Origin of the sequence: Shimia sp. R9_3 (assembly GCF_017743755.1) — a bacterium.
Lineage (GTDB): Bacteria > Pseudomonadota > Alphaproteobacteria > Rhodobacterales > Rhodobacteraceae > Shimia.
This window is the reverse complement of sequence record NZ_JAGHRP010000005.1, coordinates 222104-278496: the sequence shown is the minus strand read 5'-3', so window position 1 is coordinate 278496 and position 56393 is coordinate 222104. Positions and strand designations below refer to the sequence as shown.

General features: G+C 58.4%; 53 protein-coding genes (1 of these 53 cut by a window edge). 27 read left to right on the top strand and 26 right to left on the bottom strand.

From position 1 onward, the window contains the following. Together J7412_RS14900 and J7412_RS14895 are read right to left on the bottom strand one after the other, a co-directional pair. On the bottom strand, window positions 1-660 hold the 5' end (the start) of the coding sequence (locus tag J7412_RS14900; protein ID WP_209079353.1) for an adenylate/guanylate cyclase domain-containing protein. It extends 903 nt beyond the left edge of the window; only the first 660 of its 1563 coding nucleotides appear in the window; its start codon is at window positions 658-660; its stop codon lies beyond the left edge, outside the window. A gap of 152 nt (window positions 661-812) precedes the next feature. Then, complete coding sequence (locus J7412_RS14895) at window positions 813-1436, bottom strand: J domain-containing protein (RefSeq protein ID WP_209063655.1); 624 nt, start codon at window positions 1434-1436, stop codon at window positions 813-815. Window positions 1437-1510: 74 nt separating this feature from the next. Between J7412_RS14895 and J7412_RS14890 the strand changes: the two genes are divergently transcribed. Beyond that, window positions 1511-1777, top strand: a complete 267-nt coding sequence (locus J7412_RS14890) for a BolA family protein (protein ID WP_209079352.1) — start codon at window positions 1511-1513, stop codon at window positions 1775-1777. 15 nt (window positions 1778-1792) lie between these two features. Here J7412_RS14890 and J7412_RS14885 read toward each other — a convergent pair whose 3' ends face one another. The 3 genes from J7412_RS14885 to J7412_RS14875 form a co-directional block, all read right to left on the bottom strand. Next, a complete protein-coding gene (locus tag J7412_RS14885) occupies window positions 1793-2212 on the bottom strand; it encodes a DUF4177 domain-containing protein (RefSeq protein ID WP_209079351.1) in 420 nt (139 codons plus the stop codon). A 49-nt stretch (window positions 2213-2261) separates the two neighbouring features. Further along, window positions 2262-2855, bottom strand: coding sequence for a class I SAM-dependent methyltransferase (locus tag J7412_RS14880; protein ID WP_209079350.1), 594 nt, complete (start codon window positions 2853-2855; stop codon window positions 2262-2264). Between the two features lie 122 nt (window positions 2856-2977). Further along, window positions 2978-3478 carry a thioesterase family protein gene (locus J7412_RS14875; protein WP_209079349.1) on the bottom strand — a complete coding sequence of 167 codons (501 nt, stop codon included), beginning with the start codon at window positions 3476-3478 and terminating at the stop codon, window positions 2978-2980. 552 nt (window positions 3479-4030) lie between these two features. On the opposite strand from J7412_RS14875, the gene J7412_RS14870 reads away from it, so the two are divergent. Next, on the top strand, window positions 4031-5560 hold the full coding sequence (locus J7412_RS14870) for an SEL1-like repeat protein (protein ID WP_209079348.1): 1530 nt from the start codon (window positions 4031-4033) through the stop codon (window positions 5558-5560). A gap of 232 nt (window positions 5561-5792) precedes the next feature. On the opposite strand, the gene gatB is transcribed toward J7412_RS14870, so the two are convergent. From gatB to pepN, 4 genes are all read right to left on the bottom strand, one after another. Further along, window positions 5793-7301, bottom strand: a complete 1509-nt coding sequence (gene gatB / locus J7412_RS14865) for an Asp-tRNA(Asn)/Glu-tRNA(Gln) amidotransferase subunit GatB (protein WP_209079347.1) — start codon at window positions 7299-7301, stop codon at window positions 5793-5795. A 74-nt stretch (window positions 7302-7375) separates the two neighbouring features. Beyond that, the gene (locus J7412_RS14860) at window positions 7376-8707 is read right to left on the bottom strand and encodes a hypothetical protein (protein WP_209079346.1); all 1332 of its coding nucleotides are present in this window, start codon (window positions 8705-8707) and stop codon (window positions 7376-7378) included. 113 nt (window positions 8708-8820) lie between these two features. Continuing rightward, entirely contained in the window at window positions 8821-9255 is a 435-nt protein-coding gene (locus J7412_RS14855) for a hypothetical protein (RefSeq protein ID WP_209079345.1), read from the bottom strand. Beyond that, window positions 9252-11813: an aminopeptidase N gene (pepN, locus tag J7412_RS14850; protein ID WP_209079344.1), complete on the bottom strand. Its 2562-nt coding sequence runs from the start codon at window positions 11811-11813 to the stop codon at window positions 9252-9254. Before pepN ends, J7412_RS14855 begins: the two co-directional genes overlap by 4 nt. A gap of 207 nt (window positions 11814-12020) precedes the next feature. On the opposite strand from pepN, the gene J7412_RS14845 reads away from it, so the two are divergent. From J7412_RS14845 to J7412_RS14830, 4 genes are all read left to right on the top strand, one after another. Continuing rightward, window positions 12021-14153 carry a malate synthase G gene (locus tag J7412_RS14845; RefSeq protein WP_209079343.1) on the top strand — a complete coding sequence of 711 codons (2133 nt, stop codon included), beginning with the start codon at window positions 12021-12023 and terminating at the stop codon, window positions 14151-14153. Between the two features lie 51 nt (window positions 14154-14204). Further along, complete coding sequence (locus tag J7412_RS14840; protein WP_209063632.1) at window positions 14205-14630, top strand: heme-binding protein; 426 nt, start codon at window positions 14205-14207, stop codon at window positions 14628-14630. Window positions 14631-14695: 65 nt separating this feature from the next. After that, the gene (locus tag J7412_RS14835; protein WP_209079342.1) at window positions 14696-15475 is read left to right on the top strand and encodes a gamma-glutamyl-gamma-aminobutyrate hydrolase family protein; all 780 of its coding nucleotides are present in this window, start codon (window positions 14696-14698) and stop codon (window positions 15473-15475) included. Window positions 15476-15740: 265 nt separating this feature from the next. After that, complete coding sequence (locus J7412_RS14830; RefSeq protein ID WP_209079341.1) at window positions 15741-17237, top strand: diguanylate cyclase; 1497 nt, start codon at window positions 15741-15743, stop codon at window positions 17235-17237. Between the two features lie 57 nt (window positions 17238-17294). Here the strand turns inward: J7412_RS14830 and J7412_RS14825 are convergent, their stop codons facing one another. Continuing rightward, entirely contained in the window at window positions 17295-18047 is a 753-nt protein-coding gene (locus J7412_RS14825; protein ID WP_209079340.1) for an SDR family NAD(P)-dependent oxidoreductase, read from the bottom strand. A 302-nt stretch (window positions 18048-18349) separates the two neighbouring features. Here J7412_RS14825 and J7412_RS14820 point away from each other — a divergent pair, with 302 nt between their 5' ends. The 14 genes from J7412_RS14820 to J7412_RS14755 all read left to right on the top strand — a co-directional run bounded on the left by J7412_RS14820 (window position 18350) and on the right by J7412_RS14755 (window position 29864). Next, window positions 18350-18817, top strand: coding sequence for an isoprenylcysteine carboxylmethyltransferase family protein (locus J7412_RS14820; RefSeq protein ID WP_209079339.1), 468 nt, complete (start codon window positions 18350-18352; stop codon window positions 18815-18817). Between the two features lie 134 nt (window positions 18818-18951). Next, a complete protein-coding gene (locus tag J7412_RS14815; protein WP_209079338.1) occupies window positions 18952-20523 on the top strand; it encodes a Re/Si-specific NAD(P)(+) transhydrogenase subunit alpha in 1572 nt (523 codons plus the stop codon). 13 nt (window positions 20524-20536) lie between these two features. Next, window positions 20537-21976: an NAD(P)(+) transhydrogenase (Re/Si-specific) subunit beta gene (locus tag J7412_RS14810; RefSeq protein WP_209063618.1), complete on the top strand. Its 1440-nt coding sequence runs from the start codon at window positions 20537-20539 to the stop codon at window positions 21974-21976. Between the two features lie 272 nt (window positions 21977-22248). After that, entirely contained in the window at window positions 22249-22614 is a 366-nt protein-coding gene (locus J7412_RS14805) for a VOC family protein (RefSeq protein ID WP_209079337.1), read from the top strand. A 201-nt stretch (window positions 22615-22815) separates the two neighbouring features. Beyond that, window positions 22816-24096: a DUF3422 domain-containing protein gene (locus tag J7412_RS14800; RefSeq protein ID WP_209079336.1), complete on the top strand. Its 1281-nt coding sequence runs from the start codon at window positions 22816-22818 to the stop codon at window positions 24094-24096. 291 nt (window positions 24097-24387) lie between these two features. After that, window positions 24388-24669: an integration host factor subunit beta gene (gene ihfB / locus J7412_RS14795; protein ID WP_209063612.1), complete on the top strand. Its 282-nt coding sequence runs from the start codon at window positions 24388-24390 to the stop codon at window positions 24667-24669. Window positions 24670-24672: 3 nt separating this feature from the next. Then, window positions 24673-25023 carry a LapA family protein gene (locus J7412_RS14790; RefSeq protein ID WP_209079335.1) on the top strand — a complete coding sequence of 117 codons (351 nt, stop codon included), beginning with the start codon at window positions 24673-24675 and terminating at the stop codon, window positions 25021-25023. 39 nt (window positions 25024-25062) lie between these two features. Continuing rightward, window positions 25063-25707: a phosphoribosylanthranilate isomerase gene (locus J7412_RS14785; protein ID WP_209079334.1), complete on the top strand. Its 645-nt coding sequence runs from the start codon at window positions 25063-25065 to the stop codon at window positions 25705-25707. A gap of 66 nt (window positions 25708-25773) precedes the next feature. Beyond that, window positions 25774-26139, top strand: coding sequence for a hypothetical protein (locus J7412_RS14780; protein WP_209079333.1), 366 nt, complete (start codon window positions 25774-25776; stop codon window positions 26137-26139). Between the two features lie 95 nt (window positions 26140-26234). Further along, the gene (trpB, locus tag J7412_RS14775) at window positions 26235-27488 is read left to right on the top strand and encodes a tryptophan synthase subunit beta (RefSeq protein ID WP_209063601.1); all 1254 of its coding nucleotides are present in this window, start codon (window positions 26235-26237) and stop codon (window positions 27486-27488) included. A gap of 200 nt (window positions 27489-27688) precedes the next feature. Next, window positions 27689-27946: a hypothetical protein gene (locus J7412_RS14770; protein WP_209079332.1), complete on the top strand. Its 258-nt coding sequence runs from the start codon at window positions 27689-27691 to the stop codon at window positions 27944-27946. A gap of 212 nt (window positions 27947-28158) precedes the next feature. Next, the gene (locus tag J7412_RS14765; RefSeq protein ID WP_209079331.1) at window positions 28159-28704 is read left to right on the top strand and encodes a PepSY domain-containing protein; all 546 of its coding nucleotides are present in this window, start codon (window positions 28159-28161) and stop codon (window positions 28702-28704) included. A gap of 158 nt (window positions 28705-28862) precedes the next feature. After that, window positions 28863-29336 (top strand): hypothetical protein, encoded by a 474-nt coding sequence (locus tag J7412_RS14760; protein WP_209079330.1) that lies wholly within the window; start codon window positions 28863-28865, stop codon window positions 29334-29336. A gap of 42 nt (window positions 29337-29378) precedes the next feature. Beyond that, complete coding sequence (locus J7412_RS14755; protein ID WP_209079329.1) at window positions 29379-29864, top strand: helix-turn-helix transcriptional regulator; 486 nt, start codon at window positions 29379-29381, stop codon at window positions 29862-29864. Window positions 29865-29910: 46 nt separating this feature from the next. Here J7412_RS14755 and J7412_RS14750 read toward each other — a convergent pair whose 3' ends face one another. Further along, window positions 29911-30231: an antibiotic biosynthesis monooxygenase gene (locus J7412_RS14750; RefSeq protein WP_209079328.1), complete on the bottom strand. Its 321-nt coding sequence runs from the start codon at window positions 30229-30231 to the stop codon at window positions 29911-29913. A 166-nt stretch (window positions 30232-30397) separates the two neighbouring features. Continuing rightward, on the bottom strand, window positions 30398-30772 hold the full coding sequence (locus J7412_RS14745) for a DUF2237 domain-containing protein (protein ID WP_209079327.1): 375 nt from the start codon (window positions 30770-30772) through the stop codon (window positions 30398-30400). 113 nt (window positions 30773-30885) lie between these two features. Between J7412_RS14745 and J7412_RS14740 the strand changes: the two genes are divergently transcribed. Then, a complete protein-coding gene (locus tag J7412_RS14740) occupies window positions 30886-32250 on the top strand; it encodes an FAD-dependent oxidoreductase (protein WP_209079326.1) in 1365 nt (454 codons plus the stop codon). 69 nt (window positions 32251-32319) lie between these two features. On the opposite strand, the gene J7412_RS14735 is transcribed toward J7412_RS14740, so the two are convergent. The 4 genes from J7412_RS14735 to J7412_RS14720 form a co-directional block, all read right to left on the bottom strand. Beyond that, the gene (locus J7412_RS14735) at window positions 32320-33486 is read right to left on the bottom strand and encodes a serine hydrolase (protein ID WP_209079325.1); all 1167 of its coding nucleotides are present in this window, start codon (window positions 33484-33486) and stop codon (window positions 32320-32322) included. Between the two features lie 72 nt (window positions 33487-33558). Continuing rightward, on the bottom strand, window positions 33559-34596 hold the full coding sequence (locus J7412_RS14730; protein WP_209079324.1) for a DUF2332 domain-containing protein: 1038 nt from the start codon (window positions 34594-34596) through the stop codon (window positions 33559-33561). After that, window positions 34593-35312, bottom strand: coding sequence for an aminoacyl-tRNA hydrolase (gene pth / locus J7412_RS14725; protein ID WP_209079323.1), 720 nt, complete (start codon window positions 35310-35312; stop codon window positions 34593-34595). The genes J7412_RS14730 and pth overlap by 4 nt, the downstream gene beginning before the upstream one ends. A gap of 60 nt (window positions 35313-35372) precedes the next feature. Further along, window positions 35373-36464, bottom strand: coding sequence for a fatty acid desaturase (locus tag J7412_RS14720; RefSeq protein ID WP_209079322.1), 1092 nt, complete (start codon window positions 36462-36464; stop codon window positions 35373-35375). Window positions 36465-36856: 392 nt separating this feature from the next. Between J7412_RS14720 and J7412_RS14715 the strand changes: the two genes are divergently transcribed. The 3 genes from J7412_RS14715 (at window position 36857) to J7412_RS14705 (ending at window position 40008) form a co-directional block, all read left to right on the top strand. Then, window positions 36857-37861 carry a DctP family TRAP transporter solute-binding subunit gene (locus tag J7412_RS14715; protein WP_209079321.1) on the top strand — a complete coding sequence of 335 codons (1005 nt, stop codon included), beginning with the start codon at window positions 36857-36859 and terminating at the stop codon, window positions 37859-37861. 102 nt (window positions 37862-37963) lie between these two features. Next, window positions 37964-38629 carry a TRAP transporter small permease gene (locus tag J7412_RS14710; protein WP_209079320.1) on the top strand — a complete coding sequence of 222 codons (666 nt, stop codon included), beginning with the start codon at window positions 37964-37966 and terminating at the stop codon, window positions 38627-38629. Next, window positions 38629-40008: a TRAP transporter large permease gene (locus tag J7412_RS14705; RefSeq protein WP_209063574.1), complete on the top strand. Its 1380-nt coding sequence runs from the start codon at window positions 38629-38631 to the stop codon at window positions 40006-40008. The genes J7412_RS14710 and J7412_RS14705 overlap by 1 nt, the downstream gene beginning before the upstream one ends. Window positions 40009-40247: 239 nt before the next feature. Here J7412_RS14705 and tpiA read toward each other — a convergent pair whose 3' ends face one another. The 5 genes from tpiA to J7412_RS14680 all read right to left on the bottom strand — a co-directional run bounded on the left by tpiA (window position 40248) and on the right by J7412_RS14680 (window position 43255). Beyond that, on the bottom strand, window positions 40248-40991 hold the full coding sequence (gene tpiA, locus J7412_RS14700; RefSeq protein WP_209079319.1) for a triose-phosphate isomerase: 744 nt from the start codon (window positions 40989-40991) through the stop codon (window positions 40248-40250). A 79-nt stretch (window positions 40992-41070) separates the two neighbouring features. After that, a complete protein-coding gene (locus J7412_RS14695; protein WP_209063570.1) occupies window positions 41071-41469 on the bottom strand; it encodes an iron-sulfur cluster assembly accessory protein in 399 nt (132 codons plus the stop codon). A gap of 28 nt (window positions 41470-41497) precedes the next feature. After that, window positions 41498-41884 carry an SUF system Fe-S cluster assembly protein gene (locus J7412_RS14690; RefSeq protein ID WP_209079318.1) on the bottom strand — a complete coding sequence of 129 codons (387 nt, stop codon included), beginning with the start codon at window positions 41882-41884 and terminating at the stop codon, window positions 41498-41500. Window positions 41885-42093: 209 nt separating this feature from the next. Next, window positions 42094-42369 (bottom strand): hypothetical protein, encoded by a 276-nt coding sequence (locus J7412_RS14685; protein ID WP_209063566.1) that lies wholly within the window; start codon window positions 42367-42369, stop codon window positions 42094-42096. A 4-nt stretch (window positions 42370-42373) separates the two neighbouring features. After that, complete coding sequence (locus tag J7412_RS14680) at window positions 42374-43255, bottom strand: SPFH domain-containing protein (protein ID WP_209079317.1); 882 nt, start codon at window positions 43253-43255, stop codon at window positions 42374-42376. A 134-nt stretch (window positions 43256-43389) separates the two neighbouring features. Here J7412_RS14680 and tgt point away from each other — a divergent pair, with 134 nt between their 5' ends. After that, on the top strand, window positions 43390-44520 hold the full coding sequence (gene tgt, locus J7412_RS14675; protein WP_209079316.1) for a tRNA guanosine(34) transglycosylase Tgt: 1131 nt from the start codon (window positions 43390-43392) through the stop codon (window positions 44518-44520). Window positions 44521-44533: 13 nt separating this feature from the next. On the opposite strand, the gene J7412_RS14670 is transcribed toward tgt, so the two are convergent. Both J7412_RS14670 and J7412_RS14665 read right to left on the bottom strand, forming a co-directional pair. Next, complete coding sequence (locus tag J7412_RS14670; RefSeq protein ID WP_209079315.1) at window positions 44534-44788, bottom strand: hypothetical protein; 255 nt, start codon at window positions 44786-44788, stop codon at window positions 44534-44536. Further along, a complete protein-coding gene (locus J7412_RS14665) occupies window positions 44781-46337 on the bottom strand; it encodes a hypothetical protein (protein ID WP_209079314.1) in 1557 nt (518 codons plus the stop codon). The genes J7412_RS14670 and J7412_RS14665 overlap by 8 nt, the downstream gene beginning before the upstream one ends. A 357-nt stretch (window positions 46338-46694) precedes the next feature. On the opposite strand from J7412_RS14665, the gene lon reads away from it, so the two are divergent. After that, window positions 46695-49097, top strand: coding sequence for an endopeptidase La (gene lon / locus J7412_RS14660; protein ID WP_209079313.1), 2403 nt, complete (start codon window positions 46695-46697; stop codon window positions 49095-49097). Window positions 49098-49198: 101 nt separating this feature from the next. On the opposite strand, the gene J7412_RS14655 is transcribed toward lon, so the two are convergent. Then, window positions 49199-50488 (bottom strand): rhamnan synthesis F family protein, encoded by a 1290-nt coding sequence (locus J7412_RS14655; RefSeq protein ID WP_209079312.1) that lies wholly within the window; start codon window positions 50486-50488, stop codon window positions 49199-49201. Between the two features lie 41 nt (window positions 50489-50529). Here J7412_RS14655 and J7412_RS14650 point away from each other — a divergent pair, with 41 nt between their 5' ends. Further along, the gene (locus tag J7412_RS14650; protein ID WP_209079311.1) at window positions 50530-51762 is read left to right on the top strand and encodes a hypothetical protein; all 1233 of its coding nucleotides are present in this window, start codon (window positions 50530-50532) and stop codon (window positions 51760-51762) included. A 280-nt stretch (window positions 51763-52042) separates the two neighbouring features. Here the strand turns inward: J7412_RS14650 and J7412_RS14645 are convergent, their stop codons facing one another. Both J7412_RS14645 and J7412_RS14640 read right to left on the bottom strand, forming a co-directional pair. After that, complete coding sequence (locus J7412_RS14645; protein ID WP_209079310.1) at window positions 52043-52300, bottom strand: hypothetical protein; 258 nt, start codon at window positions 52298-52300, stop codon at window positions 52043-52045. Window positions 52301-52310: 10 nt separating this feature from the next. Beyond that, the gene (locus J7412_RS14640; RefSeq protein WP_209079309.1) at window positions 52311-56003 is read right to left on the bottom strand and encodes a vitamin B12-dependent ribonucleotide reductase; all 3693 of its coding nucleotides are present in this window, start codon (window positions 56001-56003) and stop codon (window positions 52311-52313) included. Window positions 56004-56393: the final 390 nt, after the last annotated feature.

Sequence of the window (56393 nt, the reverse complement as noted above, 5' to 3'; positions counted from 1 at the left end):
GAATTTGAATGAGCTCAGGTTCAGAGAAAGCGGCTGGCGCACATGCACGATTTGCAAGCCGCGCACCGCTTCAGGAGGCCAGGAGGCTGCGGTATCGGTGCCGCCAACCGCGACACAATCCGCGCAGTCCTCAGCATGGATCAGCGGCGTGGCCATTGTCAGACGGTGACCAAAGAGGCCGCCTTGCTCCTGTACAAGATGGGGGCGCTTGTTGTCAGGATCACGCAGGGTGGTGAGCGCATTGCGTTCAAACGGGCTCAGGTCTGAAGCCGACGCCTCGGTCCCCAAATCATCAAACACATAGCGGAAAGTCACGCCGGGCAGGATTTCTGAGAAGCGTTCTGACAGCGCGATCGCGGCGGTTTCCGCTGACGGGACACCGGCGTCAAGCTGCTCCGGATCTGAGACCTCCTGACGGTAGAGCAATGTCGCCTGCTGCGCGCCATCTGCGTCGCGCACAAAGACCTCAACATTGCTGGCGTAGTAGCTGCGGATATTGTCCATCAGCCGGTTCAGACCAGTCGCCTGCCGATGAAGGTTGTGATGGGACAGGCTGTTCAAATCGAGCCACAGCGCCACAGGCAAAAGCGTGATCGCGGTGGCGGCCACCAGATAAAGCTGCCTTGGGTGCGCTGTCAGGTGGTCGATCAGTTTCTGCATAAGTGTCCCCAACTAACTAAGGGTGGTGCGGCAAAGGCCTCCTGCCATCGTAGCGGGACTTTGGCGCGGGTCCACCGGTGAAAGAGCACAGGAGGACAAACGCAAAAGGCGCGGCCATTCGGCCACGCCCTTTGGTGAAGCTTGACATGCAACTATTTGAAGTTGCGGCTTTCCTTGATCTGATCCCAGGCCCAGACAACTTCTTGAAGTTGCTCTTCCTGGCTCCGGTCGCCGCCGTTCATATCCGGGTGCAAAACCTTGATGAGCTTTTTGTAGGCTTTGCGCACCTCGGCCTTGGTCCAATGGTCTTTGGCGTCCAGAATTTCGATTGCGCGGCGCTCTGTTGGCGGCAGGCGACGTCCGCCGCCACCACCTTTGCCGGGGTTCTGCGTGGCGTTGCCGCCCAGCACCTGATGGGGGTCCTCAATGCCCAGTCGCGCCCAAGCGCGTGTCTCTGGGTCAACAAACTTCTTGGTTTCGCGCTCCCAGACTTTGTCCTTGGAGTTCTGCGCGTTCATTTCGGCTTCGGTCTTGCCGTCAAAGAAGTTCCACTTGAGGTTATACTCGCGCACGTGGTCCTTGCAGAACCACTTGAACTCATCAAGCACATCCGGCGCGCGTGGGGCGCGGTAGGCGCCAGCCTCTTCGCAGCCGGGGTGCTCACAGGTGCGGGTCGATGTCTCTGACGCACCAGTCATGCCACGGCGGCCGCGCGGGTTTTTCTTCTTCGCCGACTTCACGGACATATCGAAACCAAAGGGATCTGATTTGGTCATGAACTCACCTTTTCGACTCGGAGCAGAGAGTTTACCCTAACCAGAGGCAGATTGAAGAGGCTGGACGTAGAAAAATGAGCGTTGCACAAGAAATTCACAATAAGTTGGTGAGCGCTTTTTCGCCTGCTGAACTTGAGGTCGTTAATGACAGTGCGCGCCACGCTGGCCATGCGGGTGCCCCTGATGGCGGGGAAAGCCATTTTAATGTGCGTATCCGCGCGACTGCCTTTGCAGGCAAGTCCCGTCTTGCGCGTCACCGCGCCATTCACGCAGCTTTGGGAGAGGCGCTGATTGGCCGCATTCACGCGCTGGCCTTGGACGTTGATACACCCAACGACTAGGCGTTTGGCAGCCGCTCACTCTTGTTTGAGTGACTGCACGCCAGCACGCACCACTTCGTCCTGATCCCGCTCGGCAGGTTCCTCGGCATCTGCTTCCGATGCTTCGGATGGCACGTCCGTCGCTGGTGCGGCGGAGGTTTCTGGCTGTTCTGGGGAGGGCAGTGCGGCGGGCTCGGGTGTTTCCGTCTCAGCGAGCGGTTCCGATTGAGCGGGGCGGCGGTACACAAGGATCGTGCGATAGGTGGTTGAGGTGCTGGTCAACCCGCTGCGCTCTTCATGAGGCAGGGTTTCGGCGCGCACAAACTCCCATCCCTCAGCAGCAAGGTCATTCATGTGCAGCTCAAGCGCATTGGCAAACCGGCCCTCAGGCCCTTTGATGCCTTTGCCCTTCTGTCCACGAGTTGGGGAGGGGACCACCTTATATTCGTACGTCATATGTGTATTCCAGCGCCTAAAATAACTTGATCAGATCCGTCTGCGGCCACTAGCCGCGCATTTTCTTGGGCAAGAGGCGCAGCCGCTCCGGGTAGTCGGGCACCTCTGCATGTTCTTTGAAGAGCGCCCAGCTGGGGAATTTGTCCTGCGGGTCGCGTTTCTTGGACAGGGCCGTGCGCATGACCGACTGACCGAGCTCTTTGGCCAAGGCGTCAACACAGATCTGCACAAGCGGCCACTTCTTGTGGTAGTCATGCCCGGCGATCATGCCGCCAACTTTCACCTTGGCGAGCCAGTCAAACATGGTTTTGCCGCGCTCTTCGCCCGTATGGGCATAGCCATCAATATAGACAAAATCGAAGAACTCATCAGGGAAAGCATCAAGCGCGTCTTCAAAGCTCATGCGCAGCAGCCAGTAAGGCTTGCCCATCCCGACGTTTTTGAGTGCGTCGATGTATTCCTTGGTGTCGTGATGATCTCCGTAAAGATCCACCCCATAGAGTTCTTTGAAAAGGCCGCTTTCCATCAAACGCTTGGAATACCAGCCGCCTGCAACGCCAAGTTCAATGCCGATCAGCCCGTCACGTTCCAGGAACTGCGGCAACTCTTTGCGCTCTTGCAGAATGTCGATCACGTCTACCATTTGAAGTCAGCTATTCACGTAATTTCACCAAGGGTCCAGCATGCAGGAGACCGTCTGCGGCCTTTGCGCCAAAACGTGGCGCGGCTGCATCGTCCTCATAGCGAGGCCCACTTAGTTCCGGTTTACTTTTTCGCCGCTTTGGCGGTTTTGCGGCGAATGCCCATTTGCCGGCCGACCCGCTCAGGACGGCGCATTTTGTTATGGGCCTCCGCAAGCTTGGCAAAGTTGGCTCGTATGTCCTCAGGCATCGGCGTGACGTTTGGGCCGGACCGATCAATATGAAGCCCGAGACCTTCGCCTGTGGCCGCAAGCCAGCCATCTTCGTGCCAAAGCTCCTGATAGAAGTGGAAGCTCTTCTCATCATGATCGAGCAGCTGGAATGTCGCTTGCACCCAGTCGCTGACATACAGCTCACGGATATAGCAAAGGTGGAACTCTGCTGAGAAGGTCGTATTGCCCGTCGCGGTGCGATACTCGGCGTTCAATCCCAATTGGTCAAAAATCTGATCCACGCCGCGGTCAAACAGAACATTATAAAACGCCATGTTCAGGTGGCCGTTAAAGTCGAGCCACTGCGCCTCGACAACCATCGGGGTGGAGAAAAACGGGGCCTTAAATGTCATGCTTAGGTTCCTCAAAACGTGACAGAACTTATGCGGCGCTGGGGGCGATGCATCAAGAGAAAGTCGCCTTTTACGGGCGGACAAGCTGGCGGTTTTGATGCGAACAACGGTTCTGTCACGCGCAACTCTTCTGGAACAACGATCCGTAGATCGTGCCGCAGCTGAACACAATTCTGCGAGGAGTTTCAAATTAGTTAATTCGCGTCTTGATATAGGGCTGCGCCGCTCTATACCACCTCTCACTTATTGGAGCAGGTACATGACTTACTTATGGTTTATCTTTCCGTGGACGTCAGGAATGGCGCTCAAGATTGACGTATCTCTGTTCCGAAAGCAGATCCGCGCCACCTAGCGCGCGATCTCAGGCCATGAGCGCTTTCGCCTCAGCGGGTGTTTGAATGAGACCCGCTGCAGGGGAGGGGCTCCCGCACTTTCTCTCAGGCACAGCCACCCCAAATGGTGCGTTTTTACCCAGGAGGACTTCGCGCCAGCTCCACATGTCTTCGATACGCTGGCGTGTAACGGTACTAAGATTAAAGAGGAAATCACCGAATGTTTGACCTATCTTATGCGCGGTTTTGGTCCGCCGCTGCATTTTGTGCGATGGCAGGGGCGTCACAGCCCGCGCTGGCGCAAGACACCGCCATGAGCAGTGAGGCGGCCGCCCTGCAAGCGAGCTGTGAGGCGGGGGAAATGGAGAGCTGCTACGAGCTCGGCCATCTGTTTTACAGCGGCGAGGGTGTCGAGTGGGACGAAACCAAGGCTGCGGAACTTTATGTTCAGGCCTGCGACGCAGGGTTTGAGCGCAGCTGTGCAGATGCGGGATACATGTTTCGCCACGCGCGGGGGGTGGAGCTCGATTTGACACGCGCAGCGGGCTACGACGTGAGAGGGTGCGAAGCTGGAGAAGCTTGGGCCTGTACGTCGGTTGGTCGCAGCTATGAGCTTGGCAACCGTGTCGACGAAGGCGATGTTGCGCAGGATATCGCGAAGGCGGCACATCTGTACAATCTGGCGTGTGAAGGCGGTCGGGCCGAAGGCTGCGCATACCTCGGCATCTTGCAATCAGAGGGGCGCGGCGTTGCGCAAAACTATGATCTGGCGATAAAAAACTTTGAAGCGGCTTGCTATGATGCGGGCAATTCCCTTGCTTGTTCCAAGCTTGGGTTTCTTGCCATTGAAGGGGACGGGATGAAGCAAGACTTCACCCAAGCCACGATCCTGCATTCCTATGGGTGTGACAGCGAACAATGGGCAAGCTGTCGTGCGCTGGGGCAGGTTTATGAACATGGATACGTGGGAATTGAAAACAAACGTCTGGGACTGAGCAAGTATATCCAGGCCTGCGAAGGGCGCTATGGCTATGATGCTGAAGGCTGCGCCTATGCGGGTATCGTGTATGATTTCGGCAGAGGCGTTCCCGTGGATGACCAACGGGCGGTTCATTATTATGAACGCGGCTGCGAAGGTGGATCGGCCACTGGGTGCGCAAGTCTTGGTGGTGCCTATGCCAAAGGGGAAGGTATCGAGCAAGACCATGAAAAAGCACTGCATTACTCGGTGATGGGCTGTGAGTTGGGCAGTGAATATGGCTGTTTCAACAGTGGCCTCGCATACATGTTGGCAAACGGTGTCGAGGAAGATCCAGTGGTTGCGGCGAATTACTTTGATCAAGCCTGCCAGGGCGGCCACGTTTCGGGCTGCAGCAATCTCGGAACCGCTTATCGGGACGGGGACGGTGTAGAGCAGGACTTTCAGAGAGCGTATGAGCTCTATGAGTACGCCTGTGAGAAAAATGATGGTCTCTCTTGCAGCAACATAGGCTGGCTCTATCGGAACGCCCAAGGCGTCGAGCGGGACTATGAAAAGTCGCTGGAGATCTTTCTGGACGCTTGTGAGAAAGACTATGCCCATGGCTGCTATGTGGTGGGTTTCCAGTATCTGAAAGGGGAAGGGGTCGACAGAGACAAAGAGGTCGCTGAGACCTACCTCAATCAAGGCTGTGAGATGGGCGAGGAATATGCCTGCGAACTGCTCGAAGACGAATTTGGTGGTTTCAAATTGAAAAAGAAGAAGCGCTAAACTGTCTGACAGACCTGTATGCGGCCCGCTGGTTTTCACCGGCGGGCCGTTTTCTTTGGTGGCACCTCCACGCGGACGTGTTGACGATGTTTCGGCGGCTATGCCCTCCCCAAAAGCAGGGCAGGTTTGGCGCGCAGGCGGTTGGTGCACTAACCTTTGAAATGCAAAAACGCGCCGGTTTTTACACCGACGCGTTAAAGTCGCGATACAGACGCAATACCGACGTTTCGGTTTAGCCGTTCAGCTTCTGCGCCACCAATTGGTTAACAGCCTTCGGGTTGGCCTTGCCGCCGGTGGCTTTCATGACCTGACCCACAAACCAGCCAGCCAGTTTCGGGTTCTGTTTGGCTTTCTCCACCTGAGCCGGGTTGGCTGTGATGATCTCATCCAGCGCCGCTTCGATTGCACCGGTGTCGGTCACCTGCTTGAGGCCTTTTTCTTCAACGATTTTAGCTGGATCGTCTTTGGTCTCGATGTGGATCTCAAGCACGTCTTTGGCGATCTTGGTGCTGATTTCATCAGAGGCGACCATGGCCAGAATGGCTGCGTTGGCTTCTGGTGCGACCAGCTCTTGCGGGTGAACCTCGGCCTTGTTGGCGCGGCCCAGCACTTCGTTGATCACCCAGTTTGCGGTCTTCTTGCCGTCACCTTTGCCCACAGAGGCCTCAAAGTAGTCGGCCAGATCGACCTCAGCCGTCAGCACAGACGCATCATATTCGGTCACGCCGTAGTCTTTGATAAAGCGTGCTTTTTTCTGATCAGGCAGCTCTGGAAGGGTCTTGGCGATATCGTCCACCCAGCCTTGTTCGATCTCCAGTGGCAGGAGGTCAGGATCTGGGAAGTAGCGATAATCATGCGCTTCTTCTTTGGAGCGCATGGAGCGGGTTTCGTTTTTGTCCGGATCATAGAGACGGGTCTCCTGATCAACAGAGCCACCAGCCTCGACAATCGCGATCTGACGGCGGGCTTCATATTCGATCGCCGCCTGAATGAAGCGCATGGAGTTCATGTTCTTGATTTCGCAGCGGGTGCCGAGGTGCGAGAAGTCCTGTGTTTCCATGTACTTCTCATACTGGCCCGGACGGCAGATGGAGACGTTCACGTCCGCACGCAGGTTGCCGTTCTGCATGTTGCCATCACAGGTGCCCAGATAGCGCAGGATCTGGCGCAGCTTGGTGACATAGGCGGCGGCCTCTTCGGGGCCACGAATGTCAGGACGGCTCACGATTTCCATCAGCGCCACACCGGTGCGGTTCAGGTCCACAAAGGACATGTTCGGATCCATGTCGTGCACGGATTTGCCGGCATCCTGTTCAAGGTGGATACGCTCAACACGCACCAAGCGTGCAGCGCCGGGGCCCATGTCCACGAGGATTTCGCCTTCGCCCACAATAGGTTCATAAAGCTGGGAAATCTGGTAGCCCTGCGGCAGATCCGGGTAGAAGTAGTTCTTGCGGTCAAAGGCGGATTTCAGATGAATCTCGGCGTTCAGGCCAAGACCTGTGCGCACCGCTTGCTCCACGCAATACTCGTTGATGACAGGCAGCATGCCCGGCATCGCGCTGTCCACGAAAGCCACATTGGCGTTGGGCTCTGCACCAAAGGTGGTGGAGGCACCGGAGAACAGTTTCGCATTGGAAGAAACCTGCGCGTGCACCTCCATACCAATGACCAGTTCCCAGTCATGTTTGGCGCCCGCGATCACTTTGGGCTTGGGGGTCTCATATGTCAGGTCGAGCATCGCTCACGCTCCTTGAATATCTGGCTGGTCTGCGTTCTAGGCCAGCCAGAAGTGAGGAGCAAGGGGGCAGCCGCCTATGGGTTGGCCTGAGTGATGCCTTCGGGCGTGAAATGCACGGTTTGTCCGGCTTTCAGGCTGCTCATGAAAGGCATGGCCACGGCCTGAAGGGCCACGTCGCGCCCCTTTTCAGAGAGGCGCTCTTTGGAAATCACACGTGAGGTGTTTTCAAAGCCGATTTCCGCATGGCCCCAGATCAGCGGATGAATTTCGCGCAGGTGATCATGGACCACCATGTCAAAGCCCTTACGCAGGGCGGGCGGCAAGTCGCTGTTGAGCGCGCCGGTGTCATATTGCCCGCGGGCATATTGCCAGCTGCGATAGAGGTGGGCCGCCATGAGATTCGCCGCATGTTGATCGCCACGGCGCTTCAATGCGTCGGAGACCCCATCAAGGAAGTATTCAATTTCAATGACTTCCAACCCGCTTGGGTCAACAAGCAGAGAGTCAAACCAGACCCATGCATATGCGCCTGCGCCCCAGATGTCATAGGTTTGTGCAGCGATCCGGCGGGCTTGCAGGTCGAGCTGGTCAAAATCACCGTACCAGCGGGGCAGCAGGTAGTTGCCTAAGGCCCGCATGTGTCGTGGGTTCAGCGGGTCGAGCGCGATCAGCGATTCATATTCGGTGCAAAGCGCCTTTGTCGGGTCTTCCAATCCGGGGAGCAGCGCGCAGCGGGCCGCTGACAGCGCGGAGGAGTGGTGGATCTTCGGGCAGAAGCGATCCAGAATTTCCGTGGCCCGCGCAAAATGGGAATGAAACGCCTCGCGATTGATTTCCCGCGTGTCGTCTTTTGCGATTGCGCCGCGCCACGCCCAGCCGATATCGATGTGCATATGGGCCACGACCAAGGCAATCGGATAGCTGTCAGCGAAATCTTCCAGCAGATACTCCATGGCCTCGATACCATGGAAAAAATCTGCGTCTGAGGCGGGTTTGCCGTGCAGCAGCGCATGTTCCGCCGCACGCACCACATCGGCGCGGGCACCAAACAGCATGAGCTCCGACAAGGGGGCGCCGGACGTTGTGGCTGCGCGGTTCTGATCATGTGTGCGGATCAGATCTTCGAGTTCTTCCCAGCGCTCTTGCCGGGCAAGGAACTGGCCCTGCGCGCGGGTGTCTGCGCTCTCCACTTGATCCGGCGTCTCGGCGTTGACCGGGATTTGCAGACGCGTGAGCAGGTCGCGGTAGGTCTGCTGAGTGTCAGAAGAGCGACCCGCCGCCGGTGCGGCGCGGGCAGGGGCAAAGGCCTCATTCAGCTTGCGCAGCGCTGGAGCCGCAAATGCGGACGCAGGACGAACGTTTTGAGGTGTTCGCTTGCGTGTCCGTTCTTTGAAAAAGAATTTCATTGTGGCTCCGTGATCTAACAGAGCCCACTATGATTTCGCTTTCAGGCTAAAAAAGGGCATCAACTTGAAATCATGCCGTCATGTCGGCGTCGATTTTCAAGCAAGGTTCGCGGCTAGATCAGCCGCAAACGGTCATGTTTCACCGCAACGCCAAGCGTTTGTAGTGCCGCCTCCAGATCTGCTCTGGGTGGTAAAACATCCTGTGGTATCCGCACCTTAGCGCCATCCTGCATGACAAATGTCATGCGAAAAGCCACGTTCAGGCGGGTTGCGATCTGGATGGATTTGATCTGCCCCAGCTCTATTTCCGCCTCCTGAGTGGCGTTTTTCCAGCGTACCTCAGCCTCAGAGAGGGCAAAATTTGCAACCGGATTAAAGAGCACATCCACCAGAGTGGGGAGCGCAAAGAGCGATAAGAAGGCGACAATGGCCCAATAGATGCCTGCCAGCAACATGCCGCCAAGCGCCATCACCGCCAAAATCAAGACGGTGATGCTACGCGCGTTGCGGCCCTGCGCTCTATGCGTGAGGATCGGCTCTGTTGTCATGCGTTCAGGATGCGGGTCACCATTTCGGTGGTGTCCCGGCTGAGACCGTCTTGACCTGCGATGCGCTCAAGTTCGGTGCGGATTTTGCCTTGGCGTGTTTCATCATAGCGCTTCCATGTCTGGAAAGCGCTGCACATGCGGGCGGTGGTTTGCGGGTTCACCGGATCAAGCTTGATCAGCCAGTCCGCCAGCAGGGTGTAGCCCGCGCCATCTTCAAAGTGGAAACCCGCGTGGTGCATCGCCAAAACGCCCATCACTGCGCGGAAGCGGTTCGGGTTTTTCCAATCAAAATCCGCATGTTGGGTGAACGCTTGGGCGGTTGTGGCGACATTTTCAGGCTTGGCCTGCATGATCTGCATGGAGAACCATTTGTCGATCACAAGGCGATCGTTTTGCCACTGATCATAAAATGCGCTGAGCGCGTCCTCGCCTTTGGCAGCATCCAGCAGTGCGCCAAGAGCGGAAAGTTGCAAGGTCATATTGTCCGCTGCATCAAACTGCTTGGCGGCTGTTTCGCCGCCGTCCAGACGTGTCAGCAGCGAGAGCGCAGCATTGGCGAGGCTGCGTTGACCAGCCGGGCCAGCATCCGGGCGATAGGGGCCTTCAACCTGATTGGCCGCATAAAGCGCGGGCAGCAGCTCTGCGAAACTCTGTGCTTTGGCTTCGCGCAGGGCCTCGCTGGCGGCATGGATGGCCGCAGGATCGGGTGTTTCGCCCATCTTGTGCAGGGTTGCGGCGAGTTCGGATTGGGACGGCTGGCCCAGCATCAGTGCGCGGTAGGCCGGATCAAGGCTGTCATCACGCAGAAGCGCTTTGAGGCCGTCTAGGTAGGCTGCGCTGGGCGCCTCGCCCTGCTGGATCGCCTTCAGCAGGCTGTCGCGCGCCAGATCACGACCCGCTTCCCAGCGGTTGAAGGCGTCCGTGTCATGGGCCAGCAGGAACGCGCGGCGGTCATTGTCGATGTCATGGGTCAGCGTGACCGGTGCTGAAAACCCGCGCAGGATCGAGGGGATAGGGCGGGTGGCGTGGCCGGGGAAGGTGAAGCTTTGCTCCGTTTCTGTCAGTTCAAGCACCTGCGTGGGCAGCACTTCGTCGCCGTTGTCGTTCAGAAGGCCAACTGCCACCGGGATGACCTGAGGTGCCTTTTGATCCTGCCCGGGCGTGGGGGCGCTTTTCTGGCTGAGGTGCAGCGTGAAGGTGTCGCCCTCATATTCTTCGCGCACGGTCACCTCTGGCGTGCCGGATTGGGAATACCAGAGTTTGAATTGGCTCAGATCACGGCCTGTGCTGTCTTCAAACACCTGTATCCAGTCCTCAATGGTGCAGGCCTGACCATCGTGGCGGTCAAAATAGAGGTCGAGCGCCTTGGCGTAGGCCTCATCCCCAACCAGTGTTTTGAGCATGCCGATGACTTCGGCGCCTTTCTCATACACGGTCGCGGTGTAGAAGTTGTTGATTTCCTGAAAGCTTTCCGGCCGCACAGGGTGGGAGAGCGGGCCCTGATCTTCCGGGAACTGGCGCGCACGCAGGGCGATGACGTCGTCGATCCGTTTGACCGGCTCAGAGCGCATGTCTGCGGTGAACTGGGCGTCGCGGAAAACGGTGAGTCCTTCTTTGAGACAGAGCTGAAACCAGTCGCGACAGGTGATGCGGTTGCCTGTCCAATTGTGGAAATACTCATGGGCGATGATCGCCTCGATACGCTCAAAGTTGCCGTCGGTAGCGGTTTCCGGGGAGGCGAGCACGCAGGAACTGTTGAAGATATTCAGCCCCTTATTCTCCATCGCGCCCATGTTGAAATCATCCACCGCGACGATGTTGAACTCATCAAGATCATATTCGCGGCCATAGACTTCTTCGTCCCAGGTCATGGATTTTTTCAGCGCTTCCATGCCGAAGGCACATTTGTGCTCGTCACCCGGGCGCACCCAGATGGCCAGCTTGACCGGTTTGCCGGACATGGTGGTGAAGCTGTCTTCATGCGCGATGAGATCGCCGGCGACCAAGGCAAAGAGATAGGCGGGTTTGGGCCAAGGGTCTGTCCAATTTGCAAAACCTGCGCCGCTTTCTGCACCGTTGCCGTTGGACAGCATGACCGGTGTGTTGTCGCCGTCTGCCTCGATCCGCAAATCAAAAGTGGACATCACATCGGGGCGGTCGGGGTAGTAGGTGATCTTGCGGAACCCCTCGGCCTCACATTGGGTGCAGTACATGCCATTTGACATATAAAGCCCCTCCAACGCGGTGTTGGCTTGTGGGTTGATCTCGACCTCGGCCTCCCATGTGAAGGGCGCATTTGGTACGTCTGCTTCAATGCCCCCCTCGACAGTGCGTGTTGTCACATCCGTGCCGTTAATTTTGGCAGAAATCAGCGTAAGCTGTTCACCATGAAGGAAAAAGCGGTTGTCTGTTGCATCCGGATTTGGACGGAACCGGATTGTGGAAAGCACGCGTGTCGCCGTTGGGTGCAGGCGGAACGTGAGCGCGACGCTGTCCACGATAAAGCCAAAAGGCGTGTAGTCTTTCAGGTAGATCGTTTGCGGCGCGGCGTCTTTCATAGGGCTCTCCATCCATTGATTGCCTCTTGGTGTAATCCATCCGTGGCTGCCTGCAAGGGCAGAGTGTGTTGGATTTGAGTGCAGGCGCTGGGCGACTGTTTGGCTTTGCCTGAAAATATCTTTGGTAAAAAAAGATAACCAATTTTGTTGCCTATCGGAAACCCATGCACTAATTGGGGGTCATCACAAGCCAAACGGAGAGCCGCGATGACCGATCGGGTGGAGAAACACGGGCTGCAAATTGCGCAGGAACTCTATGATTTCATTGTAAATCAAGCGTTGCCGGGGACGGATGTTGCGGAGGATACCTTTTGGGAAGGGCTGAGTGCGCTGGCGCATGATTTTGGTCCTGAGAACCGCGCGTTGCTTCAAAAACGCGAAGAAATCCAACAGAAACTGGATGACTGGCATCTGGCTCACAAAGGCCAAGCGCATGATGCCGAAGCCTATAAAGCGTTTTTGACCGAGATTGGTTATCTGGTGCCGGAAGGCGCGGATTTTGCGGTTGAGACAGGCAATGTCGATCCTGAGATCGCAGCGATTCCCGGTCCGCAGCTGGTGGTACCGATCACCAATGCACGCTTTGCACTGAACGCGGCAAATGCGCGTTGGGGCAGCCTTTATGATGCGCTTTATGGCACCGATGCAATGGGCGATCTGCCTGCCGGTGGCGGCTATGATGTGGAGCGCGGTGCGCGCGTGATCGCCTGGGGCCGTGACTTCCTGGACCGCTCCGTGCCGCTGGCCGAAGGCTCCTGGAGCGATGTCTCTGCACTGAGCGTTGTCGAAGGTGCCCTGCAGCCTGCACTGAAAGATGCCGGCGCATTTGCCGGTCACGTGGGCGATGCCTCAGCTCCCTCGCGTATCCTGCTGAAAAACAACGGCCTTCACGTCATTGTTGAGATCGATCCGACCGGCAACATTGGCGCAACCGATGCGGCCAACATCAACGACATCACGCTGGAAAGCGCGCTGTCCACCATCATGGACTGCGAAGATTCCGTGGCCTGTGTGGATGCGGAAGACAAGGTTGTCGCCTATGGCAACTGGCTTGGCCTGATGAAACGTGACCTCGCAGAAGAGGTTGCCAAAGGCGGAAAAACCTTCACACGTGTGCTGAATGGTGACGTGACCTTTACCGCAGCGAACGGTGCGGAAAGCGTTCTGAAAGGCCGCTCGTTGATGTTGGTGCGCAACGTTGGCCATCTCATGACCAACCCTGCCATTCTGGATCGCGACGGCAACGAGATTGGCGAAGGCCTGATGGACGCTTTGGTCACTGTGCTGATCGCGATGCACGATCTGAAGCAAGAGGGCGGCAACTCGGTGCATGGCTCGGTCTACATCGTGAAGCCAAAGATGCACGGCCCCGAAGAGGTTGCCTTCTCTGACCGTATTTTTGCGAAGGTCGAAGATGTGCTTGGCCTGCCGCGCCACACGGTGAAAATGGGCATCATGGATGAGGAACGCCGCACCTCGGCCAACCTCAAAGAATGTATCCGCGCGGCGAAGTCCCGTGTGGCCTTCATCAACACCGGCTTTCTTGACCGGACCGGCGACGAGATCCACAGCTCGATGGAAGCAGGCGCATTCCTGCGCAAAGGCGAGATGAAGACCACCCCTTGGATCCTGTCTTATGAGGATCGCAATGTGGACATCGGTCTGGCCTGCGGTCTGCAGGGCAAGGCGCAAATTGGTAAAGGCATGTGGGCCATGCCGGATCTGATGGGCGCGATGCTGGAGCAGAAGATCGGCCATCCGAAATCCGGTGCGAACTGCGCCTGGGTGCCATCGCCAACCGCAGCCACGCTGCACGCCACGCACTACCACGAAGTTGACGTGCTGGCGCGTCAGGACGAGCTGAAAGCCGGTGGCGCACGCGGCACGCTGGATGACCTGCTGACCATTCCTGTGATGGACGGGCAGAACCTCTCTGAAGAAGAGATCGCGGCGGAAGTCGAAAACAACGCACAGGGCATCCTGGGTTACGTTGTGCGCTGGGTTGATCAGGGCATCGGCTGCTCCAAGGTTCCGGACATCAACAATGTTGGCCTGATGGAAGACCGTGCAACCTGCCGTATCTCCAGCCAGGGTCTGGCAAACTGGCTGCACCAGGGCATCGTGTCCCAGGAGCAGGTGATGGAAGCCATGCAGAAGATGGCGGCCGTTGTGGATGCGCAGAACGCCAATGATCCGCTTTACGTGGCGATGGCTCCGGGCTTTGACGGCGTGGCATTTCAGGCGGCATGTGATCTGGTCTTCAAAGGACGTGTGCAGCCTTCGGGTTACACCGAGCCGGTGCTGCATGCGCGGCGCCTGGAACTTAAGGCACAAGCATAAAATCCAAGGTCAGGGCCATGCCCTGACCTTTCTTTATGGGAAGGAAACACCATGACAATCTCTCTGCGCCGCGCGCGTACAATCATCCGTAAGGCTCTGGAAAAAGGCCGTGAAATGGAACTCAAGCCACTGTCCGTTGTGGTTCTGGACGCTGGCGGCCACGTGCAGGCGTTTGAGCGCGAAGATGGTGCCGCGCCCGGGCGCTTTGCCATCGCGCACGGCAAAGCTTACGGCGCTGTGATGCTGGGCATGGCGGGCACCGCACAGATGGCACGTGCCGAGCAGCAGGCCTATTTCATGGCGGCGGTCAACGGCGTTTATGGCGGTCAGGTTGTGCCTGTGCCGGGTGGCGTTCTGCTGCGTGACAAAAAAGGCGCTGTGATCGGTGCTGTGGGCGTGACCGGCGACACGTCTGATAATGATGCAATTGCTGCAATGGCAGGCATCGATGCGGTTGGTTTGACCGGCGAAATCTGATCGGGGCTTTCTCTCGAGCTGCGCAGCGCCTATGTTGAGCTGCGCAGCAAGACAAAGAGGCCTACATGACGCGTCCTGTCGTCGGGATTATCGGAAACCACCACCTTATCAATGACGAGTATCCGGCACATGCTGGCGGATCCATGAATTCCGAAGCAGTTTCAATGGTTTCGGGCTGCATGCCACTGCTTATCCCTGCGGACCCGCGCTACCTCTCGGTGGAGGAGTTGCTGGCCACATGTGATGGGTTTCTGCTGACCGGCGGCAGACCCAATGTTCACCCAGAAGAATATGGCGAAGCGGCCACGGAGGCGCATGGTGCGTTTGACCGGGCGCGGGATTCCATAGTGCTGCCATTGGTGCGAGCTTGCGTCGAAAGCGGGCAGCCGTTCTTTGGAATTTGCCGGGGATTTCAGGAGGTTAATGTTGCCATGGGTGGCAGTCTTTACCCTGAAATCCGCGATCTTCCCGGGCGGGACAACCACCGAATGCCTCCGGATGGGACGCTGGAAGAGAAGTTTGCCCTGCGCCATATCGTGACCTTCAGCGAGGACGGACCGTTTCATCAGCTGATGGGCGCGCGGGAAGTGATGACCAACACGCTGCATGGTCAAGGCATCAAACGCGCCGGAAACCGTGTGATCATAGATGGTTACGCCCCTGATGGCACACCGGAGGCGATCTATGTTGATGGCGCGCCGGGGTTCACCATGTCTGTGCAATGGCATCCGGAATGGGAGGCGGGTGTTGACCCTGTGAGCCGCCCTTTGTTTGAGGCCTTTGGTGAGGCTGTGCGTGCCTGGGCTGCTAAGAAAGAAGCGCGGCCGGTTCTGAAATCCGCCTGATTTTGCGCAAAGGTTAACGCCGGATTCCGCCGTGTTGGAACGTCGGTATCGCGTCTGTATCGCGGTGGTATTGCGTAGGTGCGAAATTCGGGGCGTAAAAACCTTAACGCGCCGACATCGAGATGTCATTTCGACCGGTTGGTTGTGCAGCTGCGGCCCGCCATTAATACAATTTTCAGAAATTTAGAGCGCAGAATTTAGCGCCGTTTCAAGAATTTAGTGCCTAGTGTTGGTCTGACTTTAGAAGACCAGCAAGGACCCGGCCATGCTTGAACAACGCGCGCCACTCATGGCCGAAAGATCAGTAAATACAGATGTGATCCGGCGCGAGCAGATGCTGGAGATCCTCAACAAGATGGAGCAGGGAATCGTTGTCTGGGACAGCGACGAAAACTGCTTGATGTTTAATGAGAGGATCTTTGTGGTTCTGGAGCTGAACCCGACGGATCTGCACATCGGGATGAAGCGCGAGGCCTTTCTGGAGACGGCGGTCAGGTTGCAGGTGATTACGGCGGACAGCAAAAAAGAGGCGCAGGCAAAGTTTAAGTCCGGCCAGCCCTTCAGCTTTGATCGCAGCCTGCCGTCGGGCAAGGTCATTTCGTCCTTTGCGCGGCCGATTTCGGGGGGCGGATATGTGGTGACATTCACGGATGTGACCCAGTTTCGCAAAGATGCCGCCGATCTGGTTGAGGCCAAGAAGACGGCGGAGAGAGCGGAGACCAAGGCGCTGAAGATGCTTGCCAAGGAGCAGGCCTGGCGCGAGGAGGCCAAGCTTCTTGGGGATCTGGATGAGTGGTTGCAGAGCTGCAAATCGCTTTCAGAGCTGTTTGAGGTGGTCACCCAGTTTATGACCAAGCTGCTGCCGGACACGGCCGGAGAGCTTTATCTTTATTCCAACTCGCGGGACGTTCTGGACGGAGCCTGTGTGTGGGGCGGTGGCGAGGTGCATGAGCATATTGCGCCGGACAGCTGCTGGGCCCTGCGTCGTGGGCGGGGCTATCGCTATGACGCGGCGGGTCTTGGGCTGCAGTGCAGCCATGTGAGTGATCATCCCAGAGACAGCAAAGTCGATAATTCCCTTTGTGTGCCGATTGTGGCCCATGGCGACACCGTGGGTCTGATGCATGTGGTCTATCCCAAAGGGGCGTCAGAGGCTGAGGTCAAGCAGGGCTATGAATTTGCTCTGCAGTGCGGGGAGCACATCAGCCTTGCGATTGCCAATGTGAAACTGCGCGATGAGCTGCATGACCAGAGTACGCGGGATTCGCTGACCCGACTGTACAACCGGCGCTATTTCCTTGAGGCGATGCGCACCGAGGCCAGCATGGCGGCGCGCAAACGCACGGATTTCTCGCTGTTGTCTTTTGATGCGGATAAATTCAAATCCTTCAACGATAACCACGGCCATGATGCCGGTGATATGGTGCTGCGCGCCATTGCCGACAAAATGCATGAGATGTTCTCGGAAGGGGCAACGCCGTGTCGTTTTGGCGGCGAGGAGTTTTCGGTGCTGCTGCCGAATGTGTCGGCCGAAGAGGCCTATGGAGTGGCAGATGAATTGCGCCGTGCTGTGGAGGAAACAACGGTGCGGTATGGGGCAGGGGAGCTGCCGCCGGTGACGATTTCGATTGGGGTTGCCAGCTTTAGCAACCATGGGCCGCTCTTGCAGGACATCATCAACGCTGCAGATCGCGCGCTCTATCAGGCCAAGAAAGACGGGCGCAATTGTGTGCGCTGCGCCAGCGCGCTTGAAGCGGGCTGACCCGCACGGAACTTTATTGAGGAGGGCGGGCCCAACGATGGGCGCGCCCTTTGTTTGTCAGACTTCGCCGCCTGAGACCTGGATCATCTGACCACGGATGGAATCCGCGAAATCGGAGCAGAGATAGAGCGCGGAGTGGGCGACCTCTTCCGGGGTGATCAGGCGGCCATGGGGATTGACGCCGACCATCATGTGACGAGCTTCTTCCTCGGTGCAGCCAGTGCGCGCCATGATGCTTTCGATGTTCTGGTCGATGATGGCGGTTTCCACATAGGCCGGGCAGATCGAATTGAAAGTGATCGGCTTGGTCGCATAGTCGGCAGCCAGTGACTTGATCATCCCGTTCACCGCGTGTTTGGTGGTGGAATAGGCTGGCGCACCTTTCAGGCCGCGCAGGCCTGCGATGGAGGAAATCACCATGACCCGGCCCCAGTCGGTCTGGTTCATGGATTTGAGGCTCTCGCGGATGGTGAGAAAGACGCCATCAATGTTGATGGACATCATCTTACGCCAAAATTCCATATCGGTTTTGTGCAGCGCGCGGCCCTCGGCGATGCCTGCGTTGGCGACACAGATCTGGATCGGCCCGCGTGCGGCAACAGCGGCGGCAACCCCTTCGACCACAGAGGATTCCTCTGCCACATCCATGGCAAGCGGGTGCAAGCCCTCGGTGGCGGCCTCCTCAAGCACATTGAGGCGACGCCCGGTGATGGTGACCTGCGCGCCCTTAGCCGCGAGTGCTTTGGCGATGGCGAGCCCGATGCCCGTGCCGCCGCCGGTGACCAATGCGTGTTTTCCTTGCAGTGACATTGTGATGCCTCCCTCATACGATTTGCCAAGGAGACTAGCGGGCTGAGGGGGGCAGACAAGCGTGCCGCCCGCAAACGCCGCGCCGTCATTTGGTGCAGAGCGCCGGAACGGCAGCGCGATTCTGCAGAAATTTGTGCGGTTTACGTTTCACTTCGTTGAAAACAGCAGACATTCTGTCCTTTTTGGGGCTTGTGGCATTTTGTTTCGTTGCGCCGACGCCAGACATCGCTAAACCGAAGTGGACGCTTTTGCGTCGGATCCAGACGCACGAAGCGTCGCAAGCCAGTATGAGGAGCCTGTGCATGACAACGACCGCAAGACGGCTGTTTTTTGACCTGCCGCCGGTCTGGCTTGTGTTGGCCCTGCTGATTTCTTGGATTCAGGCGCGATATTTCTCTTTCGGATTGAGCTTTGGCCCGGTGTGGGCAGATCTGCTTGGCGGGCTGCTGGTGGGCGGCGGTGGCGTCCTGATTGTGTTGGCGCTTGCGGAGATGCGCCGCCATCAGACCACTGTGCACCCGCATCACACGCCTGCCCATCTGGTGCAGAGCGGGATTTTCAAACGCTCGCGCAATCCGATTTATCTGGCAGACATGTGCATTCTGACGGGGTTTATCCTGTATTGGGATGCGGTGTTGTCCCTGCCGCTGGTGCCGCTGTTCCTATGGATGCTGGAGCGGCGCTTTGTGATCCCGGAGGAAAACGGGCTGCGCCGTCAATTCCGCATGGATTTCGCGAAATACTGCGAAAAAACGCGTCGGTGGCTGTGATGCCGTTGCGTCGCAGCAAGATCAGACGCCCCTGTTTGCTTGTGCAGCATAAAAGGTGGCGTTAAAACTTTATGCAAGTGCAGCATGTTCTGCGTGAAACATTATTGCTTTGACTCTTAAGGGGGATAAGAAAGGTGAAAATAGGTACACCAAAAGAGGTGTTTGAGGGCGAAAACCGGGTCGCGATGACTCCGGACTCGGCCAAACAGCTCCAGAAACTGGGCTACGACTGTGCCATCGAAAGTGGTGCAGGCGCAGGTGCAGGGTTTTCAGATGCGGCCTATGAGGCGGCGGGTGTCGAGGTGATCAAAACCGCGGCAGGCCTTTGGAAAGAGGTCGATATTGTTGCCAAGGTGCGTCAGCCCGATGCGACCGAACTCAAGCGTCTGACCAGCGACAAAACGCTGATCTCCTTCTTCAACCCTGCGGGCAATGAAGAGGGCATGGAAGCGGCCAAAGCCAAGGGCGCCAATGTGATCGCCATGGAAATGGTGCCACGCATCAGCCGCGCCCAGAAGATGGACGCGCTGTCCTCCATGGCCAATATTGCGGGCTACCGTGCGGTGATTGAGGCGGGCAACAACTTTGGCCGATTCTTCACCGGTCAGGTGACCGCTGCAGGTAAAGTGCCGCCAGCCAAAGTGCTGGTTGTGGGCGCCGGTGTGGCCGGTCTGGCCGCGATTGGTACCTCCACCAGCCTTGGCGCGATCACCTATGCGTTTGACGTGCGCCCCGAAGTGGCGGAGCAAGTTGAGTCCATGGGCGCCGAGTTTGTCTATCTGGACTTTGAGGAAGAGCAGGCGGATGGCGCGGCCACCGGCGGCTATGCCTCTGTGCAGTCTGAGGAATTCCGCGAAGCGCAGCTGGCGAAGTTCCGCGAGCTGGCCCCGGAAGTGGACATCGTGATCACCACAGCACTGATCCCGAACCGCGCAGCACCAATCCTTTGGACCAAGGATATGGTTGAGGCGATGAAGCCGGGTTCCGTGATTGTTGACCTCGCAGCAGAGCGTGGCGGCAACGTGGAAGGCACCGTAGCTGATGAGAAAGTTGTGACCGACAATGGCGTGACCATTGTGGGCTACACCGACTTCCCAAGCCGGATGGCGGCGCAGTCCTCCAGCCTCTATGCGACCAACATCCGTCACATGATGGCCGATCTGACCCCTGAGAAGGACGGCCAGGTCAACCACAACATGGAAGACGATGTGATCCGTGGCGCGACGGTGACCTTTGAAGGTGAGATCACCTTCCCGCCGCCCCCTCCGAAGGTGCAGGCGATTGCGGCCAAGCCCAAAGAGGTTGTGCCGGAGCTGACACCGGAAGAGAAGCGTGCGGCAGAAGTGGCGGCGTTCAAGGCGCAGACCAAACAGCAGGTGACCCTGTTGGGTGTGGGTGGCGCGCTGATGCTGCTCGTGGGTCTGGTGGCCCCGGCAAGCTTCATGCAGCACTTTATCGTGTTTGTGCTGGCGTGTTTCGTGGGCTTCCAGGTGATCTGGGGCGTGGCGCACAGCCTGCACACCCCGCTGATGGCGGTCACAAACGCGATTTCGTCGATCATCATTCTGGGTGCTTTGATGCAGATCGGATCGGGGAGCTTCCTCGTGATCCTGCTCGCGGCGCTCTCTGTTTTCATGGCCGGGATCAATATCTTCGGCGGTTTCCTCGTGACACGGCGCATGCTCGCCATGTTCCAGAAATCCTAAGGAGTAGAGAACCATGATTGGATTTACTACTGCAGCCTATGTTGTTGCCGCTGTCCTTTTCATCCTCTCTCTGGGTGGGTTGAGCAATCAGGAAAGCGCGAAACGCGCTGTGTGGTATGGCATTGTCGGCATGGCGCTGGCGGTGTTTGCAACCCTCATCGGCCCGGGCTCCGGTCTGTGGCTCCTGTCGGTGCCGCTGATCATCGGTGGTGGCCTGATCGGCTATCAGCTGGCGTCCAAGGTCGAAATGACCCAGATGCCGGAACTGGTGGCTGGCATGCACGCGCTGGTTGGTCTGGCCGCTGTGTTTGTGGGCTTCAACGCGCATTTTGAGATCGGCAACGCGGCGGCAGCTGTGGCTGCTGGCGGCGATGCGGTGAAAGAGCTGGGCGCCTTTGGCCAGCTGATCGCAAAGAAGTCTGCGGCGGAAATCAACATTCTTTATGTTGAGCTGTCCCTTGGTGTGTGGATCGGTGCGGTGACCTTCACCGGTTCCGTCATCGCCTATGGCAAGCTGTCTGGCCGTGTGACCTCTGCAGCCGAAAAGCTGCCCGGTGGCCATATGCTGAACGCAGGAGCGGCGGCGCTCTCGCTGCTCTGCCTGATCTGGTATCTGAACTCTGGCGGCATCTTCCCGCTTTTGATCCTGACCATCGCGGCGCTGTTCATCGGCTACCACCTGATCATGGGCATCGGGGGCGCGGACATGCCGGTGGTTGTCTCCATGCTGAACAGCTACTCCGGCTGGGCTGCAGCGGCGATCGGCTTCTCCCTAGGCAACGACCTGCTGATCGTTGTGGGTGCGCTGGTGGGCTCCTCGGGTGCGATCCTGTCCTACATCATGTGTAAGGCGATGAACCGCTCCTTTGTGTCGGTGATCCTGGGCGGCTTTGGTGGCGCATCTGGTCCGGCCATGGAAGTGGAAGGCGAGCAGATCGCGATTGAGGCCGACGGTGTGGCGGCTGCACTGGATGACGCGGACAGCGTTGTGATCATCCCGGGCTACGGCATGGCGGTGGCGCAGGCGCAGCAGAATGTGGCGGAGCTGACCCGTCGTCTGCGCGCCAAAGGCAAGAACGTGCGCTTTGCGATCCACCCGGTTGCAGGCCGTCTGCCAGGCCACATGAACGTGCTCCTGGCGGAAGCCAAAGTGCCTTATGACATCGTGCTGGAGATGGATGAGATCAATGATGACTTCCCGGAAACGGATGTGGCCATCGTGATCGGTTCCAACGACATCGTGAACCCGGCAGCCCAAGAAGATCCGAACAGCCCGATTGCAGGCATGCCGGTTCTGGAATGCTGGAAAGCGAAACAGGTGTTTGTCTCCAAGCGTGGTCAGGGCACCGGCTACTCCGGCATCGAGAACCCGCTGTTCTTCAAGGAGAACACCCGGATGTTCTATGGTGACGCGAAGGCGAGCTTGGACAAGCTGCTGACCATGATTGAGTGATCAATCCAGACAGTGAAGATAGGGAAGGCGCTCCGGTTGGGGCGCCTTTTCTTTTGACTGCTCTGCGCCGCGCTATGGGATGCCTCCGGCGGGGATATTTGGGGAATGAGAATGCGCTGGGGGCGCGATAAACGTCGGGCGTGGCGATGGGGCGGGGGCCTGATTTGTGCCCGGGGCGAGATGATTGGATTTGGCGATGAGTCGCTTGCGCGCACTCACCAGCCCTGACGGCGCTGCGCCTTTCGCGCTATCCTCCTGACAGGAGGTGCATCATGGAGAAGGTGAATGGCATAGGCGGGGTGTTCTTTCGGGCGCGCGATCCGGAGGCGTTGGGGGCATGGTATGAGACCCATCTGGGGGTGAACCAGCTCAACCCCATGCCTTGGAAACAGCGTGAGGGCTTTACGGTGTTTGCGCCCTTTGCGCAGGACACAGATTATTTCGGCAACGACGAAAAACAGTGGATGATCAACTTTCGTGTGGATGATCTGGCGGCCATGACGGCGCAGTTGGAGGCGGCGGGGATTGCGGTGGAGACACATCCGGACTGGGACAGCGAGGTGGGCAAGTTTGCCCGCATTCATGATCCCGAAGGCAATCCGATTGAGCTTTGGGAGCCGGCGGCCCCTGCGGCGTGAGCGGCAAAACCTGCCTGCGATTTTGGGCTGGTGGAAGGCTTCCAGCGTGGCTTGGTGTCTTTGGCCGCAGCAAAACATGCCCAAATCAAGGGGATAGCGGTTTTGTATACCGCGGTATTCACGTAACATGCTGAAATAAAAGAATAATTGATGTCTTTGATTTCTGTCGTATAGTGCGCCGACTGTCACACGGAGCCTGCTATGACGCCGATCAAGGATGACCCTTTGCGCTACAAGCTTGCCAATGAGCTGCATGCGCGTCCGTTTCCAACTCTGGATGTGCCCTGCCGCGCGGTTTTTGTGGCGTGGCGGATTGCGCCGGATCATCTGGGCACCGGAGGAGACGCTGCGCGGGCCCATCTGATTGATTTGCTGGACCGGTTTGGCGTGGCGCATCCCAATCCGGAGGCGACCCATTTCACCTGTCAGATCGGGCGGGACACGTTGAAGTGGGAGCAGCATGCGGAGTTTGTGACCTACACAGTGTTTCTGCCGCAGCTGAGCGCGCGGGCGTTTGATCCGGTGGATTTTGACGTGTTTCCAACAGATTGGCTTGCAGCCGCGCCAGGGCAGCGGGTGACCTCGGCGATGATCCGTGTGGCGCCGATGCCCGATGAGGCAGAGATCAATACGCAGATCGACAGTTGGTTTCTGCAGGAAGCGGTGGCGATGAACTATGTGCTGGATGGCTCCTGCGTGGTGGCGACCGATTTTCGCATCGCGGCCAATGGGCACCAGTGCATGGCGGTCTTTGTAGCGCCGGATACCGGCGCGCGACGCGTGGGCCGTGTTGTACAGCGTTTGTGCGAGATTGAGACCTATAAGTGCATGTCGATGCTGGGCTATTTCCGGGTGAAGGCCATTTCCGGAGAGCTAGGGGCGCTGGAGGCGGATGCGGGGCGTCTGATGGGGCGGTTGCGCAGTGAGGAAGGCGACGCGGCGGCGACGCTGCAAAGCCTGCTGGAGCTGTCCGGTGATCTGGAGCGTCTGATTGCGGACACCTCTTTCCGGTTCGGGGCCACAGGGGCCTATGAAACGATTGTGTTTCAGCGGATTGATGTGCTGCGGGAGGAGCGGTTTCAGGGGCGGCAGACGTTTCGGGAATTTATGACGCGGCGCTATGATCCGGCGATGCGGACGGTGAAACACAGCCAGAGCCGCTTGCAATCTCTGGCGGAGCGCGTGGGGCGGGCGGCGCAGCTGTTGCGCACCAAGGTGGAGGTCGCCCGTTCGGCGGAAAACCAAGCTTTGCTGGCCAGCATGGACCGGCGCGCCGATCTCGCGCTTCGGTTGCAGGAGACCGTGGAGGGGCTGTCGGTTGTGGCGATCAGCTATTATGCGGTGTCGCTGGCCGGATATGTGGTTTACCCATTGGCGGGGCCATTGGGCCTGAGCAAGGGCATGATGACGGCCATGCTGACCCCGGTGGTGGTGGCGCTGGTTTGGTGGATGGTGCGGCGGATCAAGGCGCGCATGCATTAAACTACGATCACCTCTGCTTTATCGCAGAAGAGGGTAACCCTGCGGAAAGCGCGGCTTTCTGTTGCGAATCAAAGGGTTCTTGCCGCGCTGCGGCAGAGGGTGGGTGTCAAAAGGGGGCTTGCGCTTTGTTGGAAACTGTCAGAAATAGCGGCCTGACCATGCAATTTCTGTGGATTTGAGCGGTTTTCCACCATCGGGCATCGGGTTTCCGTTTCCGTTGAGCCGCTTTCTTCCTATAGTCAGAGAGATGCACGCGGTAAGACCTGCACGCCCTCAGGGAGATAGACACCGATGATCCGTTCGGAATTGATTCAAAAAATTGCAGACGAAAATCCTCATTTGTTTCAGCGCGATGTTGAGCGCATTGTAAACACCATATTTGACGAAATCACCGAAGCCATGAGCCGGGGAGACCGCGTGGAACTGCGCGGTTTTGGCGCTTTTTCCGTAAAACAGCGCGAGGCCCGCACCGGGCGCAACCCGCGCACGGGGGAGTCGGTGGACGTAGAAGAAAAGCACGTGCCGTTCTTTAAGACCGGCAAGTTGTTGCGGGACCGACTAAACGGAAAGTAAGCCATGCGCTACATTCGCTATGCCTTTCTCGGCGCCCTTGGCGCCGCACTCATCTCGGTGGCGCTGGCCAATCGGGATCTCGTCACGCTGACGCTCTTGCCACAAGCATTGAGCGATCTGGCGGGGCTCAACCACAGCATCGAAATGCCTTTGTTCCTCGTGATCCTCGGGGCAATTGTGGTCGGCCTGCTGGTCGGCTTTGTCTGGGAGTGGATGCGGGAGCACCGCATGCGGTCTGACAAGACCAAAGCGGAGCGCGAGCTGCACCAGACCAAACGCGAAGTGCGCCGTCTGAAAGGCCGTGAGGCTGAAAAGAAAGACGAAGTTCTGGCGCTGCTGGATGAGGCAAGCTGAACCCTTTGCTTTGCATGGCAACTGCGGTAGGGCGGTCTCATGGATATTCGGGTCAAGATTTGCGGGCTGAAAGAGCCTGAGCATGTGGTCGCGGCGGCTGAGGCGGGCGCGGCTTATATCGGTCTCAACTTTTTTGCCAAATCACCACGCTATGTGGATTTTGAGCGGGCGCGTGAGCTGTGCCTTGCGACGCCTGTGGGTGTGGGAAAAGTGGGGCTTGTGGTGAATGTGGACGACGCTTTTCTGGAAGAGCTTGTCGACAAGGTGCCGCTCGATTTCCTGCAGCTGCATGGCAAAGAAACCCCTGAACGGGTGGCCAAGGTCAAAGCGCGCTTTGGTTTGCCGGTGATCAAGGCGATTGGCATCGCTGAGGCCGCAGATGTGGCGCAGATTGATGCCTTCGGCAGCGTCGCAGATCAGTTGCTGGTGGATGCCAAAGCCCCCAAAGATGCGGTCTTGCCCGGCGGCAATGGGCTGGCCTTTGATTGGCGGCTGGTGAACCGGAAGTACTGGCCTTGCCCATGGCTGTTGGCCGGTGGCCTGACGGTCGACAATGTGGCCGAGGCGATCCGGATGACCGGCGCGCGGCAGGTGGATCTCTCTTCCGGTGTGGAAAGCGTGCCCGGTGTGAAAGATGTCGGCATGATGCAGGCCTTTATGAAGGCAGCCCTGAGCGCCGTTTAAAACCCGCAAAATTCTATGGTCTGGCCGCCATACCGCTGCGTATTCCCAACAAAAGAGGATGCGCAGATGGTGATGGTGGCGATCGGGGCGGCAAAGCTCAGACATTGGTGGGACACGCCGCAGTTAGTGGCGGTGGCGATCCTGTCGCTGCGCCACGCGAAGCGTTCTGCAGGCAACCTGCATGCCGAGGTGTTCCCCCATGCCGGTCATTTCTTTTCACGCACCGTCTGGCAGCGCGCGGAAGACATCAAACACTTTGCCTCCACCGGGCCACATCGGATGGCGCTGAGGATGCGGGAGCGGCTCACCGAGACCTCGCGGTTTCATGTCTTTGAAAGTGAGGCCATGCAGGAGCGCGAGGTGGCGTTGTCGGCATGGTATGCTGCCCTGCCAGCGCCTTTGCAGCGGCAAATGCCTGTGATGATGGTCTGACACCTCACGTTACCAGCGGGATCGCATCCAGATTGGGGTGGCAAATCCCGATCCACCCCCCTAAGAACAATTCAAACACCGTGGGAGAGACCTGAATGTCCAACGATCTTTTCAACAGCTTTATGACTGGCCCTGACGAAAATGGCCGTTTTGGCGATTTTGGCGGGCGGTTTGTCAGTGAGACGCTGATGCCGCTGATCCTGGATCTGGAAGCGGAATATGAAAAGGCCAAGGATGATCCGACCTTCTGGGCGGAGATGGATGATCTGTGGAAACACTATGTGGGCCGCCCAAGCCCGCTGTATTTTGCCTCCCGCATCACTGAAGAGCTGGGCGGCGCGAAGATCTATCTGAAGCGTGACGAGCTGAACCACACCGGTGCGCATAAGGTGAACAACGTGCTGGGCCAGATCATTCTGGCGCGCCGCATGGGCAAAACCCGCATCATCGCCGAGACCGGTGCAGGTCAGCATGGCGTGGCGACCGCGACGGTGTGCGCGAAGTTTGGCCTCAAGTGCGTGGTCTACATGGGCGCGCATGATGTGCAGCGTCAGGCGCCAAACGTCTTCCGTATGCGCCTTTTGGGTGCGGAAGTGGTGCCTGTGACCTCCGGCCGTGGCACGCTGAAAGACGCGATGAACGATGCGCTGCGTGACTGGGTGACCAATGTGCGCGACACATTCTACTGCATCGGCACTGTGGCAGGCCCACACCCCTATCCGGCGATGGTGCGTGATTTCCAATCCATCATCGGCAAAGAGGTGCGCTGGCAGCTTGCTGAGCAGGAAGGCGAAGGCCGTCTGCCGGACACTGTGATTGCCGCAATCGGTGGCGGCTCCAATGCGATGGGCCTGTTCTACCCGTTCCTGGATGATCCATCCGTCAACATCATCGGTGTTGAGGCCGGTGGCCGTGGCGTGGATGAGAAAATGGAGCACTGTGCGTCGCTGACCGGTGGCCGCCCGGGCGTGCTGCATGGCAACCGCACCTATCTGCTGCAGGATGACGATGGCCAGATTCTTGAAGGCTATTCGATCTCTGCAGGTCTGGACTATCCGGGCATCGGGCCGGAGCACAGCTGGCTGAATGACACAGGCCGGGCGCAATATGTCTCTATCACCGACAAAGAAGCGCTGGAGGCGTTCCAGTTCTCCTGCGCGATGGAGGGCATCATCCCGGCGCTGGAGCCAAGCCATGCGCTGGCCCATGTGATGAAGATCGCAGGTGACATGCCCAAGGACCATATCATCGTGATGAACATGTGTGGCCGTGGTGACAAAGACGTGCAGACCGTGGCGCGCCATCTGGGCTTTGACATGTCTGACACCGAAGGCCGCACCGCCGACTGATCCGGCGGATCTCGTGGTTTGAGTTTGGAGCGTCCTTCGGGGCGCTCTCTTCTTTTGGATAGGTGGCTATGCGGAAGCGATGGCCGCTGATCTCTGGTGTGTGCTGGCGCTGGGGCACAACTTGCTAGGGTTTTGAGACAGGCTGCGCTGCGGTGTTGAACCCGCAAGCAGCTGTCCGATCTGCTGGGAAGGAGAGCCAGATGACACAGACCAATGAACAAATCGGCGAGCGTATTTCAGAAAACACCGGGCTTGATCGCGCCAAGCGGCTTGCGGAGCGTGTGGTCACCTCGATGCAGGCGCAAGGCTATCAGGATATTGAGTATATTCTCACAGATTGCCAGCTGACTGTGGTGGCCAGCGCGTCGGGCAAGATGCCGAAGACGCAGTATCTGACCCTGCCGCATGGATCACGTCGGGAGCGGAAAGCGCCTTATGAGCACAGGTTTGTGCTCTGAGCGGGTTGCCTGCGCGGCGCGCGCGCCAGACTGAGGCGCGCCTTGGCAAACAGGGCGTCCGGCAGGGCATCAACCTAAGTTTATGCACCTAAACCAAAGGCAAATGGCCTGATCCATAAACCGGCGTCCAATAGAGGGACGCCGCCAGCTCTTTCACTGTGGGCACACCGCGTCACCGGCGGCGCGACCTATCCCATACAGGAGAAAGACCTATGAAACGCATTCTTTTGACCACCTCCCTGATCTCGCTTGGCTTTGTCTCACAGGCGCACGCTCAGAGCTTTGCCGAGCGTGTGGCCGCAGCGATGCTGGAGAACGGCTACACGGATGTGGAAATCGAGATTGAGGGCGGCGAGCTGACGGTGGCGGCGCGGCGCGACGATATCGAAATCGAAACGGTCTATTCGACCACCACGGAAGAAGTCCTCGAGCATCACGCGGGCTATGTCGATGACGACGAAGATGATGACGATGATGAAGATCACGACGAAGACGATGATGACCACGACGATGACCACGACGATGACGACCATGACGATGATCACGACGAGGATGACTACGAAGACGAGCATGAGGACGATGGCGACGATGACCATGGCGAGGATGCGCGCGACGAAGATGATGATGAGGATGACGCCGACGAGGCTGATGAAGATGATGAAGGGGACGACGATGATGATGAGGGGGACGACGACGGCGATGACGACGCGGATGCAGGCAATGACGACAGCGGCGATGATGACGCTGAAGACGCCTGAGCGCGCGCGTGTTGCCCTCTAACCTTCGGCAAAGCCATGGGCTTTTACAGTTCGGGTTTTGCCTGACAGGCAGGTTTGGGCTACATGACATCTGAGAAATGAGAGTTGGAAACGGGTCGGCGCGGCGTGGGCAGTGCCGACCTCAGCGGGTGATGTGCATGACGGATAGAAAACTTGGCGCAAAGATCGTGGTGATCTGCCTCGCGCTTGGCGCGACGCCAGCGCTGGCGGAGCAGCGCGTGGACAGCATCACGCGCCAGTTGCAGTCGCAGGGCTACACCAACATCGAGGTCAAACGCACCTGGCTGGGACGGGTGCGGATTGAGGCCTATCGCGGCACGCTGGAGCGCGAGATTGTGGTCAATCCCCGCACCGGTGAAATCCTGCGCGACTACTGGGAGGAAGAGGGCGACACGCATCAGGTGCTTGGTCAGCACAATGATGAGGATGATGGCGATGATGCGTCAGATACAGCCTATGACGACGACCATGATGACGACGACAGCGGGTTCGACGGCGATGATCACGACGGCGATGATCACGACGACGCAGATGATGACGACGATGGCGACGACGGCGACGACGGCAGTGACGATGGTGGTGATGATGACGGGGACGACGATGATGACTGACCCGTGGATCCCTGACCGGGTGGCGGTCACGTGAGAGCTGCGTTGAAAACCCCTTGGGTGCTGATCGCGCTGTTGGGGCTGCAATGCCTGTTTGCGCTGTTCTTTCTGAGCGACATCGCGCTGACCATCGTGGGCGCGCGCTCTGCGCCAATTTCCTGGCAAGTGCGCGAGATGCTCGAGATCGGCGCGGCGCTGGGGCTTTTGCTGGGCGCGCTTTTGGGCGGGGTGGCCTTGCGCCAGGCGATGCGGGCGCGGGCACGGGCAGAGGCTTCGCTTGCGCAGGTGCAGCTCGCGTTCCGTGATCACATGGAGGCGCGGTTTGTCGGATGGGCGCTGACCCCGGCAGAGCGGGATGTGGCGCTGTTTTCGATCAAAGGCCTGTCTATTCAGGAAATCGCGGGACTGCGGGAAACCTCAGAAGGCACGGTCAAGGCGCAGTGCAATGCGATCTACCGGAAGGCGGGCGTGAGCGGGCGCGCCCAGCTTATGAGCCTGTTCTTGGATGATCTGCTGGCTGAAGAGGCTTAACGGATAACGGAGCGCCCGACTGTAAGCGCTCCGATCCTGCAAACGCTCAGGCTTCGTGCAGCACGGTTTCAAAGCCTTCAAACTCCGGACGGCCGATGATCAGGCCTTCGGTCTTGGAGTTGCCGGAGTTGCGGTGGGCGTCGCGGAATTGCTCCGATTTGGTCCAGGCCTGAAAATCAGCCTGTTGGTCCCACAACACATGGCTGGAATAGAGGGTGAAGCCGTCGCCCTTCGGGCCTTTCAGCAGGCGAAACTCGCGAAATCCCTTGAGCTCTTTGAGGCGGCTTTCGCGCGCTTTCCAGACCTCTTCAAAATCCGCTTCACGGCCCTCGGCGATTTTGAAGCGGTTCATAGCGATATAGCCCATGGCAATGCCTTTCTGATGCGTGTGTTCACTGGGGGAATGCAGGCTTGCTGGCCGAACATATCGGCGGGGCTGGCGCAGAGGCGCAGTAGTGGCACAGGTCGCGCGCGCAGGTCAATCGCTCAAGATATAGGGCATATCGGCGCGCCGCAGAACGGGCGTCACGGTCTCAGGGCAGGGCGTGCTCCTGCAAGACGCGCAAAGGCACGATATCAAGGGCCTTTTGATGGGTGGCCGCCAGATTGGCCTTGGGCGCGCAGCCTTCGTCATGGGCTTGCAGGAAGCGGGCGGCACACAGGCACCAGTGATCCCCGGGCTTGAGGCCTGCAAAGTTGAACTCCGGCCGTGGGGTGGACAGGTCGTTGCCGACATATTTGGAATAGGCGAGGAATTCGGCTGTCATCACCGCACATACGGTGTGGCTGCCCGGATCCTGCGCGCAGGTGTTGCAATGACCGTCGCGAAAGAAACCGGTGACCGGATTGGTGGAGCAGGGGGCAAGCGTGCCACCCAGCACATTTACGGAAGCGTCTTTTTCGATCATGGGGTTAGCATTGCATACGTGATGCTCACGGGGCAATGCGCAGTCTGAAAAATTGAATAGCCATTCAAGAAATGAATTGACCCTTCGGGGCGGCTGCGCAAAGCATGGCGCCTATGAAACAGATTACCGAACCCGCCCGCCAGATTGATGTGATCCACGAGACCGACGTGCTTGTTGTGGGCTCAGGCCCCGGCGGCTTGTCCGCTGCTTTGGCCGCGGCCCGCGCCGGTGTGGAGGTCACGCTGGTGGAGCGTTTTGGCTGCTTTGGCGGCAATATCACCGTGGTCGGGGTGGAAGGCATGCATTGGTATCGCCACGAACAAACCGTGGAGAGCATGGGCATCCCCAAGGAGTTCGAAGACGCCGCCAAAGAGGCCGGCGCTGCGGTGCCGGAGAGCCAGTCCCTGAGCTATGAGATTGACAGCGAAGGCTTCAAACTGGTGGCGGACCAGATGGTGCAGAAGGCGGGAATTCACCCGATGCTGCACCGCGCCTTTGTGGCCCCGATCATGGAAGGCGTTGAGATCAAAGGCATCATCACTGAATCCAAAGCAGGCCGGGAGGCGATCCTAGCCAAAGTGGTGATCGACGCCACCGGTGATGCGGATGTGGCGCATCGGGCAGGCGCGCCTTGCCGGATGGCCCCGCGCGAAGATCTGATGGCGGCCTCGGTGATGTTCCACCTCGCGGGCGTGGACAAAAGCGCCTTTATGGAGGGCATCAAGGCCGATCCGCAGACCTACGCCGATTGGGGCGGGGGCGGTGAATGGAACATCGAAACCTCCGGCAAAGAGGATCAGATGTTCTCCCCCTTCCTCTACAAACCCTTTGCGCAGGCGATTGAGGCCGGGCTGATCCCGCCCCATCTCAACACCATCGCAGGCACTTGGGGCGCGATGCATGACACTGGCGAGCTGACCTATATGAACCTCATCCATCTGGACGGGATTGACGGCACCGATCCGGACAGCCTGACCTATGGCGAGATCGAAGGCCGCCGCCAGACCATGCTGGCAATTGAGGCGCTCAAACGCTTCCTGCCGGGCTGTGAGAACGCGCGGCTTCGAAACTTCGGCATGACCTTGGGCATTCGCGATACCCGCAAGGTGGACACGGTCTATGCGATGAGCGAGCTGGATGTGCGTGAGCAGGGACGCTTTGAAGACAGCATCGGGATTTTCCCGGAGTTTATCGACGGCTATGGGGTTTTGATCCTGCCCACCACGGGGCGCTATTTTGAAGTTCCTTACCGCAACCTTCTGCCCCAGGGTGTGAAAAATCTGCTGATCTCCGGCCGCGCCACGGCAGGGCATAAGATTGCCCATGCGGCCACCCGCAATATGGCCTGCTGTGCGGTGATCGGGCAGGGGGCTGGCGTGGCCGCAGCGCTGGCGGTGAAGCAAAACCGGGCGCTGGATGCGCTCAATATTTCAGACATTCGGGCTGGCTTGGAAGCGCAAGGCGCACGGGTGCACTAACACCGTCTTCCTCTTGCACTAAGTATCCGCGGGGGTGCGGGGGCAGCCAGCCCCCGTCCGTCCACCTTATTACTGCGCAGTTTCCGCAATTTCACGGAACAGGGCGATATTACCATCTGTCACGCCGCTTTCCTTGAACTTCCGGTCCGCAGAGTTCACCGCGATCACCACGCCCTCAGCGCGGTTGATGTAGATGTACTGACCATAAACACCGATGCCAAAGAACTCTCCCTCGCGCGGGTCCTTGGGCATCCACCACTGATAGCCATAGTGCAGCTTGCCGGGCTGGGTGTTGGCGCTGGGCACGGTGGCGGCGGCCAGCCAGTCAGCCGGGACAATCTGTTCGCCGCCATATTGACCTTCTTGCAGGACCATCTGACCAAAGCGGGCATAGTCACGCGTGCGGATATTCAGCCCACCCAAGACAAAAGCCACGCCTTCGCCATCGGTGACGTAGTACGGCTTCTGCTCATAGCCGAGCTTGGAGATGATCTTTTCCCCCAGAAGATCGGGGATGGAACGGCCGGTGGCGCCGCGGATCACCATGCCGATGACATGGGTGTCAATCGAGACATATTGAAACTGCGTGCCGGGCGCGACGAAGGTCTCGCTGAGGCCTGCGGCAAAGCCGTCCAGCGTGCCGCCCAAGGCAAGAACGCGGCCCATGCGGTTGATATCAGAGTAAAAATCCAGATAGTCCTCGTTGAAAGTCACCCCCGAAGACATCTGAAGCACGTTTTTGATGGTTGCGCCGTCATAGGCGGAGCCTTTGAGCAGAGGCGCATATTTGGTAACCGGATCGTCAAGGCTCTCGATGTGGCCTTCCGCCAGCACAATGCCCATGAGCGAGGACAGATAGGATTTTGCCACCGACCAGCTGATCTTCAGATCCTCAGGCGCTGTGTCCTGATGGTAGCTCTCATGCACAACCGCGCCGTCTTTGAGCACAACGACGCTGGTCACAGCGCGCTCCTTGAGCCAGCTGTCAAAGCGGACTGGCATTTGCATGGCAGTGCCGTTTGGCAGGGGGCTGACCGCTGCGTCGCCCTGTGCGATGTCCGCAGTGAGGAACAGCGTGTCCATGTTTGAGAAGTTGGAGACGATCTTTTCTTCCGAAAAGAGGGAGTTCACCGCCAGAAGCCGGGTGATCTCTTCGCGTTTGAGAAAATAGACCGCCACGGCCGCCAGCGCCAGCATGAGCAATATGCGGCCCAGCCACTTCCCGAATGTGCGCATTTTTTCCTCCCCGAAATGCCTCACCTTTTAAATAAGTTGAGCATCTTGCGGGGCCGGGCTGCAATGCTGACGTTAGGTGAGCTTCTCTGGGGCCTGCCAGTCCACCCAGCGGCCGTGAAAATCTGCGCGGCCCAGATTTAAGGTCACATCACCAGGCCAAAGGCGTAGCGTGAGCGCTGCGCCGAGTGTCTGGTCATCGGCCTCATAGGAAAGCCAGGCGAGGGGCGCGTTTTCGGTGGCCTTGGCCCCTGCGGCTTCCATGATCTTGGTGCCGCGCACTTGACCTTCGGCAGGAAAATACTGCCAGGCCACGGTGGAGTAGACCAGATGCAGCGCGCCGCTCTGTGGGGCGGCAACGCGCGCCTCCAGCCAGTCTATCGCATCGCTGGCATCTACCTCGGCGTCTTGAAGCGCGATTGCGGCGCGGGTGCGGGTGATGCGCTCGGCTTGATCCGCCCACAGATAGGCCTGGAGCCGCAGCGCGTGCTCGGGGTCATGGCTGTTGAGCGGGTGCAGGTCGACGCCGCGGCGCTCCACCACCGAGAGCGCGCCTTGTGGCGGCAGCGCGCCTTGCCAGTCGGGTGTCAGTACCACGCCGCTTTTTGGTCCATAGCCGTCACCCACCGCGAGGTGGAACTGATTGAACATCAGGTTGAGGCCGGCAGAGGCCCCAAGCTCGGAGAGTTTCAGCGCCAGGCCAAAACGCGCGGTCAGCAGCTGCGCTGTGGCGATCAGGACGGCGCTGCGGCGCACTTCGTTGGTCTGCGGGGCGTTGGTGATCCAGTCACACAGAAAGGCGTCATGGCGGTGCAGGGCGGCAAGGACCTGATCTTGCAGCTCTGGGTCCGCAGGTGTGTTTGGCGGATAGACCGCTGCCAGCGCCGGATCTGTTTGTTTCAGCACCAGCGCATGGAGGCCACTGGCGATGCGCAGGGGCAGGCTGTGGCCTTTGGGGCCGGTGTTGCCCGCAAATGTGGCGCATTTTTGGGCAAGTGCGGTGTCTGTGGGCCAGTTGGCAGAGAGCATGCGCAGCAGACGGCCCATGAACGGGCTGTCCAAGGCGTCGCAGCTGTCAGCCTGCTCCAGAAACGCCGCACTCAGCGCGCTCATGAAAACTTATCCATTAATTTTTGCAAAGGGCTGCGGCTGTCCTCTTCGGGGGCGGGCTTGGCCTCTGCCTTGGGTTTTGATGTCTCAGCCTTTGCAGCGGCAGGTGTGCCGCTTGCTTTCGGGCCTTTGGTGCCGGTGGAGGGGCGCGGCGGGTTCAGGCGCATGGCGACCGCATTGGAGAATTTCGCGGTGTCCCCTTCGGCCAGATGCGCCGCGCCATCAGAAATCCCGCGCAGCATGTCATCAAGCCAATCCTGTTCCGCCTTGGCAAAATCGCGCAGCACATAGCCGCTCACCAGCTCCTTGCGACCCGGATGGCCAATGCCCATGCGCACGCGGCCATAAGTCTCGCCGATGTGCTGATGGATGGAGCGCAGCCCGTTGTGGCCCGCATGACCGCCGCCCATTTTGTACTTGAGCTTGCCCGGTGCGAGATCTAGCTCGTCATGAAAGACAACCACATCCTGAGAGGTCAGCTTGTAAAACCGCATTGCCTCGCCAACCGACTGGCCGGAGAGGTTCATGAAGGTTTCCGGCTTCAGCAGCAGCACCTTCTCACGCCCCAGCCGTCCTTCGGTCAGCGTACCCTGAAACTTGCCCTTGAAAGGCGCAAAGCCGTGGTCAGAGGCGATCTGATCCATCGCCATAAAGCCGATGTTGTGGCGGTTTTGCGCGTATTTGGCCCCCGGGTTGCCAAGGCCGACGAAGAGTTTCATGAGATCTGCTCGCTGTGATTTCTGCGCTGCAGTATAGGGATGCTGCGCGGCTGAGGCAAATCACTCCGCGGGTTTGATCTCTCCGCCCTGACAGCGGGTCAGGTGATCTTCGTCATGCAGTTTCAGACGGCGGGAGGCGGTGAAATCATGGCGCACATGATCCCACCACGCGCCAATGTAGCTGCGCTCGGCTTCGGCATGAAACACCTCCGGCGCAACGCGGCGCAGAGTGGGCAGGCGCGTCCATGGGACATTGGGGAAGGAGTGATGCTCGTTGTGATAGCCGGTGTTGAACAGCAGCCAGTTGATCGACCCATAGGTCGAGCGCGTCGGGTTCACATCATCGTCTCCTGGATGCTCGGTGAGGGATTGGCCAAGGTTGGTCACCCCCAGTTTGCCGAGGAAAAAGGACAGGGACCAAAGGTGATAGAGCAGCGCCCAAGGGCCCAGCAGGGCGAGCATCACGAGATTTGAAATCACAGAGGTGATGATGAACGGGCGCATTTCGGCCATGTCGGGCGAGGTGCCGGTGAAGCGCGGTTGCGGATCGCGCACCGGACGGCCAGAGGCCCAAGCGTAAAGCGGTGGCAGGATCTTGTCGGCGATGAACACAGAGCCGAGCGGCAGAGCGTGCAGGATGAGTGTCAGCACCGTCAGCGCATGTTGCAGGGCGGGGCTGGTTTTGGCGATGGCAAAGCGCGCCTGCAATGCGCAGAGGTCTTCGTGCTCATAGTCATTGTCATAGTCGCCAATGAAAGGATGGTGGCTGGTGACATGCTGATGCTGATAGGTGAGCTGTTTGCCGTAAGAGGTGAGGATGATCTCCAGCCCCAGATCAAAGGCCAGCTTTGGTCGCGCTGCGCGGAACACAAGCTTGTGGCAGGTTTCATGGATCAGCGAGGCGGCAGAGTGATAGACCAGCTGCCCGATCAGAAAGGCCGCAAGGCCGATCACCCAGATCGGCTGATCCGAGATCACCCATGCGATGCCCCAATGCACCGCCAGCAAGACCGGCAGCGCGAGCGCGGTCAGCGGCTGTGGCCCGGACAGGGCGGCCAGCTCTGGGTGCGCGGCCAAAGCGGCTTTGCGCATTTCATTGTGGCGTCGGGAGTGCGGAGAGATCCCCTTGGGGCGCGGTGCGGTATCAGACATCGGGTTTTCAGCGTTCAAAATGGTGTTGTCGCCAGCCTAAGCTGCGCAGGGGGAGCGTCAATGTGCAAATCGCCTGCGAAGGGCGCTCACACCGTACCTTGCCTTAACTTGGCGGTTCATAAGGCTCACAGGGTCTTCCCCAGCTGTGCGGATTTCCGCACAACCCCTGTCTGGCCTGTGCGGGATTTCGCACGTTTTTGAAGGCCGCCTATCGGGGTAACTGGGTATTTTTCCGATAACTATCTGTTATTGTGATGAAAAAATTTCAAGAGGGGACATATGCAAGAAATTGTTGAGCGGTCTCTTCGGTAAGGCCACAGTCCTGTCATCCAGCGCTTTGAGCACTTCCGGGCGCTGACGGCACTTGAACGAATATCTGGGAGGAAAAAGATATGAAATTCTTGACCACTGCGGCCACAGCGATGGCCCTGACTGTCACCGGCGCGAGCTTTGCGGCTGCGGCCTGTGACGATGGCGAAATCGTCGTCAAATTCAGCCACGTGACCAACACCGACAAGCACCCCAAAGGGATTGCTGCGTCGCTCTTGGAAAAGCGCGTGAACGAAGAGATGGACGGCAAGATGTGCATGGAGGTCTTCCCGAACTCCACGCTCTACAACGACAACAAAGTGCTCGAAGCGATGCTGCAGGGTGACGTGCAGCTGGCCGCGCCTTCGCTGTCCAAGTTTGAAAAATTCACCAAGCAGTTCCGCCTGTTTGACCTGCCGTTCATGTTCAAAGACATCGCGGCCGTGGATGCGTTCCAAGCCTCTGACAAAGGTCAGGCGATGCTGGACAGCATGCAGCGCCGTGGTCTGCAGGGGCTGGGTTACTGGCACAACGGCATGAAGCAGATGTCTGCAAATGTGCCGCTGGAAACCCCAACCGACGCAAACGGCCTGAAGTTCCGCGTACAGTCTTCTGACGTGCTTGTGGCCCAGATGGAAGCCATGGGTGGCTCCCCGCAGAAGATGGCCTTCTCCGAAGTTTACGGCGCACTGCAGCAGGGCGTTGTGGACGGTCAGGAGAACACCTGGTCCAACATCTACGGCAAGAAGTTCTTTGAGGTGCAGGACGGCATCACAGAGACCAACCACGGCATTCTGGACTATCTGGTTGTGACCTCTGTGGACTGGCTCGACAGCCTGCCAGAAGATGTGCGCACCCAGTTCATCACCATCTTCCAAGAGGTGACCCACACCCGCAACAAAGAAGCGGAAGCGGTGAACCAAGCGGCGCGTCAGTCCATCATCGATGCAGGCGGTACCATCCGTGAGCTGACCCCAGAACAGCGTCTGGCTTGGGTTGAAGCCATGAAGCCGGTTTGGGAGAAATTCACCGACGATGTTGGCCAGGACAACATCGACGCAGCGCAGGCGATCAACGCTGCAGGCTGATTTCAGGGCGTAAATCCTGATGAAATTTGAGCGGGCGGGCCGCCAATGGCCCGCCCGTTTTGCAACCAAAATCCACTCAAAACACAAGCGGGACGCAGGACAATGCAAACCAAGCATAGCTTTGTGGACCGGATCGAAGAGACGCTGATCGCGTTTCTTCTGGGCAGCATGACATTGATCACCTTTGCCAATGTGATTGCCCGGTTCGGTTTCAACTCAAACATTCTCTGGGCGCTGGAGGCGACGGTTTTCCTGTTTGCCTGGCTGGTGCTTTTGGGCGCCTCTTATGCCGTCAAGAAACACAGCCATCTGGGCGTCGATGCGATCCTGAACATGGTGAGCCCGGCAACGGCGCGTGTTCTTGGCCTGATCGCGGCTGCGGCCTGTCTGATTTTCTCGCTGCTGATGCTGAAAGGCGCCTATGACTATTGGGCGGTCTTTGCGGATCTGCCGCCAACCTCGGGCCGCTGGTTCCCGACCGGTTTTGATCTCAAGGCGCGCAGCCAGTCTTTCTATGAGGTGCAGGACGTGCCGATGATCAGCGCGTTCAAGTTTCTGGAAGACCTGATCAACTACGGCGACGAATACGAAAAGCTGCCCAAAGTGGTGCCTTACATCGTGCTGCCGATCTCCATGTTCCTGCTGGTGTTCCGTTTTGCACAGGCCTCCATCGCGATCTGGAAAGGCGACACTGACCGTCTGGTGGCAAGCCACGAAGTTGAAGATGAAATTGAAGAAGTGCGCGCACTTCAAGGGGAGCACGACTGATGGCTGTTGTTCTACTATTTGCCATGGTGATTGGCCTCTTGCTGATCGGGGTGCCGATTGCGGTGTCTCTGGGTCTCAGCTCGATCCTGTTCCTGCTGATCTTTGGGGATGCCACGCTGGCATCGGTTGCAGGCACGCTGTTTGAAGCCTTTGAGGGGCACTTCACGCTGCTGGCGATCCCGTTCTTCATTCTCGCCAGCTCCTTCATGACCACAGGTGGTGTGGCGCGCCGCATCATCCGCTTCTCCATCGCCTGTGTGGGGCATTTGCCCGGCGGTTTGGCCATTGCGGGTGTGTTTGCCTGTATGATGTTTGCCGCACTCTCCGGCTCCTCTCCAGCCACCGTTGTGGCGATTGGTTCCATCGTGATCGCAGGCATGCGTCAGGTTGGCTACTCCAAGGAGTTCGCTGCCGGTGTGATCTGTAACGCAGGCACCTTGGGCATTCTGATCCCGCCCTCCATCGTGATGGTGGTCTACGCGGCAGCTGTAGAAGTCTCCGTTGGCCGTATGTTCCTTGCAGGTGTGATCCCGGGCCTTCTGGCAGGTCTCATGCTTATGGTGACCATCTACGTGATGGCAAAGGTGAAGAACCTGCCCAAAGGCGAATGGCGCGGCTTTGGCGAGATCGCACAGAGCGGCATGGAAGCGGGCTGGGGCCTGTTCCTGATCGTGATCATTCTCGGCGGCATCTACGGCGGTGTGTTCACCCCAACCGAAGCAGCGGCTGTGGCGGCGGTCTATGCGTTCTTCATCGCCTGCTTTGTCTACAAAGACATGGGCCCGCTGGCGGCAGACAACAACGGTGGCCAGAAGGTCTCCCTGTTCAAAAAGCCACACGCGCTGATCACATCCTTCTTCCACGCAGACACCAAACACACGCTGTTTGAGGCGGGTAAACTGACCGTCACGCTGCTGTTTGTGATCGCCAACGCGCTGATCCTGAAGCATGTGCTGACCGAGCAGCAGGTGCCGCAGACCATTGCAAATGCCATGCTGTCAGCGGGCTTTGGTCCGGTGATGTTCCTGATTGTGGTCAATGTGATCCTGCTGATCGGTGGTCAGTTCATGGAGCCCTCAGGCCTTCTGGTGATTGTGGCGCCGCTGGTGTTCCCGATTGCGATTGAGCTGGGCATTGATCCGATCCATCTGGGCATCATCATGGTGGTGAACATGGAGATCGGCATGATCACACCGCCGGTGGGTCTCAACCTCTTTGTGACCTCCGGTGTGGCCGGGATGCCAATGATGGGCGTGGTGCGGGCGGCCCTGCCGTTCCTTGCGGTGCTCTTCGTCTTCCTGATCATGATCACTTATATCCCGTGGATTTCCACCGTTCTGCCCAATGCGGTCATGGGGCCGGAGATCATCACCAATTAGGGGAAGTAAGCGGTGCGCTTCCGCGCGCTCTTATCCTGAAAACAGCAAAGGCGACGCTCCGATATCGGGGCGTCGTTTTTTGTTTGGGGGGTAGGATTAGGAAGTTTTGCTGAGAAGCGGTTCAGAGGCAGGTCTGCCCTGAACGCGCCAATCCCAGTGTCAGGCATGCGCGGCCCGCCTCAAGGCCAAGCCGCTGCGCGGGCGCTCACGCGCGCCTTGACCCGCGCCACCCAAGCGGTTTAGGCCGCGTCAAGCGCGGTGATGATGGCGCTGAAGTCCGCTGCCTTGAGGCTTGCGCCGCCCACAAGAGCGCCGTCCACGTTGGAAACCGCAAAGATTTCTGCCGCGTTGGAGGGCTTTACGGAACCGCCGTAGAGCAGGCGCACGGAGCGGCCAACGCCTTCGCCAAAGCGCATTTCCAATTGGGTGCGCATGAAATCATGGACCTCGCCAATCTGGGACATGGTGGGCACTTTGCCGGTGCCAATCGCCCAGATCGGCTCATAAGCCACCACGAGGTTTTCCCCCGTGGCTTCATCCGGGATGGAGCCGGCCAACTGGCCACCGATGATGTCGAGCGTGTTGTCGGCCTCACGCTCCGCGAGGCTTTCGCCCACGCAGATCACAGAGATCAGCCCGGCTCCCCATGCTGCGGTGGCTTTGCTGCGCACGTCGGCATCGGTTTCGCCGTGGTCTTCGCGGCGCTCGGAGTGGCCCAGGATCACGTGGCTTGCGCCTGCATCCTTCAGCATGTCTGCTGCGATATCCCCGGTGTGGGCGCCGCTGGCATTGGCGTGGCAATCCTGACCGCCGATGGCGACAGACCCGCTAATCGCGGCGGCGCGGGAAATCAAGGTGGAGGGGGGGCAGATCAGCACATCGGTTTGCGCCTGCGCGCCTGCGGCGGCGAGCGTTTCCAGCTCCGCCAGCGCTGTGGTGGTGCCGTTCATTTTCCAGTTTCCTGCTGCCAGTTTGCGACGCATTTCTGCCCCTCCGTGTGTTGACCCGAGCTATCTAGTGTTAGCGCAAGTCATGGGAGTATGGGCGGCTTACGTCAAGCGCTCAGGTGAGTTTCGGCGCTCCGTTAGCGGCAACTTGTTCCGCCAGTTCATCCATGTCCTTGAATTTGATGGATTCGCCGCAGCCACAGGCATCGGCCACATTTGGGTTGTTGAACTGAAAGCCGCTTTCCAGAAGCGAAACGCGGTAGTCAATCTCGGTGCCAAAGAGGAACATCTGCGCCATGGGGGCAATCATCACCACCGCGCCGTCCTGTTCCACGCGCTCGTCATGCGGATCGGACTCGGTCACGTAATCCATGGTGTATTCCATGCCCGCGCAGCCGCCTTTTTTGACGCCAATGCGCAGGCCTGCATGGCCTTCTTTGGCCATGAGTTTGGAGATCTGCGCGGCGGCAGATTTGGTCATGGTGACCGCTTGTTTTCCGGGAATGCCAAACATCAGCTTTCCTTTCTAACCCGTTGTGAGATCACATGAAGCCCAGCTCAAGCCGTGCTTCATCGCTCATCATTTCCATACCCCAAGGTGGCGACCAGACAAGCGCCACCTCAACCGTGCGCACACCGCCGACACCGGCGACAGCTTCCTGCACCCAGCCTGGCATTTCGCCAGCCACAGGGCAACCGGGCGCGGTGAGGGTCATTATCACATTCACGTCGTTCTCGTCATTGACCAGGATCGTGTAGATCAGGCCCAGATCGTAGATATTCACCGGAATTTCAGGGTCATAGACGCTGCGGCACGCCTCCACGATCTGCTCGTGCAGCGGGTGACCCGTGCTTGACGGAGTGATCAGCGGCGCGCCTTCGACGGGATCGGTGGCGGGATCGGTGGCGGGATCGGGAGCCTGTGTCATGCTGTGTCCTACATAAATCCTGAGGTTTTCATATAGGAAATTCCCATTCGGAGGTCCAGAGGGGGGAGGGGGCGAAAATGCAGCGTTGGTGTGCTGAGGTGCGTGCGACCCACGCGCCAAGGCGTTTTTCTTTCGAGAGATGCAAACAAAAAAGGCTCCGACCGTGGGGTCAGAGCCAAAGTTTTTCGGTAGCGACAAGCCCCGAATGATCAGTCATTGATGTCATGCTTGAAGGTTTTGACCTGGCCTTTGGGCAGCGCAAACAGGCGGCGCAGGATGAGCCATGCGGCCAGGCTGACGGCGGCGAAGATCAGGAGCAGCATGGGCACCGACAGGAGTTGCAGCGGGCCGAGAAGGGCGAGGCCGACCACGGCGGCGGCGATTGCGAAGCCGAGGAAGACAAAGCCCGGGGCGAGCACTTCGAGGATCGCGAGCACCAAGGCGGCGGCGAGCCAGACCCACCATGTTGTCATGAGGTCGGCCATATCCTTATCCTTTCAAGAGCTTAAAGGCGTCGCCAAAGGCTTCGATTGCGGCGGCGGGCAGGACGATGGTCTGTTTGCCTTCGCCATTGCCAAGCGCGTTGAGTGATTCCACCTGCTTCAACGCCACCTGATATTGCGCGGCCTCGATGCCGTTGGCCTTGATCGCTTCGGCCACAACGCCGGTGGCGTAGGCTTCGGCCTCAGCTTCGATGCGGCGGGCTTTGGCGGATTGCTCGGCGGCGTAAAGCTCTGCATCAGCTTGCAGCTCCACCGCGCGTTTCTGGCCCTCGGCCTCGGTCACTTGGGCGCGACGGGCGCGTTCGGCGTTGAGCTGTTGCAGCATGGCGTCGCGGGTGGCCTGGTCGAGGTTCACGTCGAGGATTTCAGCGCGGGTCACTTCGATGCCCCAGTCATCCACGGCGGTTTCGACCATTTTCTGGATCGAAGAGATCAGATGTGCACGATTGGATTGCACCTCGTCCAGATCCATTTTGCCGATCTCGGCCCGCACGATCCCGGCGACGGTGGTGGCAATGGCGCCGTCCACATCGCGGATGCGGTAGACGGTCTTTTCCGGCTCCAGAATGCGGTAGAACACAGAGGTGTCGATCTGCACCAGCACGTTGTCTTTGGTGATCGCGTCCTGTGTAGCGTTGGGCAGCTGGCGCTCCAGAATGGAGATCTGGTGGCGGACCACATCAAGGAAGGGCACGACAAAGTTGATGCCCGGCCCAAGCACCGAATGCAGGCGGCCAAAGCGCTCGACCACGTGTTTTTCGCTCTGCGGCACGATGCGCACGCCTTTCAGAACGACGATGATCAGGAAAATAGCGCCCAAAATCAGGACGATGTTTTGTGATAGCAACGATAAAATCAGATCTTCCATATGTGGTCTGCTCCCCAAAAAATGCTTGTGTTTCTGTGGTTTGCAATATGGGGATTGGGGGGTGTTTTACAAGCGAAACGCGAGGGCGTATGGAGGGGGAAAATACGTCAAATGTCCCCGAAAGAAGGTGTGTGATGTCAGAGAAGTTTTCGTTCTCGCTTAAGGCCACGGATGGCAAAGCCCGTACAGGTGTGATCGACACGCCGCGCGGCGAAATTCGCACGCCTGCGTTTATGCCGGTGGGCACGGCGGCAACGGTGAAGGCGATGATGCCGGAAAGTGTGCGCGCGACCGGGGCGGATATCCTGTTGGGCAACACCTATCACCTGATGCTGCGCCCCACAGCGGAGCGGATCGACCGTCTGGGTGGGTTGCACAAGTTCATGAACTGGGAGCGCCCCATTCTAACCGACAGCGGCGGGTTTCAGGTGATGAGCCTCGCGGGGTTGCGCAAGCTGACGGAGAAAGGCGTGACGTTCAAGAGCCATATTGACGGCTCCAAACACGCGCTGACGCCGGAGCGGTCGATGGAGATCCAGAAGCTCTTGGGCAGCGACATTGTCATGTGTTTTGACGAATGTCCGGCGCTGCCAGCGGATCGGGACCGGATTGCAGAGAGCATGCGGCTGTCAATGCGCTGGGCGCAGCGCTCGCGGGATGCCTTCGGGGATCGCCCCGGTCATGCGCTCTTTGGCATTCAGCAGGGTGGGCTTGAGCAGGATTTCCGCGAAGAATCCGCTGAGGCGCTCAAAGAGATTGGCTTTGACGGTTATGCGGTTGGCGGTCTGGCTGTGGGCGAAGGGCAGGAGGCGATGTTTGGCTGTCTGGATTACGCCCCTGACATGCTGCCGGTGGACAAGCCGCGCTATCTCATGGGCGTGGGCAAACCGGATGACATCGTTGGCGCCGTGAAGCGCGGGATCGATATGATGGATTGCGTGCTGCCATCCCGCTCGGGCCGCACCGGGCAGGTGTTCACGCGCCACGGGGTGGTGAACATCAAAAACGCACGCCACGCGGATGATCCGCGCCCGCTGGATGAGCAGTGCAGCTGCCCGGCGTGTTCCAACTATTCGCGCGCTTATCTGCATCATGTGTTCCGTAGCAACGAGATGATCTCTGGCATGCTGCTGACCTGGCATAACCTGCACTATTTCCAAGAGATCATGCAGGGCATGCGCGATGCCATCGCAGCAGGCACATTTGCGGCCTGGGAAGCGGATTTCCACGCGCAGCGTGCGCAAGGGGACATTGAGCCGCTGTAAGGCTCATGATTTCCTAAGTTTGTTGGCCCTCGCCCTCGGCGGGGGCTTTTTCGTCTGCGCCGCTCTCTGCATCCTCGGCTGGCCGGTCAAAGATCAGATCGATCAGCATCCCGATGCCGCGCAGGATCAGGGTGAAAAAGAGGAACGAGACAATAACCAGCGCGATGTCACCGTCGCGGGTGGTGGGATCAACCCACATCATCATGCCAAGCGCCAGAAGCAGCGCGGCGATGGAGGCGGATTTGAGGGAGGTGAGTTTCTTAAGCATCGTCGCTGTCCCCTTCGCCCAAGAGCACATCCGTGATCATTGCCCGTATGGCTCCAATGATGCGCGCGCCGTGATAGTCGCTGTAAAGCCGCAAGGTGCGGCGCAGCTCATACCGATAGATCGGACAATCCCAGCAGGTTGCGGCGATCTTGCGTTTCCACGCGCGGAAATCAGCCTCGGCCTGCTGTTTGGTCACAACGAGGCTGAGGTTCTTGCTCAGCACGGGGGCACCAATGGTGCCAATGGAATGGCCCGGGTTCCACGCCAGCAAGAAAGGGCCGCGATCTGAGCCGATGTTTTCACCTGCGGCGCGGGCGGCATCCATGAAGAAGTCGCTGTGGGGCAGGTTGTAGTGCTTCGCTGCCAGCTCGCATTTTTGGCCGTTCGGGCTGGAGTTCAGCTCATTTGCAATCTCAGCTCTGGAGACTGGCCAGATCGTCACAACCTGTCGGGCCGAAGGGAAAGCTGCTGTGGCCCCTGCAACGGAGGAGATGATGCCCTGAAACGCGCGGCACAGCATGGCGAAGCGCGCCTCTGTGTCCGGTGTCGGATTTTGCGGGAAGGCCACCACGCCATAGGCCAGATAGCCCTCAGGCGGGAACTGGCCTGGTGCGGCAAACAGATGCGTGGGGATGATGCGTTCAGACGGAGGCGGACCAGCGGCGGTTGCTGGCAGGAGCTCGCTGAGATCTGCGCCTTGCTCCAGCGCTTCCAATAAGGCGTCGACCTCCTCAGAGTTTGTCTCGGCGCGTTCTTCTGCGCCAACCGCGTCAGAAGCCGCTTCCACGGAGATGGTTTCCTCCGCGACCGGGGCGGCAGCGGCTTCTTCGGTTGCGCTGACATCCATTGTTGCGAGCTGTTCAAATTCGCCCTCTGCCGGGATGTCTGAGGCGCTTTCAAACTCGTCGGGGGCCTCTAACACCATCTCAAGCGGGGTATCAAAATCTTCGATCACCGGTGGCTCTTCGGAGGCAAATGGTTCGGGATTGTCTTCGATGCTCAGAAGCGTGCCCGGCTGGATTGAGAGCGCTTCGTCAAAGGGGGCGCTTGCTTGGCTGTCCGGTTGAGCGGTGGTGGTCGCTGACGGCGCGGCGATACTTCCCGTGGGAATGTCCATTTGCGCAAGGGCTTCCGGCGTTATCGCGCCGTCCTGGATCATCTGCTCCACCGTGCTTAGGGCGAGGCCACGGGTGCTTTGTTGTGTGGATTGGGCCTGTTGTTGAGCGTCACCAATCTCGGCGCGCAGGGCGGTCATGGCCCGTTGCGGGTTTGACGCTTCAGCGCTGGGCTCTGCCACGGTCTCAGGCCCAGTTGGCGCGGATGCCGCACTTTCTGTTGCCGGAGCGACCTCTTGTTCCGGGGGCGGGCTTGTAGGAACGCTGGCCACCTCTGACTCGGTGGCCGTCTCTGATACCTCAGGCGGGATACCGGACATCGTGATCATAAGCGGAGCATCGTCCTCTGTCGGACTGGGGCTGAACATGCCAAGCGCGAGGAAGCCGCCAAGCAACACAACGGCCAAAATCCCAACGATCGCAAACCTGCGCATAAAATCACCTCAAAACCGGATACTTAGCAAATACCCAGAAACATTAGCACAAATGCCTTCTATTGCCTAACTTCCAGCGCCGTGTGGGATGCGGGGGAGCCTAGCTGTGGCGTGGTTGCCGCTACGGCAACTTTTTGCCGATCAGACGGCGCAAACCTACGTCACGAAAAATCACCCGAGATGGGGCTTTCCGCCTTGTTCCTTACGCTCTGTAAAGGCATTGTGTGCTCCAACGAGCAAAACGCTGTTGAAAGCGGAGGCATCGGCCCCCAAATCAATAAGCCGAGGAAACGGAAAGTGGCCGAGTGGCTGCCTCAAAGAGGGGCCTGTGTCGCTTTGCTAGAACAAGGAAAACTCATGCAAGAGCCTCTCAACACATCTTATCCTGTCCTGCCGCTGCGCGACATTGTGGTCTTCCCGCATATGATCGTGCCGCTGTTTGTGGGCCGGGACAAATCGGTCCGCGCGCTGGAAGAGGTGATGGCCGATGACAAGCAGATCCTGCTGTCGAGCCAGATGGATCCCGCTGAGGATGATCCAAACATTGACGGCATCTATCGCACCGGCGTTCTGGCGAATGTGCTGCAGCTCCTGAAGCTGCCTGATGGCACTGTGAAAGTGCTGGTCGAAGGCCAGAGCCGTGTGACGATCACCGACTTTTTGGAAAACGATGATTTCTTTGAAGCGACGGCTGAGCCGCTTGAAGAAATGCCAGGCGACGCCGCCACCATCGAAGCGCTGCTGCGCTCTGTTGGCGACGAGTTTGAGCGTTATGCCAAGGTCAAAAAGAACATCCCAGAAGAGGCGCTGAGCGCGGTGGAAGAAGCCGCTGAGCCGGCGCGTCTGGCCGATCTGGTGGCCGGACATCTGGGCATTGAGGTGTCTGAGAAGCAGGAGCTTCTGGAGACCCTGTCTGTGAGCGAGCGTCTGGAGAAGGTCTATGGCCTGATGCAGGGCGAGATGAGCGTTCTGCAGGTTGAGAAAAAGATCAAAACCCGCGTCAAATCCCAGATGGAGAAGACCCAGCGCGAGTATTATCTGAATGAGCAGATGAAGGCCATTCAGAAGGAGCTGGGGGACGGCGAAGAGGGCGAAGGCGAAATTGCCGAGCTCGAAGAAAAGATCGCCAAGACCAAGCTTTCCAAAGAGGCCAAGGAGAAGGCTGACGCGGAACTCAAGAAGCTCAAGAACATGAGCCCGATGAGTGCTGAGGCCACCGTGGTGCGCAACTATCTGGATTGGATGCTCTCCATTCCATGGGGCAAGCGCGGCCGCGTGAAAAAAGACCTCAAAGGCGCGCAGGCGGTGCTCGACAAAGATCACTACGGTCTGGAGAAGGTGAAAGAGCGCATCGTCGAGTATCTCGCGGTGCAACAGCGCTCCTCCAAGCTCAAAGGCCCGATCTTGTGCCTTGTTGGCCCTCCCGGTGTGGGTAAAACCTCGCTGGGTAAGTCGGTTGCGAAAGCGACCGGTCGCGAGTTCATCCGCATCAGCCTTGGTGGCGTGCGCGATGAAAGCGAAATCCGCGGCCACCGCCGGACCTATATCGGCTCTATGCCGGGTAAGATCATTCAGGCGCTGAAGAAAGCGAAGACCACCAACCCGCTGATCCTGCTCGATGAAATCGACAAGATGGGGCAGGACTTCCGCGGTGATCCGGCCTCTGCGATGCTCGAAGTGCTCGATCCAGAGCAGAACGGCACCTTTGTGGATCACTATCTTGAGGTGGAATACGATCTCTCCAACGTGATGTTCCTGACCACGGCGAACTCCTACAACATGCCGGGCCCGCTTCTGGACCGGATGGAGATCATTTCGCTCGCGGGGTACACCGAGGACGAAAAGCGTGAGATTGCGCGTCAGCACCTGATCGACAAACAGATCAAGAACCACGGCCTGAAAAAGGGTGAGTTCGAAGTCTCTGATGAGGCCCTGCAAGAGGTCATCCGCACCTACACCCGCGAGGCGGGCGTGCGGAACCTTGAGCGTGAGCTGGCGAAGCTAACCCGGAAGGCGGTCACACAGATTGTGAAGGGGGACGCCGAAAGCGTGTCTGTCACACCTGAGAATCTGGATGATTTCCTTGGCGTGAAGAAATACCGCTACGGTCTGGCCGAAGAAGAGCATCAGGTGGGTGTTGTCACCGGTCTGGCCTGGACCAGCGTGGGCGGCGACCTGCTGCACATCGAAGGTTTGAAACTGCCCGGTAAGGGGCGGATGAAAACCACCGGTAAGCTCGGCGATGTGATGAAAGAATCCATCGACGCGGCAAGCTCCTACGTGCGCTCGATTAGCCCGCAGATTGGCGTGAAGCCAACCGTCTTTGACAAGATCGACATCCACGTGCACGTGCCAGATGGCGCAACCCCCAAGGACGGGCCTTCTGCGGGCCTTGCGATGGTGACCTCGATTGTGTCTGTGCTGACAGGCATTCCGGTGCGCAAAGACATTGCCATGACTGGCGAAGTCTCTCTGCGCGGCAATGCGATGCCGATTGGCGGCCTCAAAGAGAAGCTCTTGGCGGCGCTGCGCGGTGGCATCAAAACCGTGTTGATCCCGCAAGAGAACGAGAAAGATCTGGCGGATATTCCGGGTAACGTGAAAGACGGTCTGGAAATCATCGCGGTGAAACATGTCTCCGAAGTGCTGAAGATTGCGCTGATCGAAGAGCCAGAAGCGATTGAGTGGGACGAGGCGGCAGAAGAAGCCGCAGCGGCCGCGCTCAAATCTGAAGAGGGCACTGGCGCCCGCGCGCACTAAAAAGCCCGCTTAAAGTTAGAGAAAACGCGTCAGGAATCTGGCGCGTTTTTTGTTGAGCAATTGGCTGAGAAACGGGAGACCGAAAGTTAGTTGGATGCACGTCAGGTATCCTTGTGCAGTACGATAAGCTCCCTGAGTTCTGAGAGTATTGTGTCAGAAGGTCGGGGAAGGTCTCCAGCGTCGACGGCGCGTAGATACGATTTCCTGGTTTCGCGAAAAAGCGGAGAGTTTGTGCGTTTTAGGAAACCAAGCTGCATAAGGCTTTCTGAGCCATAAATAAAAGACCCGTAGAACGGATAGCGCGAGACGGTTTCTCGTATGTGATCCAGGGCGGTACGCCGCCAGTTGGTATCCGGTTCTGACGCAAGCAGTTGCTTGTTGGTTTCTGAAAGCTCGGGCACGCAATATGCGCCGTACTGAAGGGTCTTGAGCAGCTCACTATTGTTCATTTCTTCCACTGATTGCAAAAAGCTGTTGCGTGAGGACAGAGTGTTGAGCGGTTGGTTTGCGTGGTCAAAGAACTCTGAAACGCGTCCCTCTTTGAGATAGGCACGCCCCGAAGTGAGCCTTAGCTGGTCCCAAAAGGTTTCCCAAAGGGAGCGGATGTCTGGATCTCGCAGGTTGGCATGATAAAAATACGCTTCGATAAAGCCTGTGGTTTCGCCGCCAACCTTCAAGTCGGCCTTGTATCTGGTTTTGCGTACCAATCCACCAAGTGTATCATTCTTGGCTTCCAATCGCGAAATAGCATCGGTCTTTTTTTGGAGGGGAAATAGAATGCTGTCGTTTATCAGGATTAAACTGTCTGGTTTCAGGCCTTCGCGCCGCAACAGCCACACTCCATCCCGGTATGCGCCAGCATCGTAGCCGTAGTTGGGGCGCTCGCAGATCTTATAGACCTGATGAGCTAGTGTATTGCGGTCGGCTTCGTTTAATGGGGTATTTGACACCGCAACCACCGTGTAACCGCAATCTGCCAGATGGTCACAGGTCTCCAGTGTCGACGCCCGTAAACCTCCCGGTTGATACATTGCCAACACTGCGATTTTTGATGATGGCGGCTGAGTACCGTCCGTGAGCAACAGTTGAGCAGGCCACTGATTATCGTATCGCCGCTGCAACCACCAAAATTTAATTCGATGAACCACACCTATGAAATCTCTTTGCACGCGCGCCAATTCCCTGACGAGCTTTCGAGATTTACTTGGATTGTGTTCTTTGAAAATCGACACGATGAACCAAAAATATTTTTGTGAAATTATTGTTTTTCTTAACAAAAAAACAAAGCGTTGACAACAAAGCACAAACAGGGCTTGTCTCGATATTAGCGTCTGAGATTGTGACGATTTTTTGTCTTTTTCACGGGTTTTGATCCACTGATCATTAATCATATTCCGGCATCCCAGAGGGGCATTTTACATCAGGAGCCAGAATGGAACCTCAAACACGACTCGGCCTTGCGCGGCTGACGAAGATGGCCTTTGACGGAATCGATTTGATGCCGCTGCGGGCTGAACTGCTCACACAATCGGAGCAGAGTGATGACACCGACGGCATTTTTATGGACCTCTCGGTGATTGATCAGCTGCATGGAAATCAGGAGATGGGGCTGGAGTGGCAGGCCAAGGCGCTGAAGGGCCATCGCATGTTCTCCATCAACCGGCGCGAAACGGCGCAACCCAAGCTCTTGGTGTTTGCGGAGCCGAGCCATGTGGGGGGCAATACGCCGATTGAATTCCTGCTGGAAACCTCTGATTTTGAGATCATCACCTATTATCCTGACCTGACACCCGGCGCGCAGAATGTGCTGCCGGAGCATGATGTGGCGTTCTGTGCGGTGCCGACCGATTCCGACATTGCCACACCGTTTTTTGAGACCGTGCGTGGGCTGACAGCACAGAGCGGCGTTCATACGTTCAACCTGCCTGACGGGCCGGTGGATCTTGATCGTGACGTGCTGGCACGCATCTTCCCTTACGTGCGCGGGCTGCGCTTCCCGAAGACCACCCGGATCACACGCGACGCGCTGATTGGCGCGCTGGTTGCGGGGCAGGAGGAAGCGGTGCTGGCTGGGGTAGGGGGCTATCCCTACATCATCCGTCCGGTGGGTTCCCATGCCGGTCTGGGGCTTGAGAAAGTGGATGATAAGGACGCGCTGGTGGATTACCTGCTGCGCCAACCTGCGCCGGATTTCTTTGTCTCAGAATATGTGGACTATGCGACGCCCACTGACGGCCAATTCCGCAAGTGCCGGATTGTCTTTGTGAACGGCAAAGCCTTCCCTTGCCACATGGCAATCGCGGATCAGTGGGACGTCTGGTATCTGAACGCGAAGATGGAGCAGCATCCAGAGAAGCGCGCTGAAGAGGCCGCCTGGATGGAGGACTTCGACGCAGATTTCGCAGCACGCCACAGCCATGCGTTTGAGGCGCTGACCACCGGTATCGGGTTGAACTACTTCGGCATTGATTGCGCCGAGGACCGTGACGGCAATCTGGTGGTGTTTGAGGCGGACAATGCGCTGATCGTGCACGACATGGATTCAGATGCGATTTTCCCTTACAAAAGCAAACACATGCACGAGATCTTTGCGTCGTTTGAAGCGATGCTGAACGCCTATCGCAAAGACGACAAAGCAGCGGTTTCTACCAGTGTTCCGCACTGAGTGAGACACAGGTTTGAGATTGAGAGCGCGCCCTCTAAGTGGCGCGCTTTTCTGTTTCTCAAATAGAAAAAAATTGGGGGGCGCTTGGCCCCCCAGTTTCGCCATTCAGGCTCACTCTATATACCGCTCGATGTTTTTTGCCTGCGGCCTGAATGTCGTCGGAGCGAGCGCACCCGCTCCGGGTATCACCACCACCTGAAATAGGGACGATGGCGGGATATTTCGTCGGGGGCTTCTGCCCCCTACCCAGGTCCCCCCGGGATCTCGTGTGGCGGCGGGGTCAGGCCCGGCGCTGGCTGGCCGCGTAGAGCAGCTGCTCTGCGTAGCCGTTGTCTTTGACTGCTTTGGGGGCGGAAGTCTCAGTCCCCAGCAGTTTTTCTTTGGCCCCCTGACGGACCTGCTTGGCCCATTCGCGCCGGACAGAAATACGTCCGACGACGGCGAGATCATCCGTGAGTGGCTTTTCAGCAGGTGAGATCTCGTGAATGCTGGCTGTCATGTCTTCGGCTCGAAGGCTTCTGCGCTTCGTGGTAGTCACATTCTTCTCCTTAGCTGCAGCCGCTTGTCGCGCCACAGGTGTTGCATTTCATGCAGGTGCCGTTGCGCACCAGCGTGTAGTTTCCGCAATCGCCGCAGGGGTCTCCCTCATAGCCCTGCATCTTTGCCTTGGACCGTGCGTCCATCGACAGGGTAGCGACAGGTGCAGCTGCCGGCGCGGCCACCGTTGCGGCGGAGGCGCTGGATGCCACGTCTGATACGCCCGCGCTAGCGGTTTCCGGCACAAGCGTGTTCAATTTTTGGATAGGATCGCCCATTTCCGGCGAGGTCCCGCCGCCGCCGTTCAGAACCACAAGTTCCTGTGGCAGGCGCTTGCGCAGATACCCTGTAGAGGAGATCTGTTTCAGCACTTCCAGAGACCGGCTTGCGGCCGATTCTGAGAGCTCTGAGAGGTTGGACACGCCTTCCTCTTCGCCGCGGCCCATATCGTCAAAGCTGGTGCCTTGTGGCTTGATGTGGGCGAGGTCGGTGCGGTCGAGATAAGACACGGCCAGCTCGCGGAAGATATAATCCAGAATGGAGGTCGCGTTCTTGATGCTGTCGTTGCCCTGCACCATGCCCGCAGGCTCAAATTTGGTGAAGGTGAACGCATCGACAAACTCTTCTAGCGGCACGCCGTATTGCAGGCCCACGGAGACCGCGATGGCAAAGTTGTTCATCATCGCGCGGAAGCCTGCGCCTTCCTTGTGCATATCGATGAAGATTTCGCCCAGCGAGCCGTCGGAGTATTCGCCGGTTCGCAGATAGACCTTGTGGCCGCCCACAACCGCTTTCTGGGTGTAGCCTTTGCGGCGCTCGGGCATTTTCTCCCGGCCGCGAGCCACTTCTTTGAGCACGATCTTCTCGACGATTTTTTCGGCCAGCACCTGTGCTTTTTCAGGCACCGAGCCGGATTCGAGCACTTCGGCGGCTTCGTCATCATCTTCCACCAGCGCAGCGGCCAGCGGCTGGGACAGTTTGGAGCCGTCGCGATAGAGCGCATTGGCTTTGATGCCGAGCGACCAGGAGAGCTCATAGGCCTTCTGGCAGTCTTCGATGGTGGCGTCATTTGGCATGTTGATCGTTTTGGAAATCGCGCCGGAAATGAAGCTCTGTGCGGCGGCCATCATGGTGATGTGGCTGTCCACGGAGAGGTAGCGCTTGCCTTTCTTGCCGCATGGGTTGGCGCAGTCAAAGATCGCATAGTGCTCTTCTTTGAGGTGCGGTGCGCCCTCAAGCGTCATGGTGCCGCAAACGTGGTCATTGGCGGCCTCAATGTCGGCTTTGGTGAAGCCGAGGTGGGCGAGCAGCTCAAACGACGGATCGTTGAGTTTCTCCGCTGGAATGCCAAGCGCGTTGGTGCAGAATTCTTCGCCCAGTGTCCACTGGTTGAAGACAAAGCGGATGTCGAAGGCAGAGCCAAGGGCCGCTTCGATCTTGTCGATCTCATTGGTGGTGAACCCATGGCCGATGAGAGAGGTGTGGTTGATGCCCGGCGCGTTGCCGATGGAGCCGTGGCCCACCGCGTAAGAGACAATCTCTTCGATCTGGGCGGAGGAATAGCCAAGCTTTTCCAGAGCGCCGGGGACGGAGCGGTTGATGATCTTGAAGTAACCGCCGCCTGCGAGCTTCTTGAACTTCACCAGCGCGAAGTCAGGCTCGATCCCGGTGGTGTCGCAATCCATCACCAGACCGATGGTGCCGGTGGGGGCAATCACGGAGGTCTGCGCGTTGCGGAAGCCGTTTTTCTCGCCAAGCATCAGCGCTTCGTCCCAGCTTGATTGCGCAAGCGCGACCAGCATCGGATCCGGGCAGTTGGCGGTGTCGAGCGCCACCGGTTTGACCGCGAGACCTTCGTAGCCTTCGGTTTTGCCATAGGCGGCACGGCGGTGATTGCGGATCACGCGCAGCATGTGCTGGCTGTTGCGGGCATAGCCGTCAAAGGCGCCCAGCTCACCCGCCATCTCGGCGGAGGTGGCATAAGAAATGCCGGTCATGATCGCGGTGAGGGCACCGGCCAGCGCGCGGCCTTCGGTGCTGTCATAGCCCAGCCCCATGTTCATCAGCAGGCCGCCAATGTTGGCATAGCCCAGACCCAGCGTGCGGAAATCATAGCTGAGCTGTGCAATTTCCTTGGATGGGAACTGCGCCATGGTCACGGAGATTTCCAGCGTCACCGTCCAGAGGCGGGTGGCGTGGATGTAGTCTTCTGCCTGAAACTGGCCATCCTTGAGGAAGGTCAGCAGGTTCATGGAGGCCAGGTTACAGGCCGTGTCATCCAGGAACATATATTCAGAGCAGGGGTTGGAGCCGCGAATCTCGCCGTCCTCGGGGCAGGTGTGCCACGCGTTCACGGTGTCGTGGTACTGGATGCCCGGATCGGCGCAGGCCCATGCGGCGTGGCCCACATCTTCCCAAAGCTTACGTGCTTTGACGGTTTTGGCGACCTCGCCGTCGGTGCGGCGGATCAATTCCCAATCGTCATCATTCTCAACTGCCTTGAGGAAGGCGTCGGTGACACGGATCGAGTTGTTGGAGTTCTGGCCCGACACGGAGGCATAGGCCTCAGAATCCCAGTCGGTGTCATAGGTCGGGAATTCGATGCTGGCGTAGCCCTGTTTGGCATAATCCAGCACGCGCTTGATGTAAGTCTCCGGGATCATGACGCTTTTGGAGTCACGTACCGCAGCTTTCAGAGCCGGGTTGACCTTGGCGTCATAGGCGTCTGCCTCCGCGCCATCCCAGGAGCTGATCGCGGCAAAAATGGCGTTGAGCTTCTGCTCGTGCATCTTGGAGCCGGCCACGATGGAGGCAACCTTCTGCTCCTCTTTGACCTTCCAGTTGATGTATTCTTCGATGTCCGGGTGGTCCGCATCCACGATCACCATTTTGGCTGCGCGCCGCGTGGTGCCGCCGGATTTGATCGCGCCAGCAGCGCGGTCACCGATCTTCAGAAAGCCCATGAGGCCGGAGGATTTCCCGCCGCCGGAGAGAGATTCGCCGTCTGCGCGCAGCGAGGAGAAGTTGGTGCCGGTGCCGGAGCCGTATTTGAAGAGGCGTGCCTCGCGCACCCAGAGGTCCATGATGCCGCCATCACCCACAAGATCATCGGCCACGGACTGAATGAAGCAGGCGTGGGGCTGCGGGTGCTCGTAAGCGGATTTGGATTTGGTAAGCTTGCCGGTTTTATAGTCCACATAGTAGTGACCCTGGCTTGGCCCATCGATGCCGTAGGCCCAATGCAGGCCGGTGTTGAACCACTGCGGAGAGTTTGGCGCGGCACGTTGAGTCGCCAGCATAAAGCGCATTTCGTCGAAGTAGGCGCGGGCGTCTTCCTCAGAGGAGAAGTAGCCGCCTTTCCAACCCCAATAGGTCCATGCACCGGCGAGCCGGTCAAAAACCTGTTTGGCGCTGGTCTCGCCGCCTAGTTGTACGTCATCATTTGCAGGCACAGAGCGCCACAGGAACTCAGGCACATCCTTTTCACGCACTTTGCGCAGCTTTGCAGGCACGCCGGCTTTGCGGAAATATTTCTGGGCAATCACATCGGAGGCCACCTGAGACCAGCTGGCAGGAACTTCAACATTGTCGAGGCGAAACACGATGGTGCCATCCGGGTTGCGGATTTCCGATTCGGTGGTCACGAAGTTGAGGTCCGCGTATGCGTCCTGTCCGGTCTTGGTGAAACGCCGTTGAATTTTCATGCCCTGCCTCGTTCCCAGTTCCAAATTAACCCCGACACATCACCTGTGCCCTTGCCCTCAGCGGCCTAAAAACATGCGGTTTGGACCACCGAACGGCGTCCCAATTCGAAAGGCAAAAGGAACCGGTGTGCGCACCACACAATATCTGGTGTCGCTAAAGGCCTTAATTGGCGCTGATTTCCGAATTGTCCCTGCCGCCCCTCGCGCCACAACATGTAGTGTGTTTTCTTGGCTGCCCCCACAAACTGGCGTAAATTTGCATAGAGGGTCAACGAATTTATTTACAAAAAAGTAGGATTTTCTCTGTTGACCGAATGCGGGCGAGAGGCGGTTTTTGGCCCGTCTACGATTCCTCCACAGAAGGTTAATAGAAGGTTAAAATTGGCTGGC

What these genes read in the sequence shown, in the direction of transcription:
- J7412_RS14895 (WP_209063655.1), bottom strand. Translation starts at nt 1,436, where the DNA reads ATGACCAAATCAGATCCCTTTGGTTTCGATATGTCCGTGAAGTCGGCG.
- J7412_RS14890 (WP_209079352.1), top strand. Translation starts at nt 1,511, where the DNA reads ATGAGCGTTGCACAAGAAATTCACAATAAGTTGGTGAGCGCTTTTTCG.
- J7412_RS14885 (WP_209079351.1), bottom strand. Translation starts at nt 2,212, where the DNA reads ATGACGTACGAATATAAGGTGGTCCCCTCCCCAACTCGTGGACAGAAG.
- J7412_RS14880 (WP_209079350.1), bottom strand. Translation starts at nt 2,855, where the DNA reads ATGGTAGACGTGATCGACATTCTGCAAGAGCGCAAAGAGTTGCCGCAG.
- J7412_RS14875 (WP_209079349.1), bottom strand. Translation starts at nt 3,478, where the DNA reads ATGACATTTAAGGCCCCGTTTTTCTCCACCCCGATGGTTGTCGAGGCG.
- J7412_RS14870 (WP_209079348.1), top strand. Translation starts at nt 4,031, where the DNA reads ATGTTTGACCTATCTTATGCGCGGTTTTGGTCCGCCGCTGCATTTTGT.
- gatB (WP_209079347.1), bottom strand. Translation starts at nt 7,301, where the DNA reads ATGCTCGACCTGACATATGAGACCCCCAAGCCCAAAGTGATCGCGGGC.
- J7412_RS14860 (WP_209079346.1), bottom strand. Translation starts at nt 8,707, where the DNA reads ATGAAATTCTTTTTCAAAGAACGGACACGCAAGCGAACACCTCAAAAC.
- J7412_RS14855 (WP_209079345.1), bottom strand. Translation starts at nt 9,255, where the DNA reads ATGACAACAGAGCCGATCCTCACGCATAGAGCGCAGGGCCGCAACGCG.
- pepN (WP_209079344.1), bottom strand. Translation starts at nt 11,813, where the DNA reads ATGAAAGACGCCGCGCCGCAAACGATCTACCTGAAAGACTACACGCCT.
- J7412_RS14845 (WP_209079343.1), top strand. Translation starts at nt 12,021, where the DNA reads ATGACCGATCGGGTGGAGAAACACGGGCTGCAAATTGCGCAGGAACTC.
- J7412_RS14840 (WP_209063632.1), top strand. Translation starts at nt 14,205, where the DNA reads ATGACAATCTCTCTGCGCCGCGCGCGTACAATCATCCGTAAGGCTCTG.
- J7412_RS14835 (WP_209079342.1), top strand. Translation starts at nt 14,696, where the DNA reads ATGACGCGTCCTGTCGTCGGGATTATCGGAAACCACCACCTTATCAAT.
- J7412_RS14830 (WP_209079341.1), top strand. Translation starts at nt 15,741, where the DNA reads ATGCTTGAACAACGCGCGCCACTCATGGCCGAAAGATCAGTAAATACA.
- J7412_RS14825 (WP_209079340.1), bottom strand. Translation starts at nt 18,047, where the DNA reads ATGTCACTGCAAGGAAAACACGCATTGGTCACCGGCGGCGGCACGGGC.
- J7412_RS14820 (WP_209079339.1), top strand. Translation starts at nt 18,350, where the DNA reads ATGACAACGACCGCAAGACGGCTGTTTTTTGACCTGCCGCCGGTCTGG.
- J7412_RS14810 (WP_209063618.1), top strand. Translation starts at nt 20,537, where the DNA reads ATGATTGGATTTACTACTGCAGCCTATGTTGTTGCCGCTGTCCTTTTC.
- J7412_RS14805 (WP_209079337.1), top strand. Translation starts at nt 22,249, where the DNA reads ATGGAGAAGGTGAATGGCATAGGCGGGGTGTTCTTTCGGGCGCGCGAT.
- J7412_RS14800 (WP_209079336.1), top strand. Translation starts at nt 22,816, where the DNA reads ATGACGCCGATCAAGGATGACCCTTTGCGCTACAAGCTTGCCAATGAG.
- ihfB (WP_209063612.1), top strand. Translation starts at nt 24,388, where the DNA reads ATGATCCGTTCGGAATTGATTCAAAAAATTGCAGACGAAAATCCTCAT.
- J7412_RS14790 (WP_209079335.1), top strand. Translation starts at nt 24,673, where the DNA reads ATGCGCTACATTCGCTATGCCTTTCTCGGCGCCCTTGGCGCCGCACTC.
- J7412_RS14785 (WP_209079334.1), top strand. Translation starts at nt 25,063, where the DNA reads ATGGATATTCGGGTCAAGATTTGCGGGCTGAAAGAGCCTGAGCATGTG.
- J7412_RS14780 (WP_209079333.1), top strand. Translation starts at nt 25,774, where the DNA reads ATGGTGATGGTGGCGATCGGGGCGGCAAAGCTCAGACATTGGTGGGAC.
- trpB (WP_209063601.1), top strand. Translation starts at nt 26,235, where the DNA reads ATGTCCAACGATCTTTTCAACAGCTTTATGACTGGCCCTGACGAAAAT.
- J7412_RS14770 (WP_209079332.1), top strand. Translation starts at nt 27,689, where the DNA reads ATGACACAGACCAATGAACAAATCGGCGAGCGTATTTCAGAAAACACC.
- J7412_RS14765 (WP_209079331.1), top strand. Translation starts at nt 28,159, where the DNA reads ATGAAACGCATTCTTTTGACCACCTCCCTGATCTCGCTTGGCTTTGTC.
- J7412_RS14760 (WP_209079330.1), top strand. Translation starts at nt 28,863, where the DNA reads ATGACGGATAGAAAACTTGGCGCAAAGATCGTGGTGATCTGCCTCGCG.
- J7412_RS14750 (WP_209079328.1), bottom strand. Translation starts at nt 30,231, where the DNA reads ATGGGCTATATCGCTATGAACCGCTTCAAAATCGCCGAGGGCCGTGAA.
- J7412_RS14745 (WP_209079327.1), bottom strand. Translation starts at nt 30,772, where the DNA reads ATGATCGAAAAAGACGCTTCCGTAAATGTGCTGGGTGGCACGCTTGCC.
- J7412_RS14740 (WP_209079326.1), top strand. Translation starts at nt 30,886, where the DNA reads ATGAAACAGATTACCGAACCCGCCCGCCAGATTGATGTGATCCACGAG.
- J7412_RS14735 (WP_209079325.1), bottom strand. Translation starts at nt 33,486, where the DNA reads ATGCGCACATTCGGGAAGTGGCTGGGCCGCATATTGCTCATGCTGGCG.
- J7412_RS14730 (WP_209079324.1), bottom strand. Translation starts at nt 34,596, where the DNA reads ATGAGCGCGCTGAGTGCGGCGTTTCTGGAGCAGGCTGACAGCTGCGAC.
- pth (WP_209079323.1), bottom strand. Translation starts at nt 35,312, where the DNA reads ATGAAACTCTTCGTCGGCCTTGGCAACCCGGGGGCCAAATACGCGCAA.
- J7412_RS14720 (WP_209079322.1), bottom strand. Translation starts at nt 36,464, where the DNA reads ATGTCTGATACCGCACCGCGCCCCAAGGGGATCTCTCCGCACTCCCGA.
- J7412_RS14715 (WP_209079321.1), top strand. Translation starts at nt 36,857, where the DNA reads ATGAAATTCTTGACCACTGCGGCCACAGCGATGGCCCTGACTGTCACC.
- J7412_RS14710 (WP_209079320.1), top strand. Translation starts at nt 37,964, where the DNA reads ATGCAAACCAAGCATAGCTTTGTGGACCGGATCGAAGAGACGCTGATC.
- J7412_RS14705 (WP_209063574.1), top strand. Translation starts at nt 38,629, where the DNA reads ATGGCTGTTGTTCTACTATTTGCCATGGTGATTGGCCTCTTGCTGATC.
- tpiA (WP_209079319.1), bottom strand. Translation starts at nt 40,991, where the DNA reads ATGCGTCGCAAACTGGCAGCAGGAAACTGGAAAATGAACGGCACCACC.
- J7412_RS14695 (WP_209063570.1), bottom strand. Translation starts at nt 41,469, where the DNA reads ATGTTTGGCATTCCCGGAAAACAAGCGGTCACCATGACCAAATCTGCC.
- J7412_RS14690 (WP_209079318.1), bottom strand. Translation starts at nt 41,884, where the DNA reads ATGACACAGGCTCCCGATCCCGCCACCGATCCCGCCACCGATCCCGTC.
- J7412_RS14685 (WP_209063566.1), bottom strand. Translation starts at nt 42,369, where the DNA reads ATGGCCGACCTCATGACAACATGGTGGGTCTGGCTCGCCGCCGCCTTG.
- J7412_RS14680 (WP_209079317.1), bottom strand. Translation starts at nt 43,255, where the DNA reads ATGGAAGATCTGATTTTATCGTTGCTATCACAAAACATCGTCCTGATT.
- tgt (WP_209079316.1), top strand. Translation starts at nt 43,390, where the DNA reads ATGTCAGAGAAGTTTTCGTTCTCGCTTAAGGCCACGGATGGCAAAGCC.
- J7412_RS14670 (WP_209079315.1), bottom strand. Translation starts at nt 44,788, where the DNA reads ATGCTTAAGAAACTCACCTCCCTCAAATCCGCCTCCATCGCCGCGCTG.
- J7412_RS14665 (WP_209079314.1), bottom strand. Translation starts at nt 46,337, where the DNA reads ATGCGCAGGTTTGCGATCGTTGGGATTTTGGCCGTTGTGTTGCTTGGC.
- lon (WP_209079313.1), top strand. Translation starts at nt 46,695, where the DNA reads ATGCAAGAGCCTCTCAACACATCTTATCCTGTCCTGCCGCTGCGCGAC.
- J7412_RS14655 (WP_209079312.1), bottom strand. Translation starts at nt 50,488, where the DNA reads ATGATTAATGATCAGTGGATCAAAACCCGTGAAAAAGACAAAAAATCG.
- J7412_RS14650 (WP_209079311.1), top strand. Translation starts at nt 50,530, where the DNA reads ATGGAACCTCAAACACGACTCGGCCTTGCGCGGCTGACGAAGATGGCC.
- J7412_RS14640 (WP_209079309.1), bottom strand. Translation starts at nt 56,003, where the DNA reads ATGAAAATTCAACGGCGTTTCACCAAGACCGGACAGGACGCATACGCG.